A 57,671-nucleotide genomic window follows, 5' to 3' on the forward strand; every position below is an offset into this window, starting at 1 on the left:
AAATACTCCTTTTCGATAAGAATTGTCATATCTGAATTCTTACCAAAAAGGAGTTATTTTTTACCAAAAACACAAACTATTTTACACTACCTAATAAAAAGGAGCATGTGAAAAAAATTACTGGACACAGGTGTTGGATTATTTGGCATAGGAACCCTTTGTAGGAGAAAATGTCTGCATTTTCCAGACTCAAAATGCCAAAGAGCTTGTATCCTGGCGCAGTGCTCAGGATGCGACACTTGGAGAATACCTGCCGGGACTGATGGAAAATAATCCATCCGGAAACCCGGCCCAGGCTGTGACTTTGCGTGATCTGTATTATGCAAGGTATGACAGCGGGGAATTGCCGCATCTGCCGAAGATATGGATGGAAGGGGAAGGTGTGGAGGTGTGGTGGTGAAAAACTTCCCGGATTTTGAGGTACGGAATGTAATCAAAATCCGGGAAGTAGATAAATCATTAAGATATAGTTGGTCTAATATACTGTCAGGAAGGAACGATAGCGTACGACAGTATTTTTAACAGAGTGTGTTTAAAAGAGTTCGTAATGCTCCCGAAGTTCTTCAAATGGACCATAAGCAGGATGGCTGCTCCTTGTTTTTCCAAAATAATCTTTATCAAAGGTGATAGGGGAACCATCTGGATTTTCAAATTTCTGTTCCGGTTCAAATGCTTCCCCCAGAGTATCTGTGTGAATCATTGCAGTTTGGGAATCCTTTATAAAATCACACAGATTACTGGAAAGAATATATTTGCCATTCTTTTCCTGCAGATCGATCCAAACCTGATCAGAAGTATTGACAATAGCATCAGTTTCTCTGGAACAAGGTCTGGCTCCATTAAAATAGATATTTCCTCCATAGGATACCGGCAGATGGTCGTAGTACCGATCATTCCCCCAATAATCAATACAGGTTTTTGCTGTAAATTTGGAAAAATATTCGTCAGTCAGAGGATATGCCTCATAGGGCAGAGTACCACTGATAAAGTGCATTTTGTCCGTTTGAAAATCTTTCAGATATTCTTTTGCATATGTCTCATAGAAAGGATTGACTTTCTGCTGGATGAAAATATTGTTATAAAATCGCATATCACCATGCAGAATTGTCATAAAACCGGCAATATCTGTACTGTGTGGGACATGGTATGGGGTATAACGCTCGGAGGGAAATTTCTTTCCGCCATTATCTACACCATTTCCAACATAGGTGAAAGATCCTCCAATTAAATTGTGGACAAAAGCTACTCCCTGTGTGCTGATTCGTGCTGAACAAAGAGATAACAGAATGTTGTTATCAATGAGGGATGGCCCATGTGCCACTTCCAGGAACAGATCCTCTCCAAGAGAAAGCTCATTGGTCATTTCAGTTCCCACTGGAGGGGTATTGTGGTGGAAAAGATTCTGGGTTACACGGGTTCCCTGAATCTGCCAGTCAAGCCATATTCCCCTGGTGCAGTGGTGAATATGGTTTCTGCGGATAATCACATCAATCGCGGCATGCATTTTGATTCCGCCAATTTCATCACCGGATAAATCCTGCTTAGTATTGATATGGTGAATGTGATTATCTTCAATAATGGAAAATACACCGCCCAGATGTCCTACGATTCCGGTCTGACCACAGTCATGGATATGGCATCTTCTGATAATATGAGAACCGATATTTTCTTTTGTCCAGCCTTCATTACGCGCCTGACAGATAGAATCACGTTCATTTTGGGTTCCGTCTTTCGTATATCTGGTAGTCCATTTGTTTTCATTGTTGGGCTGTAAATATTTTCCAAGGGAGATTCCGCTACATTTAGAATTGGAGATATCGCAATCTTCTATGATCCATCCTTTGGCCCAGTGGGGACCAATCATTCCATCTTGCAATGCAGTAGGAGGAGCCCATTTGGTTGCGGCCTTGCATACTGTAAATCCGCTAAGCGTAATATAGTTTTTTCCGGTTTCTTCTGGATAGAAACAGTGCTGTCGTACATTTAGTTCTACGTTTTCCGTGTTGGGATCAGCATCGTGGAAATTTGCGTAGATTACAGTAGATTCATTGGTCTGGCAGGTATACCAGGTGTAAAGGCTAAAACTGGGATCCCATGCTTTAGGGTTTGCCACAGGATGAAGTACTTCATTAAGTGATAACACTTCATACATGGAAGTTCCATTTAGATATACTTCTCCGGTATGTATATTTTTCTGTGGCCAGATCCAGTCTCCGGCAACTATAGTAGTGTACGGATTGTACGAACCAAATCTGGTATTTGGAATTTCCAGTTTCCATACATTTTTTTCGTAGAGGATCCAGGAATCAAAGCGTTCAGCACCTGTGATAACGGCTTTAAGCGGTTTCAGAGAGCGATATACAATAGGCGCTTCGGAGGTTCCGCCAAAGAGCGGATCGACAGATTCTCTATAGATACCTGGAAGTACAAGAACTTCATCCCCTGGTTTTGCAATCAGGGCAGCTTCCTGAATTTTCTGAAATGGGGAATCAACAGATCCATCACCGCTTATGGGGGAACTTGCAGAAACATAATACTTCATACTTCGGGTTCTCCTTTGTTTATCTGAATGCGTTGACTTTATCCATAAAAGCTTTTACACGGTCTTTATCAATTTGATTCCAGAAAACACCGTCTTTCTTAAATGAGGTTCCTACAAAAGCACCGTCTGCAATATCAAGATACTCTTTCACATTGTTGATATTTACGCCTGTAGAAGCGAACATTACAGAGTCCGGATATGTTTCGCGACATTTTTTCAGGACATTAACATCAGGTTTCTGACCGGCAACATATCCGGCAATAGCCAGGCCATCTGGCTGATTAAGAAAGTAGATGGATTTTAAAACATCAAGAGGATCTCTTCCTGCAAGATCGGCACCGGATTCCGGAACAAGATAATAAACTAATTTGAAATCATCCATTCGCAAATTGTGCATCATACGGTTAATATTGCCAACTCTGGTAGAAGCAACACCTTCAGGGGTTGCCCATGCTCCGTGGAAAACGCCTCTTGTAAAGACTGCGCCGGAAGCTTTGGCTAAAGCTACACTTGCGTAATTGTCAGAAATGTAGTCCAGTCCAAAAGGTACTTTAACATATGGCTTTAAAGCGCCAAGAACATATGCCATGGCTGCAAAAGTCGCAGGGTCCATTTCTCCAAGGTAAGGAAGGCTGAATTCATTGGTAAAAAGAAGTCCATCTACGCCTCCGTCCTGTAATGCTTCTACATCTTCCAGTCCCATGCGGATTACCTTTTCCATACCGCCTTCCTCATCGTATTTTGGATCACCTGGCATGGGCTGTAAATGAACTAATCCAATCACTGCTTTTTTTGTTCCGAAAATTTCTTCTGTCCACTTCATAGTTTTTCTCCTTTTATTTTTGATATATTCTTTCCTGCAAAATTGTTACAGGAGGTGTCCTGGTTATGAAAAATGGTATATTTTTGTCGATATTGCTGAGGAGAGTAGCCAGTATTCTTTTTAAATGCAAGGGAAAAATAATTGGAATCCTTGTATCCTATCATGCTGGCAATCTTTCCACTTTGAATATCGGTTTGTATAAGCAGGTCTTTTGCTTTTTCCAGACGTTTCCGGACGATGTAACTGTTACAGCTTTCTCCGGTACTGGCCTTAAATACGCGAGACAGATATCCGGGGGAGATGAACAACTGTGAGGCAATACTGTTTACAGAAATATCCTCGGTAAGAGATTCTGCTATAATAAGTTTCGCCTTTGTGATAAAATCCGGAACTTTTTCTTCATTTTCCTGATAGAGGTTACTGATATATTTTTTCAGGAGAAGATAGATATCCTCCGGGGCACTGCTTTGGATCATTCCTGCAAAATTTTCCAAGTAACTGTTAGAAGGAATACTGGAAGAAAAGTGCGTTTTTTTACTGTAATAAAATGCAGATGCTAACTGAAAACTGCTGTACTCCATAACTTCACTGGGGAGTTTCTGTTTTTTGGCTTTTTGTTCAAATTGAGTATACAGATTGAGGGCATCTTTCAGTTCTAAGGGCTTTGAAGAAATTTCAGCAGTAAGTTCTGAGAGAAACAGATTCCAGAGTTCTTTCTGTCTGGAACGGGAACTGCTTTTGGAAACTGTTTTTTCCCGATCAGTATTACAGTATAAATACAGTTCTTTTGCATCATGATAGGACTCTGTACAATCGCATAAACTGTAGAATGTTTTTCCTTTGATGATCTGAATATTAATGCCTGTTTCTGAGGCCAGTACACTTTTTATCTGACGCAATTTTCTGGTAAATTCTTCTCCGTTTGAAATATGGTTGAGGAAAAGAACAATATTGTGGTCTTCATCCCAAAGAGCAAGTTCTCCATAGGAAAAATTCAGGAAACTGTTGCATATATCAAGAATTTCGTATTCCTGTAGCGTGGTATCCTCCCGCCTTTGCTGGATGGAAGGAACAAGAAGGATTATGTTTCGAGGCTGATTCTTCTGAAAAGCAGCTGGAAGTGCATCAATAGAATTGATTGTGTTACTTTTCAGAAGTTTTCGGATGCTAACCAGTGCGTGCTTGTATGTATTTGTAGTTTGTTTCAGCAACTCCTGCTCTTTTTTTCTATCATTTTCCAGTTCCAGGATCTGTTTCTGAATAGCATTTACAAGGGAATCTTCGTCTACCGGTTTCAGAAAGAAATCGTTGACGGCTAGCCTGAGACTGTCTCTTACATATTCAAAATTGTCATATCCGGTAAGGACAATGATGCGCAGGTCTGGTACAAAGGAACGGGCTTGTTTAATCAGTTCAAGCCCGGTAATATCAGGCATGTTAATATCGGTGATCATAATTTCCGGGTGTTCCTTATGGATCAGTTCCAGAGCCTGACTGGCGTCTGCGGCCAGAAAAACCTGGTCAATGCCAATGGCCTCCCATGAAATGGAGCGCTGTATCCCAACACGTATCATTTTTTCATCATCTACAATTATTACTTTTTTCATGTCTTTCTTTTCAGTCCTTTATTGGTGGCAAAGTAATGATTGCCAGTAGATTTTTTTCTTCAGAATCAGAAATCTCATAGCGTAGTCCATAAGAACTGCCAAACTCTATCTGAAGTCGTTTGTTTACATTGTTAATTCCATATCCCTCTGAAATATCCTGAGAGAGTAGAAGTGCCTTGATTCGTTCAATGACTTCATTAGAAGGATCTACTCCATCATTGGCAACAATGATTTCAATTTTTTCTTCTGTCTGGCTGCTGAATATTTTTATATGTCCGTGACAGCCTTCTTTGATGCGGATCCCATGATAGATGGCGTTTTCTACAAGAGGCTGTAAAGTAATTTTTGGCAGCTTGTATTTTCTCAGATTATCCGGGATTTCTATATCATATTCGATAATATTGTCATAGCGGAGATTTTGGATGGTGATATAATTTTCTACATGTTCCAGCTCCTTTTGAAGTGGAATGATGTCTTGGCCATTGCTTAATACAATCCGATAGAAATTTGCCATGGCTTTAACCATGGTAGACAACTCTTTATTTCCGGTAGCGAGAGCCTGCCAGTGGATACTTTCCAGGGTGTTGTACAAAAAGTGTGGCTGTATCTGTGACTGCAAGGCTTCAAATTTCAACTTTTCAATAATTGTCTGTTTGTTTTGGATGGTTTCCAAAGCTTCCTGGAGGCGGGACATCATATTATTAAACACTTCACGCAATTTGATCTGATCCGCACCAGCATTTGGGGCTATTGGCAGTCTGTAATTCAAATTATTGCTGTCAATTTGATCCATTACGTTTAACAGGTCATACATGGGAGCATATAAGGCTCCAAAAAGCTGCTGGCCGATATACAGGGCAAGTGCCAGAAGAATTGCAACAATAATGACTGCTGTTATAATGAGGTGTGCATAGGTGCGGTTCACATCATCAATGTTTACCTGGCCTGACATGGACAGGTTCCATTTTTCCAGCGGACTTACAATATACATGATGTTATCGCAAACATAGGTGTTGTTGCCTTTTTCCATATTGTTGAGAAAAGTAGCAGGTTTTCCGATGATATCCGTATCAGCGATGAAATAGCTTCCTTTTTCATCAATCAGATTAAGCTTATAATTTAATTCATCTTTCTGAGCAGAAATATGTGGCATTTCAAAACGAAAGCTGATAGCAAGAGTTCCGTATTTCTGATTTAAGCGCTCGGTGCTGTAAACCGGAAAATATATAGTAAGACTGTTGCTACGGCTGGTGGAAATGGTATTGGAGTAGTAAATTCTTGTGTTGTAATAATCTGTTTCTGCGGCATCTTCATAATGCTCTTTGATTTCTTCCGTTGCTTTGTGGCGAGCTGTGGAGGATTTGCTAAAGAAATCAGACTTGTCAGAATCATCAAATAAAGTGATCAGTTCAATTTTGGAATTTCCATCCATTGCCATCTGGATCAACATTCTTATATTTTCCATATCAGAGATACTTGTTGCAGAAGATGTATAAAAATTCTGGACAGCATTGCTGACAACGATACCAAGTCCCGTATTCAATATGGTGTTTAGTTCTGTTTCTACAGATTCCTTTGCTACATTTACATTTTGCTGGACTAGATCTTTCCTGTCCCGTAGTATGATATCACCAGCTGTGTGAGTAATGGAAATGGTCAGAGTTACAGATACGATCAAGATCAGTGCTGTATAAAGCAGTGCTATTTTTTTATCCAGTTTCAACTGGGTGTATCGTTTTATTATCCAACTGAACCATTTCTTCATATTTTGTCTCTCCTTAGCCTTTTACAGCACCGATTGTCATGCTGTCCATAAGTTTTTCCTGAAATACTGCAAAAAGGATTAACATAGGAATGGTGGTAATAGTAAGTACAGCCATGATCATTGGGGCATTCATACTGTGGGCTCCTTGAAAATCCCATATTGCTAAGGGTAGTGTACGATTCATTTTGTTCTGTGTCAACGTATAGGAAAAAATAAATTCATTCCAGATTCCAACTCCGTTATAGATTGCCAGAGTTGCCATTCCCGGACGAGTTAAAGGGAGAACAATGTGAAAAAAATTACCGGCTCTGCTGCATCCGTCAATTTCACCGGCTTCTTCCAGTTCCTTTGGAAGCTCTTCCATAAATCCTACAAGAATGAAAATAGAAATTGGAAGGGCGAAAGCAATATCTGGACCGATCAATGCCAGGAGGGAATCGTATAATCCTGCACTGGTAGAAAATTTGAAAATAGGAATTAAAGTAATATGTTCTGGAATGGACATACATGCCAGTACCAGAAGAAGGAAAACTTTTCCAATTTTGGAATGTAGTCTTGCAATAGGGTAGGCAGCAAGTGCTGCAACCAGCAGAGTAATTATCAAAGAAACTGCACATACAAGAATACTGTTAAAAAAGTAATGGAGGATTCCATTATTGAATACCTCTTTAAAGTTGTCGAGATTGAAGGACTGGGGCAGGGAAAAGACACCATTTGCCAGAATCTCAAACTGACCTTTAAAGGAGTTTAATACCATGAAAATAAAGGGATAAACGGTAATGATTACCCATATGGCAATAAAAACACATACCAGAATCCAGGAAATCTTACTTTTTAAACTGAGATTTTTGAATCGCTTCATTTTAGTCGGTCTCCTTTCCTCTGAATACTTTCATAACAACAGATGCAAACAAGGTAATGACAATGAGCATTCCTACAGCAACAGTAGAACCATAGGAGAGGTTGAATTGTTTAAAGGATAGTTTATACATATATGTAGCCATCAGTTCTGTTGCATTGCCTGGACCTCCATTGGTCATAACATAGATCAGATCAAAATATTTCAGAGAGCCCACCATGGATAAAATACAAGCATTTCGAATGGAAGGCTTCAATAACGGTAATGCGATTCTGAAAAAATAATCGGGCTTATTTGCACCGTCAATTACAGCTGCTTCATATAATTCGCCGGAAATGCCAGAATAAGAAGCCATGTAATATACCATATAGAAAGGAATATACTGCCAGCATATTACCAGAACAACAGTGGGAAGCGCCCAAGTGGAATTGCCCAGAAGATCTACTCTACCGTGACCTAAAGCCATGGAGATTGTAGTAAAGATACCGTCTGTAGTTGAGAAGGCATATTTGAATAAAAATCCTACAGCAACGGATGACATAAGATTTGGGACAAACCACATGGTTTTAAACAGTTTTCCTTTTTTACCGATGATACTCAGGATGGTTGCTAATAACAGCGCAAAAGGCATCTGGATCGCAAGAGACATAATCATGATTTTTATGTTGTTGATAAATGCTTTCCAGAATTTATCATCTGCCAAAAGAGTTTTCCAGTTGGAAATGCCAATAAATTGTTTTCCGGCAGTAATTCCGTTCCATTTGGTAAAGCTGATGTAAATGGAATCAATGATGGGATAGAAAATGTAAAGAGCCATAAAAAAGGTGGCAGGTATTACGAAAATAAGTGAGACTTTAAAATCCATTTTCGCTTTTCTTCTGGATAATGTTATGTTTTGAGATTTGCTCATAAGTCTGTGTTCACCTCCATATTCTGCAAAGGGAAATTGTTATAAGTGCCAGCTGTGAAAATGCCTTTTTTGACAGATTCCAGATGGGTGTCTATGTTGTTAGCACCAGAAAGCTCAAGAATGATGGGCAACTGTGAAGAGAGCTTTGGGTCAGACTCAATTTTTTGCAGTTCGCTTATTAAATTGGAATAGTCTGCGCTAAGCTCCAATGCTGCAATTCGTTTTCCAAGTGTGTTGATATACCAGTTAGAAGGTTCTGCGTTTTCCCCGATAATATGTGCGGGAAGTATTATGGAAAGATTGTTTTCGGGAAATTTTTCTGTAAGTTTTATGACCGATTTACAGTTGAAAATGATATTTGTAACATCATAATCGTCAGGTCCGGTTAAAAGTGTAATGTTATGCTTCTGTGCCAGCGGCAGAATGCTTTCCATAGAACGGCACAACTGTGAGAATGCCAGGTCAGGATTTTGATGAAGATAAGAATATCCTGTGCGTATGCGGACAAATTGTGCATCCAATATAGCTGCATCTACTATGGCATTTGAGCAATAGCTCACGGAACCACATCGGATTTCTTCGTTTGTATCTGCCAGGTTCAGAGGATAATTTCGCATTTCCGGAGTGTATGAAAAAATTTCGATGTTTTTCTGTTTGAAAATTTGTTTCCATTTTTCCAGTATAGTGATTCGATACTCATTATCCGTCTGGTAAGTAAAGGGTGAATAGAAAGGGCTGCACCCATAAAAATCAATTTTTGACTGTTTACTCTCAATCAACCAGTTTAGCCAGGTGTCAGAGGATATTTTCCAAACACTGCCGGTAGAAAGTATAAGCTCATTTTTTTCTTTCATAATTATTCCTGATCCTCTTTCAGTAATTGTGTTAAATATTCCAGACCTCTTCTCATATGAAATTCCGGATCTTTGTAATAAAGAGAAGAACCAAATTCCAGAGTTATATATTCCTGATAATTGTTTTGCTCCATGGCCTGGAGGTGTTCTTTTATATTGTGGGTACCGTCACCAAGAACCAGATGACCGGTGGGAGTCCCATCAATTAGATGCAGGTGTCGGATCCTATCAGACAAAGCAAGAAAATAATCATTCAGCGTTTCATTTGCCAACACAACCGGGACGGTATCAATACAAAAGCTTAGTTCATCTGCGTTAAAACATTTGGCATATTGCAGTGTTGTAGTAAGATTATACATGAGATTACTCTCTCCCGGCTGAAGAATCTCCAATACCGGAATGATTCCGGTTTCTTTGAAATAGGGAATCAACTGCCGGAGGGATTCTACGGAATACTGAAATCCATCTTCTCTGTTTTTGTCCCATTCGTACCATCCAGGAGTAAGCAGAACACGTTTGCTTCCCAGACGGTAGGCAGTATCAATATTCCGGATATAATATTCGCAGCTTTCCTTTCGGATCTTTTTATCAGAGGATGCGATATTATATGGCCAAGTACATTGTTCCGGGATAAAACTGACAAGTTTCAAATTACGACTTTTTAATTCATTTTTTAATTCAGTTGTATTGGAAGTACTTTTATAATATTCACAGAAAAACTGGAGCTGTGACCACAACTCTATATTTTCAATTCCCAGATGATTCATGGAATTTAAAAAATCCTGTAAAGTACTTCTTGAGTAGATTAGATTCATTCCTGCAATTTGTTTTTGGGTTATTTTTTTCATAGCAGTCACCTCAACTGGCTTTACTATAGTTGGATAAGAGCAAAATGTCAATCATGTATAAAAAGTATGACATTTTTTTATATTTGTAGTGCAATTTTACAAATGATAAGAAGAAAAGAAAGATGCTTTGTGTGCAAAAATATATTTTTATGACGCTTTATTCTATGTATATAGGACATATTATACTGTTATAATTTGTACAACTTAAAAAAACAAACATTTGAAGTGGGTGTTATATATGAAATACTTTTTAGGGTTTGATGTTGGAACAAACAGTTCAAAGGGAACACTGATTGATGAATCCGGGACTGTTTTGTACAGTATTACAGTGGAACATGAATTTGAAAATCCAAGACCTGGATATTTTGAACAGGATGCAGAGACTGTCTGGTGGGGAGATGTATGTAAGCTTAGTCAACAAATCATAGCGAATGCAGTACAGGATCCGAAAAAGATTGCCGGTGTGGGAATCAGTGCCCTTGGATGTGATGTGGTTCCTGTTGACAGAGATTGTATACCACTAAGAAAAGCAATTTTGTATGGTATTGACTCCAGGGGAATGGAAGTGGTCTCTGATCTGGAGAGACATTATGGAAAGGAATATCTGGAAAGAAATATGCATAGGTCTTTCGTGTCTTCAGATTGTGTTCCCAAAATTCTGTGGTTAAAGAAAAATGAGCCTGAAATATGGAAGAAGGCAGCCCATTTTTTAACTGCATCTTCTTTTCTCACAGCAAAACTTACAGATGAGTATGTGATCGATTATTTCCTGATTTCATGTTTTGAACCACTTTATAAAAAAAACGGGGAAATACGATCAGAGGAAGAAACAAGATTTGTATGTAGACCGGATCAGCTTGCCAGACCTGCGAAGACGACAGATATTGTAGGCTATATTACAGATAAGGCTTCTATAGCTACAGGAATTCCGACAGGAGTACCAGTTGTAACAGGAACCGATGACTCCGGCGCAGAAGCAATCAGCTCAGGCGTTGTTTCAACGGGGGATTTCATGATACAATTGGGATCTACGACATTTATGATTTATTGTACAGATAAAATGGTTCATATTCCAATGCTGAGCAGTTCTCCTTATCTTGTTCCCGGAAAGTATTCTGTAGATGGAGGAACAAATACGGCAGGAAATCTCACAAAGTGGATCCGCGATACTATGTATCCAGATTTGGTACAGGCTGAAAAAGCAGGTGGAGAAAATGCCTATAAGGTTTTAGCTGAAAAAGGTGCTGGGATTGCTCCGGGAAGTGATGGGGTACTTGTTCTTCCCTATTTTGCAGGGGAGCGGGTTCCTATTAATGATCCCTATGCAAAAGGGGTAATTTTTGGCTTGTTGATGAACCATACAAGAGATCATATTTATCGTGCTGCATTGGAAGCTGTTGCATATTCCATAGATCAGTTTATTGCTTTATTAAAAGAACATCATCAGCCTCTTGATACATTGATCTGTACTGGCGGTGGTGCGAAAAATGATACATGGCTTCAGATTATTGCTGATGTAACCGGATACCCTGTGCAAGTGCCGAAATACTCCATTGGTGCATCTTATGGGGATGCTTTGATTGCAGCCATTGGGGTGGGAGCAGTTGCGGATTTTTCTCAGTTAAAAAATCTGATCAAGATAGGTAGAGAATTTCTACCGGATTCCGCTGTCTCAGAAATTTATTCAGTGAGAAAAGAACAGTTTTATCAGTTATATCAGAATAATATAAACTTAATGCATTTATTATAATGAAGGAGGATATTTCATGAGAAAAAAGGTTGTTTCTTTAATTACAAGTGCAGTGATGGTGACTTCTGTATTTGCCGGCATGCCTATGAATGTGGCAGCAGCTGATGATGACAAGGTTATTACATTCTGGAGCATTGGAACGAATGAGCCAGATGCAACGATTCTGCAAAGAGCAGTTGATACATTTAATGAGACTACCACAAGTGGCTATACTGCAGAACTGGTTAATTATCCTACAGATAATTACAAGGAGAAACTTACAATTGCGATGTCTTCAGGTGAATGTCCGGATGTGTACACAAACTGGACTGGTGGACCTCTTACAGAGTATATAAATGCAGGGTTTGCGCAGCCGGTTACAGACCTGGTAAAAGAAATGGGGCTTGATTCTAAAGTAATGGCATCCGGTCTGGCACAGGGAAGCGTAAATGATGAAATCTATGCTTTGCCGGTATTGAACATTGCAATTGAGGGCTTTTACTATAACAAAGATTTATTTGAGCAAGTGGGAATTACGGAAAAACCTACAACTATTTCTGAATTGGAAGCAGACTGTGACAAGCTGGTAGAAGCTGGAATTACACCATTTGCACTGGCAAATCAGTCAAAATGGACAGGTTCTATGTTTTTTATGGGACTAGCTACACGCTATGCGGGCCTGAAACCTTTCCAGGATGCTTATGCAGGAACCGGTTCCTTTGAAGATGAATGTTTCAAATATGCAGGAGAAAAAATTATTGACTGGGTAGAAAAAGGCTATTTCCCGGAAGGGGTCAACAGTCTCAGTTTTGATGATGGACAGGATAAACAGTTGATGTATCAGGAAACTGCAGCTATGACGTTACAGGGAACATGGCAGACCTCTACATTTAAAGCAGACAGTGAAGAATTCTATCAGAAGATCGGCTGGTTCCCATTCCCGGCAGTGGACGGCAGTGATGCGGATGCTTCTATTCAGATTGGAACAGTAGGTGACTGTTTTGCTACCTTTAATTGTACCGGCGATAAACTGAAAGCCGCTGTTGAACTTGTAAGCTGCTTCTACACAGATGAAAATGTTCAGTATTCTGTTGATGCAGGATATTTGCCGCCAGTTACAAATGTAGCAGACCTTATTACCGATGAGATCAGCGTAGAGAACTTAAATGCTGCATTGGATGCATCTTCTATTCAGCTGTGGTATGATCAGTATCTTCCACCTGCAGTTTCTGAAGTCCATCAGTCAACCTGCCAGGAATTGTTCGGGGAGTCTATCACTCCTGAAGAAGCAGATAAAGAGCTTCAGCAGGCAATGCAGGATTATCTTGCAGAAAATGCTCAGTAATATAATGGGATTGGCAAAGGCTGTTGCAAAAGGCAACAGCTTTTGTTGTCTGTAAAGTAATTTGACTGATTTTGTAGAAGGGGAAAATATGTATACAAAAACAGAATGGAGCTTGAAAACAGTATTCATAGACTTGCTATGTGATATTATCGGGGGGATTTTTTTTGCTATGGGAATTTATACCTTTGCAAAAATGGCTGACTTTTCCCCGGGAGGCATTTCAGGTCTGGCACTTATTATAAATTATTTATGGCACTTACCGATTGGTGCTACAACATTGATTTTAAATATTCCTTTGGTTATAATTGGATATAGGTTTGTAGGAAAACAGTTTCTCATAAAAACAGCCTGTACCATTTTTATTACGAACTTTATGGTTGATATTATATTTCCGTTTACGCCGGCTTATGCAGGAAGCCCCTTGATGGCTGCGTTATATTCCGGAATCTGTCTGGGAACTGGTATGGCCTTTTTTTATATGAGAGGAAGCAGTTCTGGTGGAATGGATTTTCTGACAATGACCATAAAAGTTACTCATCCACATTTTTCTCTGGGGATGGTTACAATGGGAACGGATTTTCTGGTTATACTTTTGGGATGGCCAGTCTGGGGAAGTGGAGATGCAGTTCTCTATGGTTTGATCTCATCTTTTGCTGCATCAGTAGTATTGGATAAAATATTGTATGGAATTGGAGCTGGGCGTTTGTTGATCATTATCACAGATCAAGGTCAGGCACTTGCAGACCATATCAGCCGGATTACAGGAAGAGGATCTACAATTGTAAAAGCGATTGGAAGCTATACACAGGCGAAAAAGGATGTGTTGCTTTGCGCCTGTTCGAAATCACAGTTTCATTTAATTACATCTGCGGCACATGAAATAGATCCGGGAGCATTTATAATGGTAACAGAGACAAATGAAGTTCTGGGTGAAGGTTTTATTGAGAAATAGTACACACAAACAGGAAAAATTTGATTGGAGGTTTTATTTTGAAAGAAAAAAGGGGGATGTGAAAAAACTCGATTGAGTTTTTTCGCATCTCCCTTTTTGTACCTGTTGTGTATAAATGACTGAAATCATGCGCAAAGAAAGCGCACTTCCCCTACCCCATAGAAATTCTTTTTTTGAATCTATGCGGCAGTTCTGTTTCTCATCTTTTTTTTCTGATATTTATATAGATTCCGGTTCGTTATCTTCGCCTGTATCGGTATCCTTTTCGTAGGTTTCATTGTCGTCGTCTTCAGGCTCTTCATACTCATCTCCGTCATCAAATTCGTGCTTCGGCTTATAAATCTTCATATACCAGGCTCCTGCACCGGCACCTGCAGCAATCAGACCGATCAGCAGATACGATCCCAGATTTGAAGATTTTTCCGGCTTTTCTTCTTCTGTAACCGGCGTCTCTGCCTAATTATCCTCATCATCCACAGTTGCATAAACTGTATCCACATCCGGAAGAGTTACTGTATCTGATTATCTACAGCAATCAGAAATTCTTATACACTGCTCTTTATCATGCGGCTTCAGATACTCTCAGTGAACTTGCTGCTGATTGTAAATATCTTGGGACTGATATCGGCTATATCTGTATTCTCCATACATGGGGAAGTACCATGAAGTTTCATCCTCATATCCATGCGATTGTTCTTGGTGGAGGGCTGGATGTGAAAATCATTGGAAAGACAACGGGAAAGAGTTTTTTCTTCCGATTAAGGTGATCTCCAAAATATTTCGTGGAAAATATATGGCTGCACTTAAGCAGCTCTGGGAAAATGACAGGCTTGAATTTCATGGATCGGCTGCACCTTACAAAAACTACTATACTTTCAAGGAATTGTTAAATACCTGCTATGCAAAAGAATGGATCCCTCATCTTATTCATATGAGCGATAATCACAATCGCACAGCCCGTATCTTTCGCAACCGCTATCAGATGATTAAACTCGGCTCGTGTTTCGTTAGCATTGTTCATCGAGCAACTTTCTCCGATATAGAAACTCATCGGGTCAAGGATTAAAAGTTTTGCGTGGTACATCTCAATCGCTTCACGGATACGGTTGTCCCCAAAAGATAAGGACTTTTCATCTTCCTTGATGAAGATAAGGTTTTCTCCGTTGCCACCAGCAGAATTAAATCGAGGTACTACTGTATCGTCTGCGTCATCTTCCGTTGTCTGATAGATGATAGTCATAGGCTTGTTTTCTCCCGTTTCTGTAAAAGGCAGAGGTTCGCCCTTAGAGAGCAGGGCGGCAATGAAAAGCATTAACTTGCTTTTTCCATCGCCGGGATCGCCCTGCAACAGCGTAACCTTGCCGAACGGAATGTACGGATACCACAGCCATTTCACTTCTTTCGGCTCAATTTCACTTGCTTTGACAATTTCAAGAGGTACGCTGACAGTCATTTCATTTTCAATCATTTTCATTTTTCTTCGGTCTCCTTTTCGATAAATATTTTGGGCAATGCACAACAATACAGCGGAAACTTTGCTTACAGTCATTCCTGCATTTTCTGCAAAGCTCGTTGTAGGTAATGCGGTTTCGGTCATTCAGAAACAATGCCCACTCTTGTTTCCGCTTCTTGCTCATTCTCGGCATAGCAATCAATCCTCCTTTCCTGCCGAAAATATAAAAACCACAGGGAAGATACATTAAGCCTTGTTTGTGTCATTTCTCGGGGCAAAAATCGGGGTAACTATCCCTTTCTAAGCCTTTCAAAAAATCACACAAGGCATTTGTACTAACCTGTGGTTATGTATTGAATTGTGGGTTTTGGGTAACAAAAAACACCGTATTTCTACAGTGCTTTCTGTCAGATATATTTTGTTTTGTGATAGTGCTAAACTGAATTTTCTTATTTTTTAGATTGGTAAAAGCAAGTCCGATAAGGCGTATTATAATGGCCGACTATTTTATTCCAAGTTATTGCTTCGTTATACATTAGCAAATCAACAAATATTAGAATTGCTGCTATTACTTAACGCTATTGACTCTTTCATATTCCTTTATCCAATCAATCAGATAAGACGAGATGGTAACTGTAATCAATGAAAATACAATACGCATTACTGGAATGTAGGTAAGTGATAAAAGTAGAACTACAACATCCGTAAACAAATAGGAACGAGATAACTTCCAGTGCGAAATATGAGAAATTGTTAACGCCAGTGCATCATCTCCACCACTGGAGCCCCCCTGTCGAACAATTAGACCAACACCTACACCAACAAAAATACCGCCTAATACAGAGGCAACCAAAGGATGTACAGATAAATCAGGAAGCATTGGCGGAAACAACTCCCATATTTTATAAAAACCAGAAACAAACATAGTTGAAATAATTGATATTTTTACAAAGCTTCCACCCAAAAATTTAAATGCGAGCAAATAACAAGTTATATCCAAGATAGGTGTAATGTAGGCTGGAGAAATTTTTAGCCAATGTTCAACGAGAAGCATTAACCCAATGACCCCACCTTCTGTTATGTTTGTTCGCTGATGAATGTTGTAAATACCAAAGGTACAAATCATTGCTCCGAGCAATATCAGCAGTATTTTCTTAAAAGTCAATCCATCCATAAATTTTTTGCAAATGGATGTCATACAGTGTTTCAATTTGAGTATCCTCCTTGATATGTTCATATTCCTATGTTATAATTATAAACTGTATAGTAACTATAAGGTCAAGGGGGGTTGTATGAAAAATTTGTTTTCCATTGGTGAAATGTCCAAACTTCAAAATATATCTCGTCAAACTCTGATTTTTTATGATAAAATCGGTCTTTTTTGTCCTGCATATACGGATTCTAACAATGGCTATCGTTATTACAGTTCCAGTCAACTCGACTATTTAGATACGATTTGCATAATGAAAAAAATCGGCTTTTCTCTCGATGAAATTAAAGTACATCTGAAGAATTTTACGGTTGATAATTCCATTATCGCTCTTCGAAAACAACTTACTATCATCAATCGTCAAATTAATGAACTGCAAATGATTAAAACTCGTGTCGAACATCGTTGCTTACAGTTGGAACATTCCGCCTCCATTCGTGATTGCAGTGATGTTATTTCTGTGGAAGAAGTAAACCCTCAATACATTTTACTGCAAGAGGTTGCTAAACCTTATACTTTGGAAATGGTCAGTATCGCCACCAAGGAATGTTTTGTTCGTTCATTCAAAGAGCAACTTCCAATTTTCTTTCAAAGTGGTGCAATTATGCCCTATGAACATATTTTACAGAAAAGATATACGGAAGCTTCTTTTGCTTTTCTCCCTATCGAAAAGTCGGATAATATTGAAGGTGTTCTGGAACTCCCCAAAGGAATGTGTGTGTTTACTTATCACACGGGAGATTATCCTTCCATTGGTAAAACTTATGAACGCATTTTGCAATACTGTCAAAAGAATCAGTTGAATATTATTTCAGACTCATATGAATTTGCAATTAACGACTATCTTTCTACGAGCGATGAAAACGAATATATAACGAAAATTATGTTTTATGTTGAGTAATCATCAAATGTATTTACCACATATTTTATACCCACTTCGACTATACTCGCAACTTAATGACTTCTTGAATACTTGCCGCAATCGAGTAGGAGGAATTTCTCTTAAATGAGAAATTCCGACCTCTCACACCACCGTACGTACGGTTCCGTATACGGCGGTTCAATCAACTTAACAAGTAACATACTTTTCGGTGTAGTAATCTAACATTGAGATTAGTCCAAATGAGGCTAATCTTTTGTTACTTATAGCAACATTTACTGCGCCTTTGTTACATACATAAGCTATTCTTTTACCTGTGTATGCAACTCGTCTAGCTGTGTTTCTGTCTATTCCAAGTTTTTCAAGGTTCTTCTCTCGATTCTGTGGTGTTTTCCATTGTTTCCAAATGCACATGCGAAACCGATAACGGATTCTTGAATCTAATTCCTTGCATAGTGTTTTCATACTGCCTATCTTGAAGTAGTTAATCCAACCTCTTATGAGCTGATTAAGCTTCTCCACTTTATAGCTGTTGCTAACACCCCAACTACGGCATGTGAGTTCTTTCATTCTCTTCTTAAACTTCGCTACTGATTTTGCATGTGGTTTTGCCTTAAACTGATGTGCTCTTGAATCAAAGTAGAACCCAAATCCAAGGTATTTAAGTCCGCTTGGTCTGTCTACTTTACTCTTAGTCATGTTGACCTTGAGCCCTAGCTTTTCTTCGATGAATCGTGAGATATTTCTCATAACTCTATTCGCAGACATTTCACTTCTGACCATGATAATACAGTCATCTGCACTATGCCGATTTCGGCATAGTGCAGATGATTCGATAAATCTCTTCTTGTAACCTTAATCACATATTCCATTTCATCCATATATTATATCGTTTTGCGAATTGTTTTTTCACTATTTTTCATTACTTCATCGTCTTCGCCAGTGAATTAAATAAAAACGCCAGTGGAATACTCCACTGACGCCTTAAATTTTTGTATTCTACCCTATCACACTGGCACCAAATGGCATGAAAGAAAGTCTTGCCATCTTGAAAAACTGCTTTCCAAACGGAATTCCAACTATCGTAATACACCATATACAACCAATTATCAGATTTCCAAGCGCCATTTCCCAACCAAAAAATACAATCCATATGAGATTTACCAAGAATGAAAACATACCATTTCCATACACGATTTCTTTTCCAAACGGCCAGAATGCCAAAGTTGCAAATTTAAAGCATTGCAGGCCTACCGGAATTCCAATAATTGTAATACACCATATGCATCCTGCAAAAACCCATGCCAGTCCACCCAGCAATCCTCCAAATATAAACCAAAGGATATTACCTATAGTTCTCATGATAACACATCCCCCTTAAAGTCCTCTGAACATCTGAGCAACATGATTTCTACGATTTCTCAACCAGCTTTACGGTAGAATCTCAAGCCAGTATCCATCTGGATCTACAATGAAATAGATTCCCATCGCTTCATTTTCAAAGCAAATGCACCCCATCTCTTCGTGCTTCTTGTGCGCTGCCTCATAATCCTCCGCCTTAAATGCCAGGTGGAATTCGCATTCACCCAGATTATACGGCTGTGGATGATCTTTAAGCCAGGTAAGTTCCAACTCAAAATCACTTACATCGTTGCTCATATACACAATAATAAAATCATCGGTAGTCTTTCTTCGCACTTCGTGCAGATCAAGGGCCTCGTTGTAAAATTTAATAGATCGGTCCAGGTCTGATACATTGTAGTTTTCGTGAATCATCTTAAATTTCATAGTTCTTCTCCTTTTGTACATTCTGTGTTTCTAATACGTGATTTATATTGCGGATACTCAGTAATAAACCGCTTAATTACATTGGCATCATTCCAGTAATGCATTGGAAAAATGACATTGCAATCTACATTTTTAAGGAAATACTGGATCCCGTCGGCATAGTGATCTCCCTGTCTCGGATCTAAGGGAACAAATGCAGCGTCAAAATGCATACCCTTAATTTTCCTGATCTCCGCACGATATGCTGAAGTAAGTCTCTGGTTGTCAGCTTTCGTCTCACCATCCCAATACCAGTCATTTAAGTCACCGGCATGATAAATGGTACCTTCCTTTGTTTTGACAATAAATGCGACACCACTATCGTTAGACAGCAATGTATCGACTCTGGTATCATGATCCAGATTATAAGTTTGATCATGATAAACATATGTGATCTTCATATCCGATAAATGATTTCTTTTTCGTATATCATTGGCCAAGACTGCCTGATAAGTCATCCCCATATCATCAAGAAGCCCAAAGATTTGAGGGTTAAAATGGTCCTCATGGAAGTGACTGCAAAAAACAATTACTTCTTTTTCCTTGTCAAGGTGCGGTAATTCACCCTTGTAATAATCAAAAATATAGTAGCAGTCTCTACTCTCAACTAAAAATCCACTATGGTTAATGTAAGTAATTTTCATGATATCTCCTGTATAAATTGCTGGTGCTGAATAGCAAAATCCTATACCGGCTTTATTTCCGTTCATCTGCACATTTTTTAGTAATGATATTCTATCCCAAAACTGAGGCATTGTATATATAAATTTTATGTCAATGGAATTGTTCTTTTATCTTAGCAAGCAAACATTTAGTGGTTACTCCCTGTTAGATGTCAAATCTCCACCCACAATCACCATGATAAATCATTTGTTTTGTCATACCACCGTCAATACAGATATTTTCGCCTGTGATAAAGCCTGCTTTTTCAGAGCAAAGAAACAGTACCATATTGGCAATATCCATGGGATTTCCCACACGATGAACCGGCTGCTGCACTGCATCTGCTCCTGTATATTCGGTAAAGTCAGTATCTATCCATCCCGGAGAGATCGAATTGACTCGTACTCTTCCTGCAAGGCTGACTGCCAACGCATGAGTTAATGCTGAAATTCCGCCTTTTGCTGCGGTGTAACTTTCTGTTTGCGGCTGACTCATGCGGTCACGGGAAGATGAAATATTGACAATGGCAGCTCCTTCAGAAAAATATGGCTGAAATAGTTTGGCCAGATAAAATGGTGCCGTAACACCTACTTTTAATGCATAATTGAATTCTTCATAAGAGCAGTTGTCAATTCCTTTCATCAAAGGTAATGCGTTATTGATAAGATAATCCACATGACCATATTCGGTAATCACATTTTGAGCAAATTTCTCTAATGTATCCTGCTGTGCAAGATCACCGGTAAAGCAAACTCCGGGCTGCTTATCAATGCTGCAGATAAGAGCCCCCTGCTTCTGAAATTCCTCTGCAATAGTCTTTCCAATGCCCTGCGCGCCTCCCGTCACAATCACTACTTTATTTTTAAATTCCATATAAAATTCTCCCTCAAAAACTGCTTTCTATTTCTGCTGCCACAACATTGTGTATTCTTTTTCACCAGTAACCTCATCGAATCCTTCGCATTGGATATCGAACCCTTCTCTTTGGTAAAAAGAGAGAGCTCTGGTATTCTTCTGGTATACGTTTAATCGCAATCTAACTTTTTTATTCTTTATATAATCTAACAAAAGCTTACCCATACCACATGACTGCATTTCATCAGAAACAAAAATACCTTCAATATATTCGTTATTTAGTCCTACAAATCCTTGAATCATTTTATCATCTTCATACACATAGACTTCCGCTTGTAATATCATTTCTTTCACTAATTCATAATTACTTGTCCAATATTGCTCAGGAATAAAATAATGCGCTTTCAAATTGGTCTTTAGCCATATGTCAGCAACTCTATTAATATCTATATTCTGCATCTTTCTGATCATAACAAATATTCTCCATCCACTCCCGATTTCAGGGCATCATTTTTCAAACACGCTCTAATACTGATTTTACCGTACTTTTTAGTCTCAGTCCATCCTTTATACCCAAGCGACAGAAAAAAGCACCTTAAATACCGAGAAAGAAAAACTAAACCTTAAAATGATAATTTTACAAAGCCTATTACTTGTTGTTAGTTCATAATTTATGTATAATAAAATTCATATAAGAAATACACGCTCAGCATGTAGTCTGAAAGATAGATAATCCTCATGTTTAGCGCTATACAGGGAGGAAATTCTCATGGGTAAACAATCCACCCGGGAAAACAAAACAATTTATCAGCTTTGCCGGGAAGCGGCAGGACTTACAAGAGCAGAGGCCAGTGAAAAAATGAATGCTGTCTCTGCTTCAAAAATTGAAAAATTTGAATATGAAACACAAGAACCTACGCCTTATGATATCCTTCAGATGGCAGATGCCTACAAAAGACCAGATCTTTGCAATTATTATTGCTCTCACAAATGTGAAATCGGCTATCGTTATGTTCCAGAAGTAGAAGTGACCGATCTGTCAAATATCATTTTGGAGACAATTGCCAGTCTAAATGAAATCAATCCTCTTACCGGTCGTCTGATTCAGATTGCCCGTGACGGTAAGATCAGCGATGATGAAATAAAAGATTTTGCTTATATCAGTAAAAAACTTGATGAAATTTCTTTAGCCATAGACTCTTTGAATCTTTGGGTAGATAAGACAGCTGGAGAACAGAGGCTTAATCTCAAACTCTTAAATGCTGAGAAAGAAAAATTAAAATAATCCTTTTTCTTCTCCTGTTCCATTATGAATGTGATGTTACCAATGCTATAATACCACCGACAATCAGCAATGGAAAAGCAATGTACAGCAGTCCACCTACAACCATACCAATCAATATCACCGGGAAGAAAATAACTGTACAAAGCAGTTTCATAATTCCCCAAGATGCTCTTAACCCAAAAACAAAAAATTTTCCTACAAACCAAATCATACAAATTGTAAATAATAATAATAACATTTTTTACTCCCCTATCACACGGGCACCAAGATCAACTATTTAATTCCTGGAACATTTTTCTGCATCAATCGCAAGTACAAACATCAGAGCATTCAACGCATTTCCTGGATCCTGCACATCAATAACATATGTATCAGTCATATGAAACAATTCTTTACTAACCCGTGCAATTGAATAACCGCTTCGATCAAGAATGCTATAATCCCATTCCATAATTGTTCCATCAATATGCCATCCATTATAATCAATATTATAATGTGGTGTCAGGAATGAAAATTCTTTGCTTAGGCATCCGATATAACTGCCGTTTTTATAAATTTCAAATTTAGGAAGGAAGGTAAGAACTTTCTGAACAACCATTCCTACTTCATTTCCATAAGCATCATAAATTGCAAGTTTATGTCCCCAGGACAACTGGCCCTTTACTACATAAACAGTGTTGCCTGCTTCATCATAGATATCATAGCTGTCAAACCATGAAAACAGCCTTTGTTTAAATAATAGCTTCATAACTTTTCACCGCTCTCTCCAACAGACATAATAGGTTCTTTATAAGTACCATAATACCATGCCAGAACGCCTAAAAAAACATGTAAATCGAAGAATTAACCCATCTTATTTCGCAGATTATGATAAAACATATCTTTCCAACGCCACCTTTCTGGTTTACTACGAATATAACGCTGCGCTTGAAATGGATCTTTTTTATAGAAAATAATTTCACGAATGTGATTAGAAAACAATAAAAGCGTTCAAAAATGTCAGCTAAACCAACTAACATTTTCGAACGCTTTAAAGTCCGTCCCCGAGAGGATTTGAACCTCCGACCCCTCGCTTAGAAGCAAGGCACTCAGTACCTTGCTCCTTGTTTATCACTGTCTTATGAAGTTCTTGAAAAGCCTTGATTTACGGGGTTTTTTAGCTATCGTGGGAACCTGATTGTCAGTTCTTATATGGTCCCGGATAGGCCCCGTTTTGGCCTGTTTTGTTTGCAAAATGTTGGCATGAGCTAATTTAGTTCTCAGTACCGAATTGCCAAACATAAAAAATTGAGTGCTTATAACGACGCCAATAGATTTATCGGATACCGATTCCGTACTTTCTCGGAATTGATAACTCTATTAAATTATTGACCTGTTTTTTATGATCTCTACTCTTATATTATATTCCAAAACACACGCATTGTGTACCCCTGATTTGGTCAATGGAGTTCTTATTCGTCACCGGCTTCGCTGCTTTGCTATTTCGTGGGGCTTCATCAGCCGGCTCTCAGAAAAACTGCTTCGGTGGTCAAAACTATCCCCCGTCCCGGCAGCTTCACCTGGTATCGGTAAGATACATCCGTAAAACACGTTTTACGGATGATCAGCGGTCGTCAAATGAATTCAAGCAAGCTTGATTCATTTTCCTCGTCACTATGACATATATCATGCCTTACCATATCATGCAACAATGTACATAAAAGAGTTTCGATTTTTAATGGTCGCCAACTTGGCTACCATTAGCCAGAGCATTGTTTTATGCAAAGAAAACTGCAAATCTGGGCGAGTTGGCGAAGGGGTGGGCTTATCTTTTCAGCCATTTGCAATCTCTACATTTTTACCTGCAAAGGCGATGCCATATTTTACGATTTCCTTGATTCCACGGTCCTTCATATCTGTATCATAGTGCTTATCCTCAATCTGTTTCAGAGCCTCGTCGGCGGATGCAGATAAACCAGCATCATTCTTTGTCGCTTTGAATTCCATGATAATACCTGGCAAAGAATGCACCTTAGGCTCCAACACAAGATCGAATCTTCCCTCTCCGGATTCCCTGTTTGATCTGATGTAATATCTTGAAGACATACCTGCTGCCAGTCCCAGCATCATGCCATGGTAAAAGCCTTCTGCTGCTCCATCAAAACAACTGATGCAGGTAATCATATATTTCCGGAGGAATTCCTGAAGTTTCTTCCCATCATTCAGATACAGTGCTTTTTCAAGTCCAGCCATGACATTGCCATCTACTGTCACCCTGAGCCAGGATAAAATCTCTGTATTGTAAACTCTGCGAATCTCCTTATTCGGTAACGCCAGCTCCATAAATGTCCCAAATTCTGTTTCAACCGCATCGCTTACAGGTTTTAAATACCCTGCAAGTAACAGGAAACTGAAGATGGTATCCGTTCCATCCGTTATCCTCGGATAGATGACATCCATATTTAACGATGCCTGAACGGTCTGCCCCTGCAACAATGCAAAAAGGTTTTCTGCAATATCCGGTGTAAGAGATATCATGATCTCCCGAATAATCTCATTATCACTGGTATTGGTCCAATATGGTTTTGCCTGACAGTTATTATAAAAATAATTGGCAACAGACCAAGGATTATAGATTTCTGTACTTCCGAAACGATATCCATCGTACCACTCACGAAGTTCTTCCAGTTTTGCCTCCTGTCCGTAGTATGCTGCCATGGTATTCACTTCATCCACGGTAAATCCAAAGTATTTGCTGTATTTCTCATCAAGTACAGAATTTACGATTGGATTATTAAGTCCACTAAACAGGTTCTCCTTTGACACACGCAGGATACCGGTAAGAACGCCAAAAGCAAGAGAAGGGTTATCCTTAAGACCACCGGACATAAAATTACGCATAAATGTAATCACTTCATTATAGAAACTTCTGGAATGTCCCTGTTGGATCGGAGTGTCATACTCGTCAATGAGAATGACTACCTTGGACTGATGATGTTTTTCCAGCATGCGTCCCAGATTCAGGAGTGATCTGGTATACTCCACATCACTCAGCTCATCCGTCTGCATTCTGGACAAATAATCCTGTTCCACCGGATTAAGGCTGTCGCTTGTAAAAAGCTCATCGTGCCGCATAAATTCATCACGGATCACATTTTTAATTGCCGCATAAGTACTGGCCCAATCCGAAAACTTTGCATCTTTGAAAGTGATGGAAATCACCGGAAATGCACCTTGAATCTTCTGATATTTTTCACCGCATGCCCAAATCTGTTTATCTTTAAAATAAATAGATGTATCCTCTTTCGTTTTTTCAAAAAACGTTTTAAGCATATCAAGAGCAAGTGTTTTGCCAAATCTCCGTGGTCTGGTAAACAAAATGACCGGAACCTGATCGTCAATCAAATCACGAATCAGAAGCGTTTTATCTACATAATAGCTATTCTTTACTACATCCATGTAAGATGTATTACCGACTGCGCAAGAAAGGATCTCTCCATTTTCTTCTTTAGGCTTTGCGGTACCCAGGTATGCATATACCGTCTCTTCCGGAACCATCCAATTGCGACCTTTTCTTAAAGCACCTTCCAGTTTTCCCTCATTGCATAATCCAACTACTCTTCTGGTTGATAAGCCCATGATCCCGGCGGCTTCTTTTGTTGAAATATATCTAATATCGGTCATATTATCGCCCCTTTCGGAAATATCATAACATATATCGGAAACTTTATCAATGTATTTCCGTTAAATTTCCGCTATTCCCCCTCTGCGTTTCTGAGTGAATGTCCGGTTCCCTGCATTCGTTATACCCATTATACCCACTTATTTTTAATACAGGCGGGTATAATGGGTATAACAAAAAGAACCTCCGAAGAGACTCATATTTATTGGTCGCCATCTTAGCTATCATTTCGACGCAAATGAAAAGAGAGTACTTTTCCCTTTATTTACTTTCCAGTGACTTGGCCAAAGTAGATAAAAGTGCTGCCATCTCCGGATTGGAAAGGACCTTCGCCAGGAGCTCTGCATCCACATTTGTCGGGAGTTCTACTGTCTTTCCAGCCACATTGGCATGCATGCTCGGATCCAGATTCTTCTTCTCGTAAAAGGCCTGCTCGAAGAGTTCCGCATTTTTTCTGCGATCATCATCAATGATATGAGAGTATACATCGGTGACCATATTGATCTGGGAATGACCGGAGTCTCCCTGTACCGCCTTGATGTCACCGCCATTTAACTTCAGCTTGTAGGTAACACTGGTATGACGAAGGCTATGGAATACTACCGGTGGAAGATCATGTTCCTTGATCAAATAACTTTCTGATCTGACAATCATACTCAAGGATTCCGATATTCAGAGCATCAATAATCACACCAAGCTGCGTGTCATCAATATAGACCCTGATTCTGAATTCGCCATTCATATCATAACATTCTGCTTTCGGAAAATCGCATGGATTATCTTCGCATGGAAGCGGTCTTCCGAAATCTACTGTATAACCACCCTCCGGTTTCAGAAACCATGCTCTTCTATAACGGAACTCCTGCTGCATATCATAGGCGATTGCAGCCTTCGCATTTCTGTCCGGCGAAAAAATACCATAACTTCCGTTTAATGAATACTTGCGCAATCCCGGCAGGATGATATTTCGTATATCCCAAAACTTTCTGCGAAGTGTATCATCCAATGCATCTAGCTGGCTACAGTTTCTGTACCATCTGAGATCCCATAACATATGATCATACTGACCTATCCATATTCTTGAATAGAAATCCAATGCATTCAGAACAATGCGAATCTCATTATCTGTAAATTCGAGTTCATGCATGCTGAAACACCTCCTCTACATGACACGATTAAATTCCATAAAGAGTCTATTTCTCGTGCTGTTTTTTCTGTTTCCATTCATACACTTTCTTATACGATCCTTATAATCTGCTCCCAGATCAAGATCTCCGCCGCATTCACATTTCGATTATCATGATAATGACCGAAAAACCATTTTTTGAACTTACACTTCTGGCGTATCTCCTCCAGATATTCATTCAGATAATCCTTGGAATAAAGTCCATGTCCAAGCAAAGCCTGGGTACTTGTAGCACAACTGTGAGTAACAATAAAGTCAACTTTATTATCATGCTTCTCCAAATTCTGTCGTCCTTCCTCCATCTCTTCTTCCGATGGTAATTCCTGCTTCCACCAGCTCCAATGATTAATACGAAACGGCAAGTATCCTCTGCTTAATGTGGCATACTTTTTTCAAACTCCGGATCATCCGGTTCCAACACTCCCCCTTCTCTCTCTGTTTCACCTTCGTGACCATCCACATGCTGATTATCTGTTCTGTCCGAGAAGCCAATGTCTATGATGTCTGCATAGGCATTTTTATTTTCCGCAGACTGAGCAAAGTAATCATAAAGGTATTTCCCACATACACCAATCATGCTGCAACAGAGCATGAGAATAATCAATTTCCATTTTTTCACTTGGTGAATCACATTCTTTCAAAACAAAAATGGCAATCCTTTGTAAGAATTACCATTTTTGCACATTTTTTATTTAATTTTTTCGATCATATTATAAACTGCTTGATATGTTAATTGTTCCGACTTAAAGTATCTTCTTAAGAGCCCACCTATTCCCTTTGGAAAATAAAGAAAAGTTTCAATAACCATTTGGGTTTCAGCAGAAAATTTGACCGTCACTATATCCTGTGTATCTTTTGAAGCCACATCTTGTATTGACATTGTTCCGACTGCCTTTACTCCATTAGGTGTAAAATCACCAAATATTATTTTAAACAATCCCAGTTCTTTCAACAAACGCAATACGGCTTTATTTTGTGACGATAAGTCATCAAGCTCAGAAAACTTTTTTCTATTTGCTTGAATATGATTATGATGGCTCCCCATAACTGCCGGAACTATATTGCTGACAGAAATCTCTCCAGATTTTCTTTTTTGTTTCAACTCGTCAATTACTTTATCCTTATCTGAAACTAAGTCATCAATACTTGTGAATCTATGTTGTTTCTGGTACTCGTGGTTTTCGCAATCGCAAAACAGTTCAAAAGTATCCCCAATCTGTTTGCCAGTTTCTTTATGGCCAGTAATGATTTTTGAATCTAACTCGACATTTTTAGTATAACAGGGAACCAACAGAGTACATAACATCTCAAAATAATGATCATCTTCCGCCATTTCCTCATCGTTACGAACTACAAATTCTTGATTTCCGTCACATTCATCAATATCTATATTCTCAACAAATCTTATTAATGCATTACTAAATAAATTATTTAGTTGTATAATTGCACTCTTTAAGTCTCTGTCTTGAATCATTGAAATCTGTATTGGAAATGGCTGTATTGCTCGTTTTTGCATTTTTTCTACCATTCCACTATATACAGCAATGGGAATGCGCTTGCTTTTTTCAGGATATGAAGCAATTTTAATCACCTTCATAAAAAAAGCAATATTGTCACGTATTTCTTGCTCATTTGAAAGTTCAAACATATAAGGATCTATCAATACACTCATGATAGCCCCTTTCTTTCGAATGATGCCTCAAGTATTGAATTTAGTAGCTCTTGTGTTTCGTCTCTGAAATCTTCCGGATAATCAATATTTCCAAAACCAGAAACATTTGCGAAAGTCACTTTTGTTCCACCTTTATTTTGGAAAAAATTCACTGCTGTAGCATCCTGCGAATATTGTTCTTTGACAATATGATATCTAAGCCTTAATAAGAAATACTCACTATGTGTTTCTAAAATAATTTTTCTTCCGTGTTTGCAGAATTCTGTGAACATATCAGCCAAACGACTCTGAGAGTATGGATGTAAATGAAGTTCTGGTTGCTCAAACACCAATATTTCGTTTGGTTCAGATAATAGTACCGAAATCAACACTGGCAATACCTGGCTTGTTCCAATACCAACATTCATAATATCTGATCTGACTTGTTCCATATTCTCTACAGAAACGCTAAACCCAAATGAGTTTCTCTTATCGACATCCACAGCACTCGCAACATTTAAGTGAATCATCCACGCTGCTAAAGCATCTGACAGCGTACATCGTTCTATTCTATCTGGAAGAATATATTCTCTCTCTTTTTTGTTCTCATGTAACAAGACCGATGCAAAATAGGATCCTGTTGGCCCAACATATTTAGGAATTGTTTCAAATCCAATATTATATAAACCTTTTGGTGTTTCTCTAATCGGTCCCACAAAAAAAACTCTAGACAAAATATTTCTTAAAAAGCTTTTATAAAAATCCAAGGCGAACTTAAGCTGCGTAAGATTGTCTTTCTTTCCTCCATCTCTATCGAATAATCTGAACGGATTGCTGCCTAGTTCAAAGATTCCTTCAAAATCTGCTACGTTATGCTCATTATTTAAGTATTCCAATAAATATGCTTCATACTTTGAAATAATATTATCAACACGTTGCATATCATCTAGACCAGAAAGTGCTAATTCTAACATTTTTAAACGAAGTTCTTTAGGTAGAATTCTTGAAATAGCTTCAAATCTAGGAAGTTCCAATTCACCAAATCTATCTAGTAAATCTCCAAGCCTCTTGGCCATCTCACCATGTTCTGACGAAACAGAGTATCTTTCATCCGCATTTGTTTGAATTCTATCCATAAGCTTAAAATAGAAGTTTTCAATTTCATTTAAGCTAACTGGTTGATCAGTCTGTACTGTTGTGATCTTCTTTGTCAAAAGTACTTTTGACAATTCATTCAATAACTCTGCTAATTTATTATTAAACTCAATATCATAATGAATACAATACTCTGCCATCATTAGGTTATTGACCACTGCACTGAATGGACTTCTTTCTTCATTGATATACATATGATGAATATTTCCTACACGTTTGAATGACAAGGTCAAATTTTCATAAATGATGTCTAATCGAGTCAATACAGCAGATATTCCATCATCTGCACGTTCAAAACGCCAAGTTATTCTAAATTCATCATTTTCGACTTCATTCTCTGATTTTTCTGCTTCCTCTAAAACTGCAGCAAGAGAAAAATAATCTTTTGCTGGATCAGAGATTACATCATCAAAATCTCCTAATGCAACATATTTTCCAGATAATAATAGTTCTTCATCCGGACTATTACATTCAATAGTTTGTTTCATAATCAAAAGTGCCTGTAACGCAGTACTCTTTCCGCTGCTATTAGCACCGAGTAATACTGATAAATCAGAAAAATGAATACACTGTTTTTCTGTATATGACTTAAAATTCTCTATCTCTATACTTTTTAATACAATCGCCATGTTTCCCCCTTATACAAAATTCAGTCAACTAAAAAGTTGACTGAAAATATGTTTGTATACTGTTATTTGTGATTCTTATTCCCTTAGAATACGCATTCTTCCAAGGACTTTGTGAATGAGTTAACTCCACTAAATCGTATGCTGTGGATTTTCCATATTCTAACCAAATTGCTTCAAGTGTTTCTTCAACACTTTCATCTGCAATTCTATCACGACCTTCCATCTCCGGAATTTCAGATCTTCCGTACTTTTTAAATGCTTCATATACTCTCTCATTTACTGGTCCGTATTGCCATGCACAAAAATCGTCAGCAAAAGCCGGTTTATTATCCCATACATAACTCCATCCTTGAGCTAAATACAAAAGCTTCTGTAACTTTAATGGAGTGAGAGAATATTTTTTCCTTCCGTATGATAAGAATATCAAATAACGTGCTGCATCCAATATATCAACCATCGGCTCCCTCCTTTTCCTTCACATGCATTTCACTACAATCGGCATCTGACAAAGCTGAACATTATACACATATTTTACAAATTGTCAAGTCTTTTGCTTGTTACAGTATAACAAAGATATATTTTTTTTGCAATTACCTCTTGACTTTTTTGAAACATATATTTTTCTTTCTCATATTATATATCATATTCCAAAGAAATACATCCTACTTATAGTATAATACCCAAAAGCAAAAAGTATTACTCATATTTATGAATTAAAACATACTTCCCAAATAGTCTTTACAATTCCTGCCCTTTATCCTTCTTCACCGCCTTATTCACAGCCTTCTCTGCTTTCTTCGCAGCACTCTGCTGTTTCTTTTCTCCCAGGCGTTCATGAATACTCTTCTTGGCAGCTTTTGTTTCTGCTTTTTCCTTCTCGAGACGGGATGCACGTTTTTCCGCATTTTCCATGACCGCTTCCTTGCGATCATAATGCTGGACGTGATCGGATAAGCAATCCTCTCTGGATACTTCTGTCCGGTTAATCTGCTGTACCATGGCAGAAAGTTCTTTCAACTCAATATCCACAGCTTCCGGCACTACAATCACCTCATGACAACTGGAAGGAAGGATATAGAAATCGCCTCCTACGATTTCTCCGATCTGCTGCATAATATTTCCCTGAAGGATTAATCCGGCACCATCGATCTTAACACCATTGGTAAGGCAGTACATCCCCATACCGGCTCCCTGATCAGGATTACCATCTAAAAGGTTCTTCGGTTCTGCACCAAACATCATGCTCTCCATCATACTACCCATGTCACAGAACATCGGATTACGATTCATATCTGCAGCCAAAGCATCCTGATGGAGCTGATCCACGCTGACTCCCCACGTCTTAAGAAGATCCTGAGTGACTGCCATACTGGCCGTTCCCTCTTCTGTTTCCTGAAGATTGACATGATAAGTGGCAGAAAAATCACTGTGCTCTGTGTGCACAAGATTGGAAAGTCTTTCCTGATTCTCCTGTGTATCACAAAGACGAATCTGGAGACTTTCCTTTACAACGTCATAATTCATAAGCTTCTGTGTCACCTCCGGACCAATTCCCGGCGTGTCGTATTCAATACGCATATCTGCGATATCTCCTACAATCTCGTCGATATTTTTTCCGTTCTGGTAATCGTTCCAGAAGTTCTCAATATAAATATTCGGTACCACATGCTCACCAGGCCTTGCAATGGAAATGCCGGTAAGATGTGTATCATTGTTTTTTATCACCTCATTGAAAGTGATTTTCGCATCTGCATAACTCTCAGGCAGAAAATCCTTAATGGTCTCCTGCAGATACTGCTGAAATTCTTTTCTGTTCATCATATGTTACTACCCCCTTCTGATCATGTGACGGTTCGGAAGTTTTCTGGAAATTGCTCTTTCCGCCAGTTTCTGATAAGCCTTCATACGGCTTACTACCTTCATTTCGCTCTCATGCATATTCTTTTTATTCTCGGTTTTTCCCATAGTTCTCATAGATAAATCCTCCTCGATTGTTGTATTGATTATGTTCAAAATGTCCTTTCAGACTTTTGGAAAAATGTTCGACAGTGTCGAATGAATTGAAAAAGGCACCCTCTGGAATAATTCCAGAGAGCACCTTCATTGATTTAGGATCAGATACTTCTTAGTCCTCTTTCTTATTCAGTTTTTTCTTCTTTCTGCTTCCAAAAAGAATACCGGCTACCATACTACCCGCAGCCAGCATAAGTGCGATTGGAAGCCAGAGATTTGTGTCATCTCCTGTTTTGGGATTGCTTCCCGGAGTGCTAGGAGTGCCAGGATTTTCAGGAGTCTTTTCCTTATTGGTCAGGTTCTTTGTCACCTCAATGATCGGTGTGTTCTGATCCACATATTCAAACACGATCTCGTGCTGTGTGGTATCGAGAGTATAACCGTCAAGGGCCTTTGTCTCTACCAGATAATACTTGATCGGATCACCAAATTCACCGTTTTTGTAAGTAGCGATCTCATAGAGGCTGCTTTCTGCATGACCGGCTGCATCTGTCACAAGCTTCTCAAGTACTTTGCCATCACTGTCGCGGAGTTCGAATTCTACACCTTTCATTGGTTCTTCGTTATCTGCATCCGTTTTATTGATGATGACCTTAACCCTACCGCTTCTCGGAATAATTCTGCGATGACAGCCTTCATATTATTTCCGAATTCTTCTATATTTTCCGGATGATCAGGCTTAATTAAAACAGCGTCCACATCACTTTCGCTTATGGAATCATCGCTTAATACTTTATACTGTTCATAAACAAACTGCTGTTCCTTCTCTGGAAGTTTTGTGTATTCCCAAATCATACGAACGACATTTCCATCCAGTTCTTCTGGAATTGGCGGTAACTGAATATATTTTTCTTTTTCCATCTTCTCAACCTCCGATAATAAATCTTCCGACACAGTCTCTTGCTTCCGTCACAAGTACCAGGATAAAAGCTCCTGCAGCCAATACTCCTGCCAGCATGAATTCAGCAACTCCCAAAAGAATATAATTCATGAACTGGGTGCGGTACCAGATGAAGGTACACACAAGCATTGCTCCAAGAAGCAGTCCAACAACACCCTTTGCCACGCAGTAGAGATTAACTACTGCGCTGACACATACTCCGATAAAAGCAAGAATCAGCCATACCGGAATAAGTAAAATTCTTCCAATAAGTTTTAAGATAATTAAAATCACTCTCATAAATTCTCCTTTCAGCCAGCAAACCGTGGCATATCTGCATTTACTTCAGCTCTGTAGTAACCCTCAATAGTCGTCGGTGCATTAAACAAAGTGGCCAGTAAATATTTCTTGATGTTTTTGACTTTCGTCGTGTTTCCTCTCATACAACTGAGTACATAATCAATGTGCATGTAATTCAGCTTCAGGAATTTGCTTTTTACCAAAGCCGCCGGATATTTTTCACTGGCAATCAGAATTGTCTCACTCTGACTTACCACTGTTTCCAGAATCAGTTCGAAAATCCCCTGTATCAGTTCTTCATCAAACTTGTTTGCCTGAAGCAATGCATCGTACTCGATGTTATCCTTGATGATTTTTTCATAAGCTTTGATGATACCTTCCGGGCTCGGATCGCATCTCATCGCATCGCCATCTGCAGATAAGATATGATTCGATTTAGTATGACTTTGATAAATATTATTCGTATTAGTCTTATTATTTAGAGGTGCTGATTCCGGCACCACCAGAGGTGTCGATTTGGTAACCTCAGAGGTATCGGTTTCGGCACCTTTTGAGGTGCATTTTACTCCATCAGAGGTACGAAAATCCGTACTTCTGGAAAGTATCTGTTTTCCTGCAGAAGTTCCGCTTTCGATACTTCTGGAATAATCTTTCCGGATCAGAAAGCTCTTCACATAAATGATACTCGGAAGTCCAAATCCTCTCTTTTTCTTCTGTACCAGCCCGAAGGTTTCAAGTTCTGCCAGATAATCCATGGCTTTTCTCTTGGAAAATCCCAGATCTGACTGAATCTCCGATATCTGATAGATGATATACACTCGGTTCTCTTCATCGAACCATCCATTCTTCATGGATAAGGACATGCGGTCCAGAAGTACCGAATACAGCATCTTGGACTGCAGTGTTAATGAGGAAAATATTCCCTCCGTTAGCAGCATTCTTGGTATCCGTATAAAACTGAACTGGTCAGCTTGGGATCCATAGTAATAATCGAATTCCATATTACTCAGACTCCTTTCCCTGACTCCATTGCTCCAGAAGTTCCACAATAACACTTCTCATATCTTCTTCCGTATAATCGGATGGAAAATACTTTCTCAGCTTCTTCTCTGAAATCAGATTTTTGGTACTTGGAGTTCTGCCCGGCTGGCTATCATTAAGGATAGCTATCAGCTTACCTTCTGTCATGATCCCGGTTTTGCATGCTTCTCTCAGTAATGCAATCTGCTTCGGTTTTACCAGACCATTATCTCTGATGTACTCAAACAGCCACTTCTGGATTTCTTTATCTAAATAGGAAATCTCAACTGCAGAAGTAAATGGAATCCTCTTCAAATCCAGATATTCAAGCAGCTCAGGAATCAATTCTGTCAGACGGATATATCTCTGAATACTACGGGCACTTTCTCCAGTCTGTTCAGCCATAGCTTCATCATCTGTCATCTCTCTGATAATAGAAGGAATTGCAGTAAGTCCTGCCAATTCTGCAGCATGCAGTCTTCTGTGACCGGAGATCATTTCATATGTATCCATGCCTGTTGGCCGGATCAAAACCGGTGATAATACACCGTTTACCTTTATACTTTCCACCAGTTCCTGCATCTTCTCATCGTCAACAACTTTGAAGGGATGACCCTTAAAACCAGAAATCTTATAGATTTCAATATCCATAGCCGCTTCTTCATTTACTACACCGAGCAGTTCCTCCACACTCTTGAAATTTAATCTCTCGCTCATCTTACTTGCCATCGTTCAACACCTCCTTTGTCAATTCTTTATAAGCAGTAGCGACTTTACAATTTACACAGTGCCCATATATGCTGATTCCTTCCGCACTGGCTTCTGCAGCCTTTACCGATATTGGAATCACACTTTCAAAAATTGGAATATTGGTTCCATAGGTTTCTCTAACTTTGGTAGAAACATCCTTCGCATAATTGGTTCTGTAATCTACCATGGTAAGAAGGATTCCTTCAATAATCAGTCGTCTGTTCAATCGTCTCTTTACCATGGAGATGGTTTTGATCAGCTGCTGAAGACCCTTGACCGGAAGGTATGCAGCCTGAACCGGAATCAGCACGGAATCCGAAGCAACCAGAGCATTGATCGTCATAGTTCCAAGGGATGGCATGCAGTCAATAATGATATAGTCGTATTGCTCTCTCTGCATTTCGATGTATTCCCGCATGATCATCTCTCTGCTCATCACATTGGCCAGAGTCAGTTCCATAACGGACAATTCGATATTACCTGGAAGCAGATCCACCCCTTCCTCTTGGTGATAAATACCTTCTTCCGGATCGATATTCTTCTCATTTACGATATTCATAAGAATTGTTGCCAGTGTTGTCTTAATCTCATCCGGCTCCCCGATACCAAGACTGGCACTTAGAGAACCCTGCGGATCCGCGTCAATCAAAAGCACCTTCTTGCCTTCTCTTGCCAATCCAATGCCTAAATTCACTGCTGTGGTAGTCTTGCCGACTCCGCCTTTCTGGTTTGCGATAGAAATAACCTTACACATTTTTCTTTTCCTCCTTCTTTCTCTGGCGTTCTTTGCGTTTATAATCTTTCTCTAAAAGTGCGATAATCTCTTCCTTCATTTGCTCGACACTGTAATACCGTGGGAAGTATTTATACATTTGAGAGTTCTTGAAGATGACTCTGCTCATATCTGACTTCTTGATTTCACTCAGGATCTCATTGATTTTCTGCTGGGTCAGCTTCTTTTCCTGGCTCAAAGCCTTGATCCGCTTGGCCTGAGATACAGAAGGAGCTGCCTGTGCGTAATCCATACCGTTCAGTACCCATTTCTGCGCAATTTCAGATAAAAAGGAGAGTTCCACCGCCGGATTAAAGGAGATTTTTCCCTCATCCAGCATATCCAGTAACTCCGGAACCAATAATGTCAGGCGAATATACCTGAGTACCTGCCTTGGACTTTCACCAGTTTCCTTTCCAATCAGCTGAATGGTCTTGGTTCCCTTGATGGATTCCAGCTGTCCTTCCTGGGTTCTTCTTCGTTTTCCTGTCTTACGTTTCATCGCTTCATTCTTCATGTAGTAAGCAAAGGCCTTCTCACTGAACAGGATCTTGTCCCGATGCAGATTGGAGTCCACCATGGAAATGATTGAATCCTCTTCTTTCATGTATCGAATGATCACCGGTACCTGGGTATATCCAAGTTTCTCGGCACAATATTTTCTTCGATGTCCCGAGACGATCTGATAGACGCCTTCTCTCGTCGGCATCACGATCAGCGGATTCATAATTCCATACCGCTCAATACTTTCCATGAGCTGTGCCATGGCTTCATCCTCCTTCACTTTGAATGGATGATTCTCAAATGGCCTTAATCTCTCCAGTCCGATCTCTACGACCTTCTCAACCCCAGGATGAAACAGTTGCTTTTCTTCGCCCGGATTGCTGCTCGCATTCTTTTTGCAATTCATTAGAATTCCCTCCTTTTTTGGCTATTTAAATGCAAATAAAAATGCCCATTCACGAGACCATTTACAGATCTGTGAATGAGCATTTTCATTCGATAACTTATATAGAGTTGTCATTCAATGAATTTTTGCTAAGAAAGTACTGATTTTAACAATACTTAACGCTAACCATACTGGCGAAAACAGCATCGTCGCCATAATTTCTTAGAAGAATTCATTTTCATGTTTTGGAAATAGGTACTTTTTCGTTGGGAAAATTTCTTTGCCCGAGTCCCCATTTCGTTTGCAATTCCGAGGGTAAAATGGAGTGATTTTATACGTTACAAAGACAAATCGGAATGATTTCGCAATTTCTGCTAATCATTCCGATGCCCACCGTCGACAAGAGGATTTGAACCTCCGACCCTTCGCTTAGGAGGCGAATGCTCTATCCAGCTGAGCTATGCCGACATACGATTTTTGGCTTAAAATCAAGGTTTTTCAGCCTTTTCGGCCTCCCGGATCGGTGACCGATTTTTTCTATTTTCAGCCGATATTTTTTTCGGCGAAAATGCTATTTGCGTCCTCTGTAGCACTTGGCTTTTCTAATCAAAATTCTCAGTACCGAATTGCCATCGACACCTGAGTACTTTTCAATAGTTCTCAGTACAGATCCCCCCTTAGGAGGCGGATGCTCTATCCTGCTGAGCTATGACGACACATACTATAAACTCTTGTGTTCATTTATCTAAAGGACACATAAAGTATATTACTATATTTTTTTATAAATTACAAGTATATTTTATAAGATGTTTCACGTGAAACATCTCCAGGTGAATTGTTTCACGTGAAACATTTATGTTTTTTACTTAATCATTACAGATACTTTTTCAGAAATGTAATTCTCCCTGCAGCCATATAACGCCCTTAAACCTCCGGCCAATCTGTGGTTCTCCCAACAGATCTTCTTTGTTAATGCAGACATCAAATTGCATATCATTACAATCCAGAGTCAGCTGATATATTTCTTCTCCTGTAATAATATTCTTAAACGGCATATAATCCAGGATTTCACCCATTACACTATATTGATCACATACCATCCCATAAGGCATAAAATAAGAATCCACTATCGTAAAAATATCATCTGTGACTATTCTCTGCGAAATCATAGAATATGTATCCATATCCTCCATTGTGAGACTTTCCATAGCCTCCTCATCGCCATTTCTGGCTGCTGCAATGAGATGATTTCTGTTTTTGGTCAATTCCCGTTCTATTTTTACTGCTTCTTTATCTTTTTCCACAGGTAACAGAATTTTTCCTTCCCTCGCCAGCCCGGAAAGAGTTAAAGGCTGGCTGTTGGGAAGCATACTGCCTTCATATTGCCACTGCATATATTCGGCAGCATTCTGAAGATAAAAAATTAATGTGACTCCTATTCTCAGATCATCACAGGCAGCTGCAAAAGATTCTTTATCTGCATGTTTTTCAACAGATACGCTTTCCTGTGTAGTAATACCTGATCCTCTGAAATAAGGAAAATAATAATCCACGTGGAACACATCATCCTCATCATACTGTCCACAGACTGTAATTCCACAATCACATCCATAATTTTTTTTAAATTCGGCAAATATACCATCCGTATAATTTTCTACTACTTTTTTCTCATCGTAGTTTTCTACTACATCCATGACAATCTGCCTGATACTGCTTCTTTTGGTGATCTTAGAAAAGCCGATTGCTCTCAGGTAACTGTGCATAAGAACACCTCCTCAAAAGGCTCCTTCTTATTAGGCACGAGTCTTTTTCTCAATTTTTGTCATTCCGCCCATGTATGGCTGAAGAGCCTTAGGAATATTTACAGAACCATCTGCATTCAGATTGTTTTCCAGGAAAGCGATCAGCATTCTTGGCGGTGCTACAACTGTATTATTTAATGTGTGAGCAAGATATTTCTTGCCATCTTTTCCATTTACACGGATTTTCAGACGACGAGCCTGTGCATCACCCAGGTTAGAACAGCTTCCTACCTCAAAATACTTCTTCTGACGTGGAGACCATGCTTCTACATCCAAAGATTTTACTTTAAGGTCTGCCAGGTCACCGGAGCAGCATTCCAGTGTACGTACCGGAATGTCCAGAGAACGGAACAGATCAACTGTATTCTGCCATAATTTATCAAACCACATTGGGCTCTCCTCTGGTCTGCAGACTACGATCATTTCCTGTTTTTCAAACTGGTGAATACGGTAAACGCCTCTTTCCTCCAGTCCATGAGCACCTTTTTCCTTACGGAAGCAAGGAGAATAGCTGGTCAGAGTCTTTGGAAGTTCTTCCTCAGGAATAATCTGGTCAATAAATTTACCGATCATAGAATGTTCACTGGTACCGATCAGATATAAATCCTCTCCTTCAATTTTATACATCATAGCATCCATCTCTGCAAAGCTCATAACACCTGTTACAACATTGCTTCGGATCATAAACGGTGGTACACAGTAAGTAAATCCTCTGTTGATCATGAAGTCACGGGCATAAGAGATAACAGCAGAATGAAGTCTTGCAATATCTCCCATTAAGTAATAGAATCCATTACCAGCCACACGTCTTGCACTGTCCAGATCAATGCCATCAAAGTTTTCCATAATTTCTGTATGATAGGGAACTTCAAAATCCGGAACTACCGGCTCTCCAAATTTTTCAATTTCCACATTTTCACTATCATCCTTACCAATCGGTACAGATGGATCAATAATGTTCGGGATTACCATCATATTCTTCAGAAGTTCTTCTTCTACTTCCTTCTCTCTGGCAGAAAGCTCTTCAATACGGCTTCCGGAAGCAGCTACCTGTCTTTTTACTTCTTCAGCTTCTTCTTTCTTTCCCTGTGCCATTAATGCACCAATCTGTTTGGAAGTTTTATTTCTCTCTGCGCGAAGTGCCTCTACTTCCTGTTTAATCTCTCTGTTTTCTTTATCCAGTTCCAGAACCTTATCTACCAGCTCCAGCTTGTTATCCTGAAATTTATTGCGGATATTCTGTTTTACAATCTCCGGATTTTCTCTCACAAATTTGATATCTAACATTTTGTTCCTCCTGTAAATATGTAACTATTCATATTTATTATTTCTTTTTTTCTTATTTTTAAACAATATATCAATTCTCTTCCATGTCTCCCAGGCCAAAGTTTACAGCTTTTCTAAGTGCCTCTACCTCTTCCTGGCTTAACATAACATAAGACTCACCTTTTACAATTTCCTTCAGATAAAGGAAACAGTTATCACGGCTGTGGACTGCATTCAAAATCAATCCCGTATTATCCTTATCCAGTAATGCAAGAGCAAAGCTTAGTTTTCCCCCTACATCATCAAAGGCATCATACTTTTCCACACCATATTTACTGAACATTTTCTCCAGATTTTTCTTGATAAAAAGGATATCGTGTTCATGATCTTCCTTTGCCTCATAGAGCTTATCAATCTGGGCAAATTTTCTCACAAATATTTTTTCCAGGGATTGTGCATCACTGCCCTTCATAAACGTTTTATATTTTCGTTCCAGGCGGCTCAGCCTCATACTGCTGCTTGCACTTTTTACCAGCAGAAAAATAGTCAAAACCAGCAGTATGATAATAATAATTCCAGGATCAATCCCCAGGTTGTCAAAAATACTACTCATATCACTGACTCTCCTTAATTTATAGACTCAAACAGATCTATAATTCTTTCCAGTTCATCCTTGGAATAATATTCAATCTCAATTTTGCCTTTATCATTTTTCTTTCTGTGAATCAGCACTCTGGTTCCCATGATTCCCTTCATTTTTTCTTCCAGGCTTTCATAGATTGCATCTTCAGCAGTAGTTGTTTTCTGTTTCTTTTCTTTTTGAGGATTTAGAATGCGTTTTACCAATGATTCTGTTTCACGCACACTTAATTTTTCATCAAACACCCTCATTGCTACTGTTTCCTGCTTTTCTTTATCAGAAATAGCCAATATTGCCCTGGCATGTCCGGCAGTGATCATTTCATCTATCAACATCTGCTGAACTTTTGCACTAAGTTTCAAGAGACGCATGGAATTAGTAACCGCTGTACGACTCTTTCCTACTCTGTCAGCAATTTCATCCTGTTTCAAATGAAATTCATCCATCAGCCTTTTATATGCCATTGCCTCTTCAACAGGATTCAGATCCTCTCTCTGTATATTTTCAATCAGAGAAATTTCAACCAGTTCCTGAGCAGAAAATTCTTTTACTATAACCGGTACTTCTTTCAAGCCGGCAAGCTTTGCAGCTCTCCACCGTCTTTCGCCTGCAATAATTTCATAATAGTCTTTTTTATCGGACACTAGCAGCGGTTGAAGTACCCCATACTGTTTAATGGACTCTGAAAGTTCCAATAATGCATCTTCATCAAACTGTTTCCGTGGTTGATTCCTGTTTGGTTCCACATTTGATATCTTTACCATCATTGCTGTTTTTTTCTGATTTGATGATTCGTTTTTCTGGTCCGCTTTTACAGACATTTCTGCTTTTTTAGTGGGTTTAGTGACTGGTTTCCTTACATTTTCTCTACTGACAGGTGTTTTTTCCGGAAATAATGCATCCAAGCCTCTGCCAAGCCCATTTTTTCTACCTGCCATTAATCGTCCTCCCTGTTGATAACTTCTTCTGCCAGAAGGCGATAACTTTCTGCTCCTGATGATCTGGGATCATAAATTGTTATAGGCTGTCCATAACTGGGAGCTTCCGCCAGTCTGACATTTCTAGGAATAATTGTTTTGTAAATATTCTGATTGAGATTTTCTTTCACATTCTCAACAACCTGAAGTGACAGATTTGTACGGGCATCATACATGGTAAATACAACACCTTCCATTTTCAGGCGCTTATTCAATCTTTCCTTCACTAAATCTATGGTATGAATAAGCTGTGAAAGTCCCTCTAATGCATAATATTCGCACTGAATAGGTACTAACACGGAGGTAGCTGCTGTAAGAGCATTGATTGTCAACATATTCAAGGATGGCGGGCAATCTAAAATAATATAATCATATTTACGTCTTAGCTTATCCGTAATCCCCTTTAATATGTACTCTTTGTTATCAATGCCTACCAATTCGATTTCTGCACCAGAAAGATTAACATTGGACGGAATCAGATCTACATTTTCTACTACATCTTTAATAATTGTATTCTTTGCTTCTGCTTCTCCCAGTAAAAGTTCATACAATGTATTCTCTGGGGAATTTTTATCCACACCCAATCCACTGGTAGTGTTCCCCTGAGGATCTATATCAATTGTAAGTACCTTTTTCCCCTTTTCTGCGAGGCAGGCTGAAAGATTAATTGCAGTTGTAGATTTTCCCACTCCGCCTTTCTGATTGGCAACTGCTATAATTCTTCCCAATTGTATTCCTCCTTTATGAGGTTATTGTTATAACATACTTTTGTACATTATGCAGATTCATTATAACACTTTTACTATAATCATGCCACATAATGTTTCACGTGAAACATAAAAAATATAGTTTAATTTTTATAAATGTAACATTTTTTCATCACATAGAATCTTATATTAACTTGTAAATTCTTTGTTTTTGGCGTATAATATATTTATATTTTTATATTTGTCACACAAAGCAAATGCCCATATAAAGGAGGCAGACTATGAATAAAAACAAGCACAAAATTATAACATTTGCTGCTCTTATGACTGTTGCCACTATTGTGATTCATTTTATAAACCGTACAATTGCAGCTGCGGCACAATTAAAACAATTGCTCGGAATTACCCACAGTAAATATTTTGAATGGCGTTTTGGAAATATTTATTATACAAAAAAAGGTGATGGTAAACCAATTCTGTTAATTCATGATACATTACCTGGTGCCTCCGGTTACGAATGGTCTGAAATCGAAGAAAAACTGGCTGAAGATCATACTGTATATACCGTTGATCTTTTAGGTTGCGGACGTTCTGATAAACCAGGAATTACTTATACTAATTTTGTATATGTGCAGATGATCTGTGACTTTATTAGAAAGATAATCGGGCAGAAAACCGATATTATTGCCAGTGGCTTTTCAAGTTCCTTTGTCATTATGGCTTGTCACAACGAAAAAGAATTATTTAACAAAATTATGCTTGTAAATCCACCAAGCCCTGATTGCCTGAGACAGATGCCAACAAGAAGAGATCATTTATTAAAACTGGCTCTTGAGATTCCTGTTTTTGGAACTTTAATCTACCATATGATTGTCTCAAAGGAAAATGTAGCCAATTTATTTGTCGAAAAGATGTACTATAATCCATTTCATGTAAATACCCAGATGGAAGATGCTTATTATGAAGCATCTCACAGCGGTGGCTGTTATGCCAAATATTTTTATTCTAGCATGATTTCTAAATATATGAATATAAATATCAGTCATGCAGTGAAATCTCTGGATAACAGTATTTATATCGTGGAAGGTGAATCCGAACCAAATGGCAAATCAATTATGAATGAATATCTCACAGATAATCCTGCAATTGAGACTGCAATTATCAATGAATCCAAACATATTCCTCAGATTGAAAATCCCGAAGAATTTCTGGAACAGATTCTGATTTTCTTTTAAAAAAAGATCCTCTGACTTATTTGTCAGGGGATCTTTTTTTTCTAATTTTCTGTACCTGTCAGTGTTTCAAATGCTGTAAACAATTCTTTCACTGTCATCTTATTTACCAGATATATCTTACTGTCTACCTTTACTGCATAATAATTCGTATCATAGCTATAATACTCTGCTTCCAGTTTATTTCCGTCTTCTTTTATAAATGTAACTGTCATTTCCGGATCTGTTTCAGGCTTAAATTCGTCTGTAAGTCTCTTCTGTGCAGCCAGATTAATCAGTTTATTATAAAATGTTGTAAACTGCGTTTCATCCACTTCTGACCCATCCAGTTTATAAGTAACAGTCTCTTTTTCATTTCCATCATCATCTTCAGATGTTTCACGTGAAACATTTACATCATAATCACTGCCCTTATAATTTACCTTCACTTCTTTCAGATCATTGGTTGAAACATAATTTACTGTCATATCCCAGAAGTCTTCCTCGGCTTTATCTGTAAGTGCAGATAAAGTATCATCAGACATAGCGTAAACCTGATCACTATCATTTACCATCACATATCTGTTACTGTCATCTGCCTCTTTACCCACCGCAATCACCAGTTGCTTATTCTCTACATTTTTTTCTGACTCTTCAGAATCCGATGCATTTGTATCATCTGATGTATCTTCACTATCCGCAGCCTCACCCTGAGTCTCATCTGTTGTTTCAGTTGAACTATCCGCTGATGTATCAGAAGAATCTGCATCCTCATGCTCTTCCGTATAATCAACTGTGATAACCGCATATGGATCATCCAATCCATAAGTGCTCTTATCTTTACACTTGTAATCTACGAAAGAATTATATGCCATGCTTCCAAAAGAGGTTGTCAGAGAACTAACAGTGGCTGTATCTGCTTTTTCCTCATCTCCATCCCCTTTAACTGTCCACAGATTTGTATTCGTATTTTTAGAAAGTTCATAGGACTTATCACCTTTTACAGTGATTTTATTTATATTATCTGTATCAGATATCACCGGAAAATCTTCCATCTGTGCGTAATCATATAATGTTTTTGTAAAAGGCTCTATACAAGAGGATTCCACCATATAAACTGTACTCTTATCATCATCCTTATATACATAATATTGACTTGTGGATGAATTTTCATCACCTACATATAACGTAGTTGTCTTTTCCTCAGTTTCTTTATCCTCTGATTTTTCTGATTCACAGGTAATCTTTATGGTATTGGAGGGTGAATCCAGACCATATTCTGCCAGATCATCCACATCACTAAGCACTCTGTCTGATTCTATCGATGTCAATGCAGAAGCTGCATCTGACAGAGTAGTCTGGTTTACAGGAAAATCCTCTTCATCCTTTTTAACCCAGTCGTCATCCTTTTTTTCAAAAGTAGTTTCTTTCTCATCCACTAAGAAATCCAAAGATTTAATATCATCTGCTGATGCTGTAAAAACACTTGTTTTCTCGCTTTCCTCTTCTGATTCTTCTTTTGCCTCCTGTTTGGCTACGAAGGTTTTAACACCTGCGTAGCCGCCGCAGCAGACAGCAAGAACAGCAACTGCAATGATCATTTTAACAGTTTTATTCTTCATTTAAGCCTTTCTCCTCTTTATCCAAACAACAAATCCAATAACAAGGAAGATTCCAGGAATTAATGCAATGGTGCAAATCTTCCAGAATGCTGCATCATAATCAGTAATTGTCAGGTAAGATACTTCCAGGCTCTTGGAAGGAATTGATACACTGGCGCTTTCCTCTGTATCTGTCATCCATTTCAAAGACTCCATGATCAGTTTCTCATTTCCGCCGGATACCATCTGATTTGTCTGCGAATCCATCAGATTAGAAGTAGAATAGTAGACGATCTGTGTCTCTTTGTCATCATCCAGACTTTCTGTAATACTAACACCCAGATCAAATGGGCCTTCTACATCTCCATCCTCTTTTTCAATGGTATTACTGTTAAGATCAGTTTTTGAATATGCCTGATCAGAAGTTGTCAGTATACTTTCTATTTTCACTGTATCACGTACATCATCCAGTTGTTTAATGCCCTGCGCATATGGTGCAAGTACATAGTAACCGGCAGAAGCAGTCTCAGAGCTTGCATCTGTACTGTTAATAGTCGGAACCAGATAATATGGCATCTGCATTGCATAATGCTGATTGTCTCCCTCAAATACCACACCCTCTGTTCTCTGTACACCATAGTTTTCCAGGATTGCATCAAAATTTGGCATATCTTCTGTTGTATAATCGGAGAAAATTATTGCTTTTCCGCCGTTTTCAAGATATTCAATAATCGCATCCTTCTCGTCAGAGGAAAAATCTGTAGAAGGTGAGTCAATAAAGAGACAGTCTGCATCATCCGGAACACTTCCCTCTGTAAGCAGATTTAAGGATTTAATATCCATATTTGCCTTCTCAATATCCTCTTTAATAGAAGAATCCATATCTTTCTCACCATGGCCTTCTACTGTATATAAAACAGGCAGATTTTCTGAGGTTACATATCCTATTGCACTTGTGATCTGACCTTCACCATCAAAGCCTGTAGTCTGAGAGCTATAAGTCTGATAATCAATAGATGTCTCATAAATATTGTTATAATCAATTACCTTATTTCTATCTCCACAAACAACAATAAGACTGTTAGCAGAAAGATCATCGCTGGTATACTGTGAAACAAATTTAGGATTTACTACCGGATCCTTCTGCTCTACCTTAATATGCTTGGATTCATCTTCATATTTTTTCAGCAGACTGGAGATATTTTCATCTTCAGATCCGCTCTGTGCGATCTGATAAATCGTTACGTCTTTCTCCAGGTCCTTCAGCATTTTCTTGGTCTCATCACCGATACTGTACAGTTTCTGGCTGCTGATATCAATTTCTGAATATTTAGATGGAATCGTGCTTACAATCATGTTTATAACAATAACAACTGCAATAAAAATCACAGACATAACCATGGTATACGAACCATTTTTTATGTGCTTTTTACTGATCGTTCCTATCAGTTTCTTCTTATCAAATTTGTTATGGTTTTTGTTTTTCATTTTTTCCTTCAGTTTCATTCCTGTCACCTCCTAATTCCAACGTCTCTTTGATATAGACTGCATTGTAAGGAATAAGCAGATTGCAATCACTGAAAGGAAATATACAATACCTTTAATATCAAAAATATTACTTGTGAAATTATCAAAGTGTCCACTCAGGTTAAATATATTTAATACTTTCTGGATTCCACCCTCGAACACGCTTGATTTAACTACATATATAACAACAAGAATTACTTCTCCTATTACAGCTGCAATTGCTGAAATCAGTGCATTTTTGATCATCGTATAAAGAATGATCGCTGCTGCCAGAATCAGCAATCCAAAAGTAACGCAGGTAGACATAGATGTTTTGGAGAAAAAGGAAGAAATACCATTCATCATATAAAAAGCAAACAAAAGTACAAATGTAAGTACTGCTGCAATGACCTGGCTTTCTGTCAGAGCTGACATAAATACACCAATCGCAATATTCGCACATCCCAGAAGGAAAAATCCAAGGATTGCCGTATAAGCAGATCCAAAAGCTACCGTGCCAAATTTTGACATAATTAACGGATAAATACACATTACAAGGATGGGAATTGCATAGACCGTTACCAGCGCCAGATACTTGCCAATTACAATATTACCTACAGAAACAGGAGCTGTAAGAAGCAGCTGATCTGTTTTCTGTTTTCTTTCCTCAGCAAGTACACGCATAGTCAGGATCGGTACTCCGATCAAAAATACAAATGTAACCGCACTTAATGTATATTCAAATTTAGGATATGCAGCAGAAAGCTGATATGCTGAAAAATAAATTCCCGTCAACACCAGGATAAAAAAGATAAACAGATATCCAACCATTGATGTCAGGTAACTTTTCAGCTCTCTTTTATAAATTGCTGTCATGATTCTTTTCCCCCTTCATCTTTTTTCTGTGTATCTTTTTCCACAGCTTCTGTCTTTATTTTGTCATCATCCCCTGAATTATGAATCTCCTCTTTCGCACTTTCAGACACCTCAGATACCGGTTTATCAGATGCTGTAAGCTCAAGGAAAATTTCCTCGAGAGATACTTTCTTTGACTTCATTTCATAAATAGGACAATTCAGCTGTGCCATCTTATAGAAGACACTTTCTCTCACATCATTCTGCTCTTCTGTAGAAATATTTACATTCCAGAGATTTTGTTTATCATCATGCTTCAGAGATACTGTATCAATTCCTTCTATCTCCTTTAAGCCCTGCTCAATAGCTGTTTTATCACCTTTAATGAGCATATCAAGGGTATTGGAACCTTCTGCAAGCTTGCCAAGATTCTCAGGTGTATCACTTGCCACAAGCTTTCCATGGGAAATGATCAATACATAATCGCATACTGCACTTACCTCTGAAAGTATATGTGAACTAAGGATCACAGTATGTTTTTTCTTCAAATTTTTAATCAATGTTCTTATTTCTATGATCTGCTTAGGATCAAGACCTACTGTAGGTTCATCCAGAATAATCACCTCTGGATATCCCATAATAGCCTCTGCCAGCCCCACTCTCTGGCGGTAACCCTTGGACAGGTTTTTGATCAGACGATTTCTCATGTCAGATATTTTTACCATATCCATTACTTCTTCTATCATAGATGCTTTTTTATCTTTAGGAATTTTCTTAAGATCTGCCACAAATTTCATATATTCCAGAACGGTCATATCGAAATAGAGAGGTGGCTGTTCCGGCAGGTAACCAATACATTTTTTTGCCTCTTCAGGCTCATCCAGGATATCATGTCCATCAATAGTAACCGTACCTTCTGTAGATGCAATGTATCCTGTGATCATATTCATTGTAGTTGATTTTCCTGCACCGTTAGGGCCCAGAAATCCGTAGATTTTTCCTTTCTCTATTTTAAAAGAAAGGTGGTCAACTGCCGTATGGTCGCCATATTTTTTGACCAGATTGTTTACTTCAATCAAATTACTCTCCTCCTTATTATTCAATAAATAGAGAATGTCCTCAGGTGAAACAGAGAATGGGGGAACCCGAGGACATCTCTATGGAGAATAGTTTATGACGAAGTTGTGATGAAAATAGGTTGAAAATGTGTTTATTTTGTGATGTTTATGTGGATAACTTTATTCAACTATCCTATATTTTTATTTCTTTTCTGAATTTTTTTATGAAAGCGGTGTTTTTAGTGGTGTACCCGCTTTGCGCGGATAAGCCTTTGGAGTTGATTTTATTTTTTTGACAGGAATCAAGGAGCGAGATATTTCCGTATCAGGAAGATTAAAATAAGTGATTTCCTGCAAATCCCCACCAAGTATTTTTATAGCCTTTTCCGCCTGTCTGGTCTCTTCCTGAACTGTTCCGGACTTATAGGAGATAAAACTTCCTCCTTTTTTTACATAGGGGAGACAATATTCAGACAACGTAGCCAGATTGGAAACAGCTCTGGATACACAAAGATCATATTGCTCGCGATATTCTTTATTTCTGGCATATTCTTCAGCTCTTCCATGAATTGCTGTAATATCTGTAAGTCCTAAAAGCTGGAAACTCTCTTCCAGAAAATTCACACGTTTTTTTAAAGAGTCCAATAAACAGGCCTGTAAATGTGGGAATGCGATTTTTAACGGAACTCCCGGAAATCCGGCTCCAGTTCCTATATCTATCATTGTTTTTACCTTTGTCATATCTATGCTTTTAACACAGGAGAGGCTGTCCAGAAAATGTTTGGTAAGCACTTCTTCAAAATCCGTAATTCCTGTCAGATTCATAACTTTATTTTTTTCAATCAGATATTCATAAAATTTAATAAACTGTTCTTTTTGCTGTCCATTTAATTGGATTCCTAATTCCTGACATCCATTTTCCAGGGTTGTGAGATCGTATGACATACTTTTCTTCTCCTCTGTTTTTTATATTAAAAATTTTTTGCATTTCCTATCTTATTTACTTGATAAATATACCAGTAATACAGATATATCTGCCGGGGATACTCCTGAAATCCGTGATGCCTGACCGATTGAGATAGGACGATAGGCTTCCAGTTTCTGCCTGGCTTCAATACGCAGGCTGCCTATCTGTTCATAGTCAAGATCTTCCGGTATTTTCCTGGATTCCAGTTTTTTAAACTGCTCTACCTGCTTTAACTGTCTGCGGATGTAACCATCGTATTTAATGTTAATATCCACCTGTTCCTTTACATCCCATGGTAATTCCTGGCGTTCTTTATCAAGAGACTCTATCGCTTCATAGGAAAGTTCCGGACGCCGGATCAGCTCAGCCAATGTGGTCCCTGACTTCAACGGTGTACTTTTATATTGTTCCAGAAGTTTCTGCACAGGTTCTGTATTTCCAATGTTCGTGTGCTCCAGACGTTCAATTTCTGCTTTAATCTCTTTCTCTTTTGTCAGAAGCTTCTGATAATCTTCTTCACTGACCAGACCCACCTGATAGCCTTTTTTCCGCAATCTCAGATCTGCATTATCCTGACGGAGAAGAAGTCTGTACTCCGCGCGGCTGGTCATCATTCTGTATGGTTCATGATTTTCCTTTGTAACAAGATCATCTATCAGCACCCCGATGTATGCCTCTGAACGATCCAGGATCAGCTGTTCCTGCCCTTTTATCTCCAAAGCTGCATTAATTCCTGCAATCAGACCCTGTGCCGCTGCTTCTTCATATCCGGAGCTTCCATTAAACTGACCGCCACTGAATAATCCCTTAATTTTCTTAAATTCAAGAGTAGGATAAAGCTGCCGCGGATTAATGCAATCGTATTCGATTGCATAAGCATTCTTTACGATTTTTGCATTCTCCAATCCAGGTACGGAATGATACATTTCTTCCTGTACATCCTCAGGCAGAGAGCTGGACATTCCTCCAATATACATTTCATTTGTGTAAAGTCCTTCAGGTTCAATAAATACCTGATGGCGGTTTTTATCTGCAAAACGAACCACCTTATCTTCAATAGATGGGCAGTATCTAGGTCCTGTTCCTTCAATCATACCGGAATAAAGAGGCGATCTGTCCAGATTTGCCCTGATGATCTCATGAGTTTTTTCATTGGTATAAGTCAGCCAACAGGATTTCTGCTCAATCTGTACATCCTCCGGATCTGTGGAAAAAGAAAACGGCACTACTCTCTCATCACCAAACTGCTCTTCCATTTTACTGTAATCAATGGTATTTCCGGCAATTCGTGCCGGAGTTCCTGTTTTAAAACGGAACATTTCAATCCCCAGTTCTTTCAGAGAATCTGTGAGATAATTTGCTGCCTGAAGTCCGTCAGGACCTGTATAATTACTTACATCTCCATAAATACATCTTGCCTTTAAGTAGGTTCCTGTACAAAGAACTACTGCTTTACAATTATATGTGGCACCTGAATAAGTTTTTACACCTGTTATATGTCCATCTTCTACCAGAAGCTTTGTTACTTCTCCCTGTTTAATAGTCAGGTTTTCTGTATTCTCCAGAGTTTTCCGCATGGCATTACTGTATGCCCGCTTATCTGCCTGTGCACGAAGGGAATGAACCGCAGGACCTTTTGAACAATTCAACATCTTTGACTGGATAAAGGTCTTATCAATATTTTTCCCCATTTCTCCGCCAAGTGCATCCAGCTCTCTTACTAAATGACCTTTAGAGCTTCCACCTACATTTGGATTACAGGGCATCAATGCTATACTTTCCACACTGACTGTAAACATAATGGTTTTCAGTCCCAGACGGGCACCTGCAAGGGCAGCCTCACATCCTGCATGACCTGCTCCAACTACAACAATGTCATAATTCTTCACTAAATTCTTCATTGGATCTCCTTTTTATAATCAAGCGGATATTCGCAATCCGCTTCGCTACTTGCTCATAACCGAATAACTGCTTATTGCTTTTCGCAATTAAAGCAGGGGACTTACTTGATTCGGTTAAATCAGCTGTTATTTACCAGTACAGAATTTGCTGAATATTTCATTCACCAGATCCTCTCCTACAGATTCTCCCAGGATCTTACCCAGATTTTCATAAGCATTCATCAAATCTATGGAAAAGAAGTCCTCCGGCAATCCTCCCAGAATACTGTTTCTCACCAGATCCAGGCTTTTATCAGCTTCCTCCAGCGCAGCCTTATGTCGTGCATTCGTAATATAGACCTCATCATTAAAGGAAAGTTCTCCGCCAAAAAACATATCTTTTATTTTTTCCTCAAGCTCTGTAATTCCAGTCTCTTCTTTGGCTGAAATGGGAATTACCGGGTGTCCCGCTTTTTCTCTTAACCTATCTATTTCAATTGCGGCTTTCAGATCAGTTTTATTATACAGGATAATTGCCTTCTTTCCATTGAGCATGGACATAATTTCTTCATCATTACTATCCAGCGGAACTGATGAATCCACAACATAGAGGATCAAATCTGCTTTCTGTGCCATTTCTCTTGCTCTGTCCACACCTATTTTTTCTACAATATCCTCTGTTTCACGGATACCTGCTGTATCCACAATTTTTAAGGTAATCCCATGAAGAGTGATATATTCTTCCAATATGTCCCTGGTAGTTCCTGCTATATCAGTAACAATCGCACGATTTTCTCCCAAAAGCAGATTTAATAGAGAAGATTTTCCGGCATTAGGCTTTCCAAGGATAACCGTCTGTATTCCTTCCTGTATCATTTTTCCATCAGAGGAACTTTTCAACAATTTCTTTATTTCCAGCTGCTCTTTATCCACAACTTCCAACAGCTCCTGAGGATAACCTTCCAGACTGATATGTTCCGGATCATCCAGCGCAGACTCTATATATGCAATATGGTAAATGATTTTTTCCCTTATATCACAGATTGCTTTCTGTACCGATCCCTTTAACTGGTCTATAGAGCTTCGAAGTGCATATTCATTTTTGGCCTGTATCACATCCATAACTGCTTCTGCCTGGGACAAATCCATTCTTCCATTAAGAAAGGCTCTTTTGGTAAACTCACCGGGACCGGCAATCTCTGCACCATTTTTCAGCACAGTCTCCAGCACTCTCTTCATGGCAAAAACACCACCATGACAGTCAATCTCTACTGTATCCTCCCCTGTAAAGGTTCGAGGTGCACGCATGATCATCACCAGAACTTCATCGATCAATTCCTCTCCGTCATAAATATATCCATAATGTATGGTATGGCTTGGAACTTCTTTAATCCTTTTTTTTCCGCCCTTAGATCTATAAATACGGGAAATTACCTCCATGGCATCTTCTCCGCTGATACGGACAATTCCGATTCCAGATGCGCTCATTGCCGTGGAAATCGCCGCAATTGTTGTTTCCATCTGATTTCCTCCAATAATTCAAAATTCCTTAAAAAAAAATGTTACTCCGAAAAAAGCATATACGTACCTTACGTATTATTCACGCTTTCACCTAGAATAACATTTTTTTATGATAATATAAAGTTTTTATTTCAAGATTAAACCTGTATAAATACGGCTTATCAGTTTCTCTTTAACTTAACCACTACGTGACGATATGGTTCTTCACCTTCGCTGACAGTCTCTACAAACTTATTTCCCTGAAGAGCAGAATGAATGATTCTTCTCTCATAAGGATTCATCGGCTCAAGCACAACTGTCTTTCTGGTTTTCTTAACCTTATAGGCAATCCCTCTGGCAAGATTCTCTAATGTTTCTTTACGGCGTTTACGGTAATCTTCAGTATCAAGCTTTACACGAATATAATTTGCTTTTCCTTTATTTACCACAAGGCTTGTAAGATACTGGAGGGAATCAAGAGTCTGTCCTCTTTTACCAATAAGGATTCCCATATCTTCTCCTTCAAAATCTACCTCCAGACTTCCATCTGCAGTATTATATTTCGAAGTGATTTCTACTTCACCCAGATTCATAGAAGCAAAAACATCATGCAGAAAAACCCTTGCTCTGTCTTCAACTTCTTTGATTTCTTCAGGATCTGTAATGATCTCAACAGGCTTTCCTGTTTTTACAGCTTTTTCTTTTGCCGGCTTTTCTACTGTTTCCTTTGGTTCTTTTGAGATTTTCTCTTTTCTCTCTTTTACAGGCTTTGGCTGTCTTGGTTTATCCTGCTCTGGAGCTGCAGCCTTAGGCTCTTTTACTTCTTTTTTAGCATCTTTCGGAGCTTTTTTTACCTGTTCTGGTTTCTTTTCTTCTTTTACGGAAATTTCTTCTTTAATGGCTTTTTCCTCTTTAAGAGAATCAATCTTTACTGTTTCTACAATTTCCTTAATTTCCTCTTCTTCAGAAACAGGTTCGGATTTTCTTACTTTAATGATAGCCGGTTTGCTTCCAATTCCGAATAAACCACTTTTTCCTTCACTTACTACCTGAATTTCAAGCTGGTCACTGGATACGCCAAGCTCGATACATGCTTTTGTAATTGCTTCACTTTTTGTTTTCGCTGAAAACTGGATAAAATCCTCCATGCCAACCCCTCCGTTCTTTGCTACTTCTTCTTATTTCTCTCATCAAATGCTTTTACCATATTTGCCTTGGCTGTAATACTGTCTGCTTTTGCATTTGAAGCTTTCTGGTAAGCTTCTTCTACTTTCTTGGCTCTGGACTGAACATCTGTATTGCTGCTGCCTTTTTCAATCTTGTTGATATTTTTTACACTCTGATGAGCCTGATTCGTAATCTTCTGAGGTGGAAGTCCTGCTTTTTCACGCTTCTTTTCCATCTTTTTCATATTTTCATTGATCAGAACCTGAATATCAATTTTGTCCATTTTTTTGTTAATGACAAACTGCTGTACACTTCTCACTGCTGCACTGGCTACCCAGTAAATACCAAGACCTACAGGGAACGTAAAACAAAATACTGCAGACATCAGAGGCATTACCATATTCATGGTCTTCATAGAGTTCATCATTGCATCCTGCTGTGATTCTCCATTTCCCTGCTGCGCTGCCTGAGGCATCAGCTTGATGTTAAGCATCTGTGTGGCCCATGCAAGAATCGGAATCAGAATCGCAACAATAGCAAGAATAATAGATCCGCCTACAAATGCCGCCTTTATATAAGTAAGAGGCTGATCCGCAATATTAAGTCCAAGAAAATCCTGCACATGTGAAATCTCTTTTGCTGTGCTGTTCAGTGTATCAGAAAAACCTGAAAACTGACTTGTCTCAGCAAGGCTCTTCCACTGGGAAGGAGACAGCGCATACAAAAAGTCTGTCACAGAATTACTGGTAGCCTTACTTCCATCCATAATAAGCTGGACTCTGGTCATTTTATTATCTTTAATAAAATTCTGTAAAATATCTGTATATCCGTTTACAGCTGTAATATTAGTAACTGCAGCTGAGAGAATATTTTTTACACTTCCTACATATGCCGGAATTTTATAAATAACCTGATACAATGCCATCAGGATAGGAAACTGAATTGCCAGCTGTACGCAGCTTCCGGTAGGAGAAACACCATATTTCTGATATACAGCCTGTGTTTCCTCCTGCATTTTCTGCATTGCAGCCTGATCTGAGTTCTTTCCTTTATATTTCTTCTGAATCTTCTGAAGTTCCGGCTGCATAACAGCACTTAATTTAGAAAATTTCTGCTGTTTGATCTGCAGCGGAGTCATAAGAGCATAAATAAGGATACTGAAGATAATAATACAAAGGCCAATGTTCTGAATTCCAAATATATTCAGAAGTTTGTAAATACCATCCATAATCCATCCCATGACGGTCGCAAGCTGACCGATAATAGGAGTACCGCTCTTTGTCGCTAAAATCATTTCCAAGTTTCTTTCCTCCTAGAATCCATAGGTGACAGGTTTACCCTGCCTTATGGTACAGGGTCATAGCCTCCATGAGAAAAAGGATTACATCTCAGAATCCTCCAAACCGCAAGGAGGCCCCCTTTTAACGCACCATATTTTTCAATTGCTTCTAAACCATATTGAGAACATGTGGGAATATAAGGACATTTTGTTCTCTTCATCGGTGACAAATATTTTTGATAGAGCCTAATTATCCTGATCAGAAATTTTTTCATCATTGTTCTTACCTGTTATGTGATGCTTTTCTGCCAAATGCATAAGGGCACTCTCTATCTCCTGATAGCTTCTGTCCTTAGCCTGAGGCCTGGCCACCACCACAATATCCAAACTATTGTCGAATTCCATTTCATTTAATCTATAACTTTCTCTTATCAACCTGGTGAGTCTGTGGCGAACCACACTATTCCCTACTTTTTTACTTACTGATATTCCCAAACGATTCTTCATGTACCGATTCTTCAGTACGTACATCACCAGATACCGATTACCTTTTGATGTTCCATTTCGATATACTTTTTGAAAATCTTGATTCTTTTTTAAGGACTCTGAGTTTTTCATAGAATCCTCCCGTTTTTATAGAAGAAAAGACCACAATAACTGCGGTCTTATTCTTAAGCTGATAAATGCTTTCTTCCTTTTAATCTTCTTGCAGCTAAAACTTTGCGTCCACCCTTTGTACTCATACGAGCTCTAAAACCATGGACTTTCGCTCTGGATCTTTTTTTCGGCTGAAATGTCATTTTCATAGGTAAAGCACCTCCTTTATCTATTTTCCATATTAATTTTACTTATTAGAACATCATTTCAATTATATTCATAAAGCACCAATTCGTCAAGTACTAATTCTATAAAGATTTTTAAGGTTTTTCAGTAAATTGTGGATTATTAAATTGGTTTACGTAATATTATCCACATTTTGTGGATAACTTGTGGATAACTTGTGGAATACCACAACATATATCCACTTTTTTCGACAGTGTTTTACACATCTCAAAATAAAAATCCTTTATTTATACCTTTTTCGACAGTGTATAAACTTATACACATATTTAGGGAGAATTTTGTATCCTTTTGTCACATTATGGTAACCAAATTACTTTTATACACTGTTATCCACACTAATCCACATAAAAATTGGGGATAACTTTTTTTTCCACAATTCCCTCAAATATTCATTGCGAAAACCAATATTCTATTATAATATATATATGGATATTTATGTCCATTTTAGAGATTATAGAATATCTTTTATTATTATATATAATTTAGAAGGAACCGGGAGAACCAAAAATGAACAAAGTTGTGGAAAAATGGGATGAAATCCTGCAAATCGTCAAAACAGAACATGATCTGTCCGATGTTTCTTTCAAAACCTGGCTGAAACCCCTTACTGTTTATCAGGTTGAAGGAAATATTGTGACTATTATCGTTCCATCTGAACAAGTAGGACTGAACTATATCAGTAAAAAATATAAATTACCCCTTCAGGTTACTATCAGCGAAGTCACTGGTATGGAAAATTGCGAAATAAACTTTATCCTGCCGGAAGATGTACCCAAAAAGGAAGCCGCAGCACCAAAGGTTCAGTCTCAGGATACAAGATGTGAAGAAGCTCATCTGAATCCCAAATATACTTTTGATACTTTTGTTGTGGGAAGCAATAATAAATTTGCCCAGGCTGCGGCTCTTGCTGTAGCAGAATCACCAGGGGATGCCTATAATCCACTTTTTATCTATGGTGGAGCAGGTTTGGGAAAAACCCATTTGATGCATTCCATTGCACATTTTATTATAGATCATGACGAAAACAGTAAGGTTCTCTATGTTACCAGTGAAGAATTTACAAACGAACTGATTGAGACCATCCGTAACGGAAACAATA

At 38.6% G+C, this 57,671-nt stretch carries 60 protein-coding genes, 1 tRNA gene and 3 pseudogenes (1 of these 64 running past the window's edge); 9 read left to right on the forward strand and 55 right to left on the reverse strand.

Annotation, left to right across the window (positions count from 1 at the left end; translation table 11 throughout):
- The first annotated feature begins 262 nt into the window (after positions 1-262).
- Entirely contained in the window at positions 263-400 is a 138-nt protein-coding gene (locus tag ACTNDS_RS11740) for a hypothetical protein (RefSeq protein ID WP_441035896.1), read from the forward strand.
- Between the two features lie 132 nt (positions 401-532).
- On the opposite strand, the gene ACTNDS_RS11745 is transcribed toward ACTNDS_RS11740, so the two are convergent.
- From ACTNDS_RS11745 to ACTNDS_RS11780, 8 genes are read right to left on the reverse strand one after another with little or no spacing between them, the layout of a single operon-like run.
- Positions 533-2,542, reverse strand: coding sequence for a right-handed parallel beta-helix repeat-containing protein (locus tag ACTNDS_RS11745; protein WP_441035898.1), 2,010 nt, complete (start codon positions 2,540-2,542; stop codon positions 533-535).
- Between the two features lie 19 nt (positions 2,543-2,561).
- Positions 2,562-3,365 (reverse strand): BtpA/SgcQ family protein, encoded by an 804-nt coding sequence (locus tag ACTNDS_RS11750; RefSeq protein WP_441035900.1) that lies wholly within the window; start codon positions 3,363-3,365, stop codon positions 2,562-2,564.
- The gene (locus ACTNDS_RS11755) at positions 3,362-4,972 is read right to left on the reverse strand and encodes a response regulator transcription factor (protein ID WP_441035902.1); all 1,611 of its coding nucleotides are present in this window, start codon (positions 4,970-4,972) and stop codon (positions 3,362-3,364) included. Before ACTNDS_RS11755 ends, ACTNDS_RS11750 begins: the two co-directional genes overlap by 4 nt.
- A gap of 10 nt (positions 4,973-4,982) precedes the next feature.
- Positions 4,983-6,737, reverse strand: a complete 1,755-nt coding sequence (locus ACTNDS_RS11760) for a sensor histidine kinase (RefSeq protein ID WP_441035903.1) — start codon at positions 6,735-6,737, stop codon at positions 4,983-4,985.
- A gap of 13 nt (positions 6,738-6,750) precedes the next feature.
- A complete protein-coding gene (locus ACTNDS_RS11765; protein WP_441035905.1) occupies positions 6,751-7,599 on the reverse strand; it encodes a carbohydrate ABC transporter permease in 849 nt (282 codons plus the stop codon).
- Between the two features lies 1 nt (position 7,600).
- Positions 7,601-8,461, reverse strand: a complete 861-nt coding sequence (locus tag ACTNDS_RS11770) for a carbohydrate ABC transporter permease (RefSeq protein ID WP_441035907.1) — start codon at positions 8,459-8,461, stop codon at positions 7,601-7,603.
- A gap of 41 nt (positions 8,462-8,502) precedes the next feature.
- Entirely contained in the window at positions 8,503-9,360 is an 858-nt protein-coding gene (locus ACTNDS_RS11775; RefSeq protein ID WP_156354728.1) for a TIM barrel protein, read from the reverse strand.
- Positions 9,361-9,362: 2 nt separating this feature from the next.
- On the reverse strand, positions 9,363-10,208 hold the full coding sequence (locus tag ACTNDS_RS11780) for a sugar phosphate isomerase/epimerase family protein (RefSeq protein WP_441035910.1): 846 nt from the start codon (positions 10,206-10,208) through the stop codon (positions 9,363-9,365).
- Between the two features lie 238 nt (positions 10,209-10,446).
- Here ACTNDS_RS11780 and ACTNDS_RS11785 point away from each other — a divergent pair, with 238 nt between their 5' ends.
- From ACTNDS_RS11785 to ACTNDS_RS11795, 3 genes are all read left to right on the forward strand, one after another.
- A complete protein-coding gene (locus ACTNDS_RS11785) occupies positions 10,447-11,958 on the forward strand; it encodes an FGGY-family carbohydrate kinase (RefSeq protein WP_441035912.1) in 1,512 nt (503 codons plus the stop codon).
- Between the two features lie 16 nt (positions 11,959-11,974).
- On the forward strand, positions 11,975-13,282 hold the full coding sequence (locus ACTNDS_RS11790) for an extracellular solute-binding protein (RefSeq protein ID WP_441035914.1): 1,308 nt from the start codon (positions 11,975-11,977) through the stop codon (positions 13,280-13,282).
- Positions 13,283-13,370: 88 nt separating this feature from the next.
- Complete coding sequence (locus ACTNDS_RS11795; RefSeq protein WP_441035916.1) at positions 13,371-14,234, forward strand: YitT family protein; 864 nt, start codon at positions 13,371-13,373, stop codon at positions 14,232-14,234.
- Between the two features lie 219 nt (positions 14,235-14,453).
- Here ACTNDS_RS11795 and ACTNDS_RS11800 read toward each other — a convergent pair.
- A pseudogene (locus ACTNDS_RS11800) lies at positions 14,454-14,672 on the reverse strand (CD1107 family mobile element protein); the annotation flags it as partial.
- Between the two features lie 62 nt (positions 14,673-14,734).
- On the opposite strand from ACTNDS_RS11800, the pseudogene ACTNDS_RS11805 reads away from it, so the two are divergent.
- Positions 14,735-15,156, forward strand: a pseudogene (locus tag ACTNDS_RS11805) (IS91 family transposase); the annotation flags it as partial.
- Here ACTNDS_RS11805 and ACTNDS_RS11810 read toward each other — a convergent pair.
- The 3 genes from ACTNDS_RS11810 to ACTNDS_RS11820 form a co-directional block, all read right to left on the reverse strand.
- Positions 15,121-15,783 (reverse strand): AAA family ATPase, encoded by a 663-nt coding sequence (locus tag ACTNDS_RS11810; protein ID WP_441035917.1) that lies wholly within the window; start codon positions 15,781-15,783, stop codon positions 15,121-15,123. The pseudogene ACTNDS_RS11805 and the gene ACTNDS_RS11810 sit on opposite strands and share 36 nt — an antisense overlap.
- Positions 15,695-15,880, reverse strand: a complete 186-nt coding sequence (locus ACTNDS_RS11815) for a hypothetical protein (RefSeq protein ID WP_441035919.1) — start codon at positions 15,878-15,880, stop codon at positions 15,695-15,697. Before ACTNDS_RS11815 ends, ACTNDS_RS11810 begins: the two co-directional genes overlap by 89 nt.
- A gap of 375 nt (positions 15,881-16,255) precedes the next feature.
- A complete protein-coding gene (locus tag ACTNDS_RS11820) occupies positions 16,256-16,897 on the reverse strand; it encodes a YitT family protein (RefSeq protein ID WP_441035921.1) in 642 nt (213 codons plus the stop codon).
- A gap of 82 nt (positions 16,898-16,979) precedes the next feature.
- Between ACTNDS_RS11820 and ACTNDS_RS11825 the strand changes: the two genes are divergently transcribed.
- Positions 16,980-17,798: a MerR family transcriptional regulator gene (locus ACTNDS_RS11825; RefSeq protein ID WP_441035923.1), complete on the forward strand. Its 819-nt coding sequence runs from the start codon at positions 16,980-16,982 to the stop codon at positions 17,796-17,798.
- A 168-nt stretch (positions 17,799-17,966) separates the two neighbouring features.
- Here the strand turns inward: ACTNDS_RS11825 and ACTNDS_RS11830 are convergent.
- The 6 genes and pseudogenes from ACTNDS_RS11830 to ACTNDS_RS11855 all read right to left on the reverse strand — a co-directional run.
- A pseudogene (locus ACTNDS_RS11830) lies at positions 17,967-18,578 on the reverse strand (group II intron maturase-specific domain-containing protein); the annotation flags it as partial.
- A 198-nt stretch (positions 18,579-18,776) separates the two neighbouring features.
- A complete protein-coding gene (locus ACTNDS_RS11835; RefSeq protein ID WP_441035924.1) occupies positions 18,777-19,139 on the reverse strand; it encodes a YccF domain-containing protein in 363 nt (120 codons plus the stop codon).
- A 69-nt stretch (positions 19,140-19,208) separates the two neighbouring features.
- Entirely contained in the window at positions 19,209-19,565 is a 357-nt protein-coding gene (locus ACTNDS_RS11840; protein ID WP_441035926.1) for a VOC family protein, read from the reverse strand.
- On the reverse strand, positions 19,562-20,248 hold the full coding sequence (locus tag ACTNDS_RS11845; protein WP_441035927.1) for an MBL fold metallo-hydrolase: 687 nt from the start codon (positions 20,246-20,248) through the stop codon (positions 19,562-19,564). Before ACTNDS_RS11845 ends, ACTNDS_RS11840 begins: the two co-directional genes overlap by 4 nt.
- 184 nt (positions 20,249-20,432) lie before the next feature.
- Positions 20,433-21,140 carry an SDR family oxidoreductase gene (locus tag ACTNDS_RS11850; RefSeq protein WP_441035929.1) on the reverse strand — a complete coding sequence of 236 codons (708 nt, stop codon included), beginning with the start codon at positions 21,138-21,140 and terminating at the stop codon, positions 20,433-20,435.
- A gap of 27 nt (positions 21,141-21,167) precedes the next feature.
- Positions 21,168-21,593 (reverse strand): GNAT family N-acetyltransferase, encoded by a 426-nt coding sequence (locus ACTNDS_RS11855; protein ID WP_441035931.1) that lies wholly within the window; start codon positions 21,591-21,593, stop codon positions 21,168-21,170.
- 298 nt (positions 21,594-21,891) lie between these two features.
- Between ACTNDS_RS11855 and ACTNDS_RS11860 the strand changes: the two genes are divergently transcribed.
- Positions 21,892-22,407: a helix-turn-helix domain-containing protein gene (locus ACTNDS_RS11860; RefSeq protein WP_062807550.1), complete on the forward strand. Its 516-nt coding sequence runs from the start codon at positions 21,892-21,894 to the stop codon at positions 22,405-22,407.
- 22 nt (positions 22,408-22,429) lie between these two features.
- Here ACTNDS_RS11860 and ACTNDS_RS11865 read toward each other — a convergent pair whose 3' ends face one another.
- From ACTNDS_RS11865 to ACTNDS_RS11985, 25 genes are all read right to left on the reverse strand, one after another.
- The gene (locus tag ACTNDS_RS11865) at positions 22,430-22,645 is read right to left on the reverse strand and encodes a hypothetical protein (RefSeq protein WP_441035933.1); all 216 of its coding nucleotides are present in this window, start codon (positions 22,643-22,645) and stop codon (positions 22,430-22,432) included.
- Between the two features lie 39 nt (positions 22,646-22,684).
- The gene (locus ACTNDS_RS11870) at positions 22,685-23,155 is read right to left on the reverse strand and encodes an LURP-one-related/scramblase family protein (RefSeq protein WP_441035934.1); all 471 of its coding nucleotides are present in this window, start codon (positions 23,153-23,155) and stop codon (positions 22,685-22,687) included.
- Positions 23,156-24,219: 1,064 nt separating this feature from the next.
- On the reverse strand, positions 24,220-26,070 hold the full coding sequence (locus ACTNDS_RS11875; protein WP_441035936.1) for an AAA family ATPase: 1,851 nt from the start codon (positions 26,068-26,070) through the stop codon (positions 24,220-24,222).
- 259 nt (positions 26,071-26,329) lie between these two features.
- Positions 26,330-26,722, reverse strand: coding sequence for a tyrosine-type recombinase/integrase (locus ACTNDS_RS11880; protein WP_441035938.1), 393 nt, complete (start codon positions 26,720-26,722; stop codon positions 26,330-26,332).
- The gene (locus ACTNDS_RS11885) at positions 26,682-27,215 is read right to left on the reverse strand and encodes a hypothetical protein (RefSeq protein WP_441035939.1); all 534 of its coding nucleotides are present in this window, start codon (positions 27,213-27,215) and stop codon (positions 26,682-26,684) included. Before ACTNDS_RS11885 ends, ACTNDS_RS11880 begins: the two co-directional genes overlap by 41 nt.
- An 89-nt stretch (positions 27,216-27,304) precedes the next feature.
- Entirely contained in the window at positions 27,305-27,616 is a 312-nt protein-coding gene (locus ACTNDS_RS11890) for a hypothetical protein (RefSeq protein ID WP_441035941.1), read from the reverse strand.
- A gap of 11 nt (positions 27,617-27,627) precedes the next feature.
- Entirely contained in the window at positions 27,628-27,873 is a 246-nt protein-coding gene (locus tag ACTNDS_RS11895; RefSeq protein ID WP_441035943.1) for a hypothetical protein, read from the reverse strand.
- Positions 27,874-27,942: 69 nt separating this feature from the next.
- A complete protein-coding gene (locus tag ACTNDS_RS11900) occupies positions 27,943-28,926 on the reverse strand; it encodes a hypothetical protein (RefSeq protein ID WP_441035945.1) in 984 nt (327 codons plus the stop codon).
- Positions 28,923-30,689 (reverse strand): AAA family ATPase, encoded by a 1,767-nt coding sequence (locus ACTNDS_RS11905; protein ID WP_441035946.1) that lies wholly within the window; start codon positions 30,687-30,689, stop codon positions 28,923-28,925. The genes ACTNDS_RS11900 and ACTNDS_RS11905 overlap by 4 nt, the downstream gene beginning before the upstream one ends.
- Before the next feature lie 28 nt (positions 30,690-30,717).
- The gene (locus ACTNDS_RS11910) at positions 30,718-31,146 is read right to left on the reverse strand and encodes a Panacea domain-containing protein (protein ID WP_441035948.1); all 429 of its coding nucleotides are present in this window, start codon (positions 31,144-31,146) and stop codon (positions 30,718-30,720) included.
- Positions 31,147-31,427: 281 nt separating this feature from the next.
- Entirely contained in the window at positions 31,428-32,510 is a 1,083-nt protein-coding gene (locus ACTNDS_RS11915) for a DUF5688 family protein (RefSeq protein WP_441035949.1), read from the reverse strand.
- Positions 32,511-32,516: 6 nt separating this feature from the next.
- Positions 32,517-32,663 (reverse strand): hypothetical protein, encoded by a 147-nt coding sequence (locus ACTNDS_RS11920; RefSeq protein WP_441035951.1) that lies wholly within the window; start codon positions 32,661-32,663, stop codon positions 32,517-32,519.
- Between the two features lie 151 nt (positions 32,664-32,814).
- Complete coding sequence (locus ACTNDS_RS11925) at positions 32,815-33,255, reverse strand: prealbumin-like fold domain-containing protein (protein ID WP_441035953.1); 441 nt, start codon at positions 33,253-33,255, stop codon at positions 32,815-32,817.
- Positions 33,252-33,563, reverse strand: coding sequence for a hypothetical protein (locus ACTNDS_RS11930; protein ID WP_441035955.1), 312 nt, complete (start codon positions 33,561-33,563; stop codon positions 33,252-33,254). Before ACTNDS_RS11930 ends, ACTNDS_RS11925 begins: the two co-directional genes overlap by 4 nt.
- 4 nt (positions 33,564-33,567) lie before the next feature.
- Positions 33,568-33,882, reverse strand: coding sequence for a hypothetical protein (locus tag ACTNDS_RS11935; protein WP_441035956.1), 315 nt, complete (start codon positions 33,880-33,882; stop codon positions 33,568-33,570).
- A gap of 11 nt (positions 33,883-33,893) precedes the next feature.
- Positions 33,894-34,883 carry a DUF6017 domain-containing protein gene (locus ACTNDS_RS11940; RefSeq protein ID WP_441035958.1) on the reverse strand — a complete coding sequence of 330 codons (990 nt, stop codon included), beginning with the start codon at positions 34,881-34,883 and terminating at the stop codon, positions 33,894-33,896.
- A 1-nt stretch (position 34,884) separates the two neighbouring features.
- Positions 34,885-35,631 carry a ParB/RepB/Spo0J family partition protein gene (locus tag ACTNDS_RS11945; RefSeq protein ID WP_441035960.1) on the reverse strand — a complete coding sequence of 249 codons (747 nt, stop codon included), beginning with the start codon at positions 35,629-35,631 and terminating at the stop codon, positions 34,885-34,887.
- Complete coding sequence (locus ACTNDS_RS11950) at positions 35,621-36,406, reverse strand: ParA family protein (RefSeq protein WP_441035962.1); 786 nt, start codon at positions 36,404-36,406, stop codon at positions 35,621-35,623. Before ACTNDS_RS11950 ends, ACTNDS_RS11945 begins: the two co-directional genes overlap by 11 nt.
- Positions 36,399-37,334, reverse strand: a complete 936-nt coding sequence (locus tag ACTNDS_RS11955; protein WP_441035964.1) for a ParB/RepB/Spo0J family partition protein — start codon at positions 37,332-37,334, stop codon at positions 36,399-36,401. Before ACTNDS_RS11955 ends, ACTNDS_RS11950 begins: the two co-directional genes overlap by 8 nt.
- 373 nt (positions 37,335-37,707) lie before the next feature.
- Positions 37,708-37,781 (reverse strand) — tRNA-Arg (locus ACTNDS_RS11960).
- Between the two features lie 419 nt (positions 37,782-38,200).
- Complete coding sequence (locus ACTNDS_RS11965; protein ID WP_441035966.1) at positions 38,201-39,076, reverse strand: DUF3881 family protein; 876 nt, start codon at positions 39,074-39,076, stop codon at positions 38,201-38,203.
- Positions 39,077-39,106: 30 nt separating this feature from the next.
- Positions 39,107-40,402: a serine--tRNA ligase gene (gene serS, locus ACTNDS_RS11970; RefSeq protein WP_173743880.1), complete on the reverse strand. Its 1,296-nt coding sequence runs from the start codon at positions 40,400-40,402 to the stop codon at positions 39,107-39,109.
- Positions 40,403-40,472: 70 nt separating this feature from the next.
- Positions 40,473-40,994 carry a DUF4446 family protein gene (locus tag ACTNDS_RS11975; protein ID WP_441035968.1) on the reverse strand — a complete coding sequence of 174 codons (522 nt, stop codon included), beginning with the start codon at positions 40,992-40,994 and terminating at the stop codon, positions 40,473-40,475.
- Between the two features lie 14 nt (positions 40,995-41,008).
- A complete protein-coding gene (locus tag ACTNDS_RS11980) occupies positions 41,009-41,959 on the reverse strand; it encodes a ParB/RepB/Spo0J family partition protein (RefSeq protein ID WP_441035970.1) in 951 nt (316 codons plus the stop codon).
- Positions 41,959-42,726, reverse strand: a complete 768-nt coding sequence (locus tag ACTNDS_RS11985) for a ParA family protein (RefSeq protein ID WP_173743882.1) — start codon at positions 42,724-42,726, stop codon at positions 41,959-41,961. The genes ACTNDS_RS11980 and ACTNDS_RS11985 overlap by 1 nt, the downstream gene beginning before the upstream one ends.
- A 260-nt stretch (positions 42,727-42,986) precedes the next feature.
- Between ACTNDS_RS11985 and ACTNDS_RS11990 the strand changes: the two genes are divergently transcribed.
- Complete coding sequence (locus ACTNDS_RS11990; RefSeq protein WP_303243331.1) at positions 42,987-43,940, forward strand: alpha/beta fold hydrolase; 954 nt, start codon at positions 42,987-42,989, stop codon at positions 43,938-43,940.
- 41 nt (positions 43,941-43,981) lie between these two features.
- Here ACTNDS_RS11990 and ACTNDS_RS11995 read toward each other — a convergent pair whose 3' ends face one another.
- The 12 genes from ACTNDS_RS11995 to rpmH all read right to left on the reverse strand — a co-directional run bounded on the left by ACTNDS_RS11995 (position 43,982) and on the right by rpmH (position 56,535).
- Positions 43,982-45,538: a DUF4340 domain-containing protein gene (locus ACTNDS_RS11995; RefSeq protein ID WP_441035972.1), complete on the reverse strand. Its 1,557-nt coding sequence runs from the start codon at positions 45,536-45,538 to the stop codon at positions 43,982-43,984.
- Positions 45,539-47,023: a GldG family protein gene (locus ACTNDS_RS12000; protein WP_441035973.1), complete on the reverse strand. Its 1,485-nt coding sequence runs from the start codon at positions 47,021-47,023 to the stop codon at positions 45,539-45,541.
- A 12-nt stretch (positions 47,024-47,035) separates the two neighbouring features.
- Positions 47,036-47,899, reverse strand: coding sequence for an ABC transporter permease (locus ACTNDS_RS12005; protein ID WP_441035975.1), 864 nt, complete (start codon positions 47,897-47,899; stop codon positions 47,036-47,038).
- Complete coding sequence (locus tag ACTNDS_RS12010) at positions 47,896-48,957, reverse strand: ABC transporter ATP-binding protein (protein WP_441035976.1); 1,062 nt, start codon at positions 48,955-48,957, stop codon at positions 47,896-47,898. The genes ACTNDS_RS12005 and ACTNDS_RS12010 overlap by 4 nt, the downstream gene beginning before the upstream one ends.
- Before the next feature lie 201 nt (positions 48,958-49,158).
- Positions 49,159-49,881, reverse strand: coding sequence for a 16S rRNA (guanine(527)-N(7))-methyltransferase RsmG (rsmG, locus tag ACTNDS_RS12015; RefSeq protein ID WP_303243326.1), 723 nt, complete (start codon positions 49,879-49,881; stop codon positions 49,159-49,161).
- Between the two features lie 51 nt (positions 49,882-49,932).
- Positions 49,933-51,804 carry a tRNA uridine-5-carboxymethylaminomethyl(34) synthesis enzyme MnmG gene (gene mnmG / locus ACTNDS_RS12020; protein WP_441035978.1) on the reverse strand — a complete coding sequence of 624 codons (1,872 nt, stop codon included), beginning with the start codon at positions 51,802-51,804 and terminating at the stop codon, positions 49,933-49,935.
- A gap of 126 nt (positions 51,805-51,930) precedes the next feature.
- Complete coding sequence (mnmE, locus tag ACTNDS_RS12025) at positions 51,931-53,304, reverse strand: tRNA uridine-5-carboxymethylaminomethyl(34) synthesis GTPase MnmE (protein WP_173743890.1); 1,374 nt, start codon at positions 53,302-53,304, stop codon at positions 51,931-51,933.
- Between the two features lie 161 nt (positions 53,305-53,465).
- Entirely contained in the window at positions 53,466-54,431 is a 966-nt protein-coding gene (gene jag, locus ACTNDS_RS12030; protein WP_441035980.1) for an RNA-binding cell elongation regulator Jag/EloR, read from the reverse strand.
- A 20-nt stretch (positions 54,432-54,451) separates the two neighbouring features.
- Positions 54,452-55,744 carry a membrane protein insertase YidC gene (gene yidC / locus ACTNDS_RS12035; RefSeq protein ID WP_303243336.1) on the reverse strand — a complete coding sequence of 431 codons (1,293 nt, stop codon included), beginning with the start codon at positions 55,742-55,744 and terminating at the stop codon, positions 54,452-54,454.
- A gap of 50 nt (positions 55,745-55,794) precedes the next feature.
- Positions 55,795-56,004, reverse strand: a complete 210-nt coding sequence (gene yidD, locus ACTNDS_RS12040) for a membrane protein insertion efficiency factor YidD (protein WP_081584418.1) — start codon at positions 56,002-56,004, stop codon at positions 55,795-55,797.
- A complete protein-coding gene (gene rnpA / locus ACTNDS_RS12045; RefSeq protein ID WP_173743892.1) occupies positions 55,976-56,347 on the reverse strand; it encodes a ribonuclease P protein component in 372 nt (123 codons plus the stop codon). The genes yidD and rnpA overlap by 29 nt, the downstream gene beginning before the upstream one ends.
- Positions 56,348-56,400: 53 nt before the next feature.
- Complete coding sequence (rpmH, locus tag ACTNDS_RS12050; protein ID WP_008708004.1) at positions 56,401-56,535, reverse strand: 50S ribosomal protein L34; 135 nt, start codon at positions 56,533-56,535, stop codon at positions 56,401-56,403.
- Between the two features lie 544 nt (positions 56,536-57,079).
- Here rpmH and dnaA point away from each other — a divergent pair.
- Positions 57,080-57,671 carry the start of a chromosomal replication initiator protein DnaA gene (dnaA, locus tag ACTNDS_RS12055; protein ID WP_019163343.1) on the forward strand. The gene runs 764 nt beyond the window's last position, so the window shows 592 of its 1,356 coding nt (coding positions 1-592); it begins with the start codon at positions 57,080-57,082; its stop codon lies beyond the right edge, outside the window.

Source organism: Blautia sp. HCP3S3_C12 (genome assembly GCF_052064155.1).
Lineage (GTDB): Bacteria > Bacillota > Clostridia > Lachnospirales > Lachnospiraceae > Blautia_A.

Coding starts and splice junctions, on each gene's coding strand:
- ACTNDS_RS11750 (WP_441035900.1), bottom strand. CDS start 3,365: ATGAAGTGGACAGAAGAAATTTTCGGAACAAAAAAAGCAGTGATTGGA.
- ACTNDS_RS12005 (WP_441035975.1), bottom strand. CDS start 47,899: ATGACAGCAATTTATAAAAGAGAGCTGAAAAGTTACCTGACATCAATG.
- ACTNDS_RS11865 (WP_441035933.1), bottom strand. CDS start 22,645: ATGTTATTATTATTATTTACAATTTGTATGATTTGGTTTGTAGGAAAA.
- ACTNDS_RS11975 (WP_441035968.1), bottom strand. CDS start 40,994: ATGAGTAGTATTTTTGACAACCTGGGGATTGATCCTGGAATTATTATT.
- yidC (WP_303243336.1), bottom strand. CDS start 55,744: ATGATTTTAGCGACAAAGAGCGGTACTCCTATTATCGGTCAGCTTGCG.
- ACTNDS_RS11795 (WP_441035916.1), top strand. CDS start 13,371: ATGTATACAAAAACAGAATGGAGCTTGAAAACAGTATTCATAGACTTG.
- ACTNDS_RS11870 (WP_441035934.1), bottom strand. CDS start 23,155: ATGAAGCTATTATTTAAACAAAGGCTGTTTTCATGGTTTGACAGCTAT.
- ACTNDS_RS11775 (WP_156354728.1), bottom strand. CDS start 9,360: ATGAAAGAAAAAAATGAGCTTATACTTTCTACCGGCAGTGTTTGGAAA.
- ACTNDS_RS11900 (WP_441035945.1), bottom strand. CDS start 28,926: ATGAGTGTATTGATAGATCCTTATATGTTTGAACTTTCAAATGAGCAA.
- ACTNDS_RS11940 (WP_441035958.1), bottom strand. CDS start 34,883: ATGGAATTCGATTATTACTATGGATCCCAAGCTGACCAGTTCAGTTTT.
- ACTNDS_RS11855 (WP_441035931.1), bottom strand. CDS start 21,593: ATGATCAGAAAGATGCAGAATATAGATATTAATAGAGTTGCTGACATA.
- ACTNDS_RS11925 (WP_441035953.1), bottom strand. CDS start 33,255: ATGAAAGGTGTAGAATTCGAACTCCGCGACAGTGATGGCAAAGTACTT.
- yidD (WP_081584418.1), bottom strand. CDS start 56,004: ATGAAAAAATTTCTGATCAGGATAATTAGGCTCTATCAAAAATATTTG.
- ACTNDS_RS11780 (WP_441035910.1), bottom strand. CDS start 10,208: ATGAAAAAAATAACCCAAAAACAAATTGCAGGAATGAATCTAATCTAC.
- serS (WP_173743880.1), bottom strand. CDS start 40,402: ATGTTAGATATCAAATTTGTGAGAGAAAATCCGGAGATTGTAAAACAG.
- ACTNDS_RS11755 (WP_441035902.1), bottom strand. CDS start 4,972: ATGAAAAAAGTAATAATTGTAGATGATGAAAAAATGATACGTGTTGGG.
- rpmH (WP_008708004.1), bottom strand. CDS start 56,535: ATGAAAATGACATTTCAGCCGAAAAAAAGATCCAGAGCGAAAGTCCAT.
- ACTNDS_RS11920 (WP_441035951.1), bottom strand. CDS start 32,663: ATGAGAACTATGGGAAAAACCGAGAATAAAAAGAATATGCATGAGAGC.
- ACTNDS_RS11995 (WP_441035972.1), bottom strand. CDS start 45,538: ATGAAGAATAAAACTGTTAAAATGATCATTGCAGTTGCTGTTCTTGCT.
- ACTNDS_RS11880 (WP_441035938.1), bottom strand. CDS start 26,722: ATGATTGTCAGATCAGAAAGTTATTTGATCAAGGAACATGATCTTCCA.
- ACTNDS_RS11885 (WP_441035939.1), bottom strand. CDS start 27,215: ATGCATGAACTCGAATTTACAGATAATGAGATTCGCATTGTTCTGAAT.
- jag (WP_441035980.1), bottom strand. CDS start 54,431: ATGGAGGATTTTATCCAGTTTTCAGCGAAAACAAAAAGTGAAGCAATT.
- rsmG (WP_303243326.1), bottom strand. CDS start 49,881: ATGTCATACGATCTCACAACCCTGGAAAATGGATGTCAGGAATTAGGA.
- ACTNDS_RS11810 (WP_441035917.1), bottom strand. CDS start 15,783: ATGACTGTAAGCAAAGTTTCCGCTGTATTGTTGTGCATTGCCCAAAAT.
- ACTNDS_RS11825 (WP_441035923.1), top strand. CDS start 16,980: ATGAAAAATTTGTTTTCCATTGGTGAAATGTCCAAACTTCAAAATATA.
- ACTNDS_RS11790 (WP_441035914.1), top strand. CDS start 11,975: ATGAGAAAAAAGGTTGTTTCTTTAATTACAAGTGCAGTGATGGTGACT.
- ACTNDS_RS11815 (WP_441035919.1), bottom strand. CDS start 15,880: ATGCCGAGAATGAGCAAGAAGCGGAAACAAGAGTGGGCATTGTTTCTG.
- ACTNDS_RS11930 (WP_441035955.1), bottom strand. CDS start 33,563: ATGGAAAAAGAAAAATATATTCAGTTACCGCCAATTCCAGAAGAACTG.
- ACTNDS_RS11840 (WP_441035926.1), bottom strand. CDS start 19,565: ATGAAATTTAAGATGATTCACGAAAACTACAATGTATCAGACCTGGAC.
- mnmG (WP_441035978.1), bottom strand. CDS start 51,804: ATGAAGAATTTAGTGAAGAATTATGACATTGTTGTAGTTGGAGCAGGT.
- ACTNDS_RS11765 (WP_441035905.1), bottom strand. CDS start 7,599: ATGAAGCGATTCAAAAATCTCAGTTTAAAAAGTAAGATTTCCTGGATT.
- ACTNDS_RS11915 (WP_441035949.1), bottom strand. CDS start 32,510: ATGATGAACAGAAAAGAATTTCAGCAGTATCTGCAGGAGACCATTAAG.
- ACTNDS_RS11950 (WP_441035962.1), bottom strand. CDS start 36,406: ATGTGTAAGGTTATTTCTATCGCAAACCAGAAAGGCGGAGTCGGCAAG.
- ACTNDS_RS11845 (WP_441035927.1), bottom strand. CDS start 20,248: ATGAAAATTACTTACATTAACCATAGTGGATTTTTAGTTGAGAGTAGA.
- rnpA (WP_173743892.1), bottom strand. CDS start 56,347: ATGAAAAACTCAGAGTCCTTAAAAAAGAATCAAGATTTTCAAAAAGTA.
- ACTNDS_RS11945 (WP_441035960.1), bottom strand. CDS start 35,631: ATGGCAAGTAAGATGAGCGAGAGATTAAATTTCAAGAGTGTGGAGGAA.
- ACTNDS_RS11990 (WP_303243331.1), top strand. CDS start 42,987: ATGAATAAAAACAAGCACAAAATTATAACATTTGCTGCTCTTATGACT.
- ACTNDS_RS11860 (WP_062807550.1), top strand. CDS start 21,892: ATGGGTAAACAATCCACCCGGGAAAACAAAACAATTTATCAGCTTTGC.
- mnmE (WP_173743890.1), bottom strand. CDS start 53,304: ATGGAAACAACAATTGCGGCGATTTCCACGGCAATGAGCGCATCTGGA.
- ACTNDS_RS11955 (WP_441035964.1), bottom strand. CDS start 37,334: ATGAATTGCAAAAAGAATGCGAGCAGCAATCCGGGCGAAGAAAAGCAA.
- ACTNDS_RS11850 (WP_441035929.1), bottom strand. CDS start 21,140: ATGGAATTTAAAAATAAAGTAGTGATTGTGACGGGAGGCGCGCAGGGC.
- ACTNDS_RS11785 (WP_441035912.1), top strand. CDS start 10,447: ATGAAATACTTTTTAGGGTTTGATGTTGGAACAAACAGTTCAAAGGGA.
- ACTNDS_RS11910 (WP_441035948.1), bottom strand. CDS start 31,146: ATGGTTGATATATTGGATGCAGCACGTTATTTGATATTCTTATCATAC.
- ACTNDS_RS11760 (WP_441035903.1), bottom strand. CDS start 6,737: ATGAAGAAATGGTTCAGTTGGATAATAAAACGATACACCCAGTTGAAA.
- ACTNDS_RS11980 (WP_441035970.1), bottom strand. CDS start 41,959: ATGGCAGGTAGAAAAAATGGGCTTGGCAGAGGCTTGGATGCATTATTT.
- ACTNDS_RS11740 (WP_441035896.1), top strand. CDS start 263: ATGGAAAATAATCCATCCGGAAACCCGGCCCAGGCTGTGACTTTGCGT.
- ACTNDS_RS11905 (WP_441035946.1), bottom strand. CDS start 30,689: ATGGCGATTGTATTAAAAAGTATAGAGATAGAGAATTTTAAGTCATAT.
- ACTNDS_RS12000 (WP_441035973.1), bottom strand. CDS start 47,023: ATGAAACTGAAGGAAAAAATGAAAAACAAAAACCATAACAAATTTGAT.
- ACTNDS_RS11965 (WP_441035966.1), bottom strand. CDS start 39,076: ATGCACAGTTACCTGAGAGCAATCGGCTTTTCTAAGATCACCAAAAGA.
- ACTNDS_RS11935 (WP_441035956.1), bottom strand. CDS start 33,882: ATGAGAGTGATTTTAATTATCTTAAAACTTATTGGAAGAATTTTACTT.
- ACTNDS_RS11770 (WP_441035907.1), bottom strand. CDS start 8,461: ATGGATTTTAAAGTCTCACTTATTTTCGTAATACCTGCCACCTTTTTT.
- ACTNDS_RS11835 (WP_441035924.1), bottom strand. CDS start 19,139: ATGAGAACTATAGGTAATATCCTTTGGTTTATATTTGGAGGATTGCTG.
- ACTNDS_RS11745 (WP_441035898.1), bottom strand. CDS start 2,542: ATGAAGTATTATGTTTCTGCAAGTTCCCCCATAAGCGGTGATGGATCT.
- ACTNDS_RS11875 (WP_441035936.1), bottom strand. CDS start 26,070: ATGACCGATATTAGATATATTTCAACAAAAGAAGCCGCCGGGATCATG.